Source organism: Pseudomonas sp. Ga0074129, from assembly GCA_001465025.1.
In the GTDB taxonomy this organism is placed as follows: Bacteria; Pseudomonadota; Gammaproteobacteria; order Pseudomonadales; family Pseudomonadaceae; genus Aquipseudomonas.
This window is the reverse complement of record LNDO01000092.1, coordinates 1-42,131: the sequence shown is the minus strand read 5'-3', so window position 1 is coordinate 42,131 and position 42,131 is coordinate 1. Positions and strand designations below refer to the sequence as shown.

The window sequence follows — 42,131 nt, the reverse complement described above, 5'->3', positions numbered from 1 at the left end:
CAAGGCGAAGGCGGTTTCTACGTCGCGCCGAAAGACTTCATGCTGCGCCTGCGCGCCCTGTGTGATCAGCACGGCATCCTGCTGATTGCCGACGAAGTACAAACCGGCGCAGGCCGTACCGGCACCTTCTTCGCCATGGAACAAATGGGCGTCGTCGCCGATTTGACCACCTTCGCCAAATCCATCGCCGGCGGCTTCCCGGTGGCCGGTGTGTGCGGCAAGGCCGAATACATGGACGCCATTGCACCCGGCGGTCTGGGCGGTACTTACGCTGGCAGCCCGCTGGCCTGCGCCGCGGCGCTGGCGGTGATGGACGTGTTTGAAGAAGAAAAACTGTTGGACCGCTGCAAGGCAGTGGGCGAGCGCCTAGTTACCGGCCTCAAAGCCATTCAGACCAAGCACAACAGCATCGGCGAAGTGCGCGCCCTCGGCGCGATGATTGCCATGGAGCTGTGCGAAGGCGGCGACGTACACAAACCCAACGCCGCGCTGACCGGGCAGATCGTCGCCAAGGCGCGCGACAAGGGCTTGATCCTGCTGTCGTGCGGCACCTACGGCAACGTCTTGCGCGTGCTGGTGCCGTTGACTGCTGAAGATGAACTGCTCGACCGTGGCCTGGCGATCATCGCCGAGTGCTTCGACGAACTGGCCTAAGCCTCAGTGCGTGACCCACAAAACCCGCTTCGGCGGGTTTTGTGCATTTCAGCCCAGCACTAATCCGGCCCGTCGCGGCTAAGGCCCCTCCCACAGCGTGCGCGCAGGCAACAGCCATTCGTGGGGCGACAGATTCGATGACGCGCTCAGTTCTAGGGGTTGGCCGAGTTGCAGCGAAGCCCAGTCGTTAGCTTTCTGGCGGCGGCAAAAAGCGTGCCGCTGATCCACGTCAATAGTCCCCTAAGCCTTCTCATTTAATACTTTAGCCGCTCTAGATCAGGCATTGCGGGCGTGCTAAAAGTTGACCCTTCCATCAGCTGTTGCACGGCTGGTAGTGGCTTTTAAGCCTCGAATGCTTAGACTGCGCGCCCTTCAGTCTGCGCCATCATTGTGCGATTACCCTGTTTGAGGTGTTCATGCCGTTTTCGGCCAAAGCGTTGCAAGTTCTGATTGCTGAGGCGGAACCCTGGACGGCCGATCTGCTCCTGCAACTGGTGCGCGATGTCAGGCCTGATGCGCGCGTACATGTGGTCAGCGACGGCGAAGCGGCTTTGGCGCATTGTCAGAAACGCTGGCCGGCGTTGGTCATCGCTGATGGCGAGTTACCGGGGGTGGACGGCCTGGAGTTGCTGCGCCAGTTGCGTCGCCTACCGCGCGGTGCCCAATTGCCCTTCGTGCTGATCAGCGGGCGTCTCGATGTTCACAGCGTGCGCGCGGCGCGGCCACTGGCCCCCGCGGCCTACCTGGCTAAACCCTTCAATGCCGAAAAATTGCGTCAGCGCTTACAAGCGCTGCTCGGCAGTGCTAAAGCTGCAACGAACGCACCGGTACGGCCCATCAACAGCCTGGATGACTACCTCAATGAGCGGCGCGAAGAAGGTCAGGGTGCGCCCTTGCTGGCCGAGGTTCGCGATGCCGTCAGCCGCTGCATGAACGGTGAAGACTATGACCTGCGCCAGTTGGAGCGCTTGTTTAGCCGCGAGCCGCAGATCACCGCGCGCCTGATTGCCGCGGCCAACAGCGCCGCCCAGCATCAGGGCGCACCTTGCCAGACCTTGCGTCAGGCGCTGCCGCGCTTAGGCGTGGCGCATACCCTTAACCTGGTGCTGGGTTTGGCCATTCAGCGCAATGTGCAACTCAAAGACCCACGTCTGGCGAGCCTGGCCCAAGCGGTTTATGCGCGCACTGAACAGAGCGCCGATCTGGCGCACTGGTTGGCCAATGAACTGCACCTGGATGCCGAACTGTGTTTTACCGCTGGCTTGCTGCACAACATCGGTGAGCTGGCCTTGTTGCGCAGCCTGCAGGATTGGCTCGATGGCGGAGGCGAATTAGACGATGAAGCGATCGCGCAGCAGATGAGTCGCCGCGCCGCCGGTTTTGGATCGGCCCTGCGCATTCAGTGGCGCTTGCCAATTGGTCTGCGTGAGCTGATTGCGGCCTTTTACAATCTGGGCAGTGGTGTGTTTAGTCGCGAGGCGTTGGTCCTCAACCTGGTCAGCGAGTTGCTCAACCTGGGCAGTCGGCAACCCCATGAGTTGCTCGACAGCCGGTATGCACGGCTGCTGCGCATTGATGCGGGGTTATTGAAACGACTGCCGCTGAAACGCCCGGCGGATGCTCAGGCGTTGGCGACGGCGTAAACCTTCGGCGGGCTGTTAGAGGTCGGTGGCGGCCAGGTCGGAAATAGTCGCGTTGACGTCCATGCTCGCCCGCTCCATTTCCGTAACGGCGCGCAGTACTTTGCTCCAGTCTCTGGCTTGCGCGGCGTGCAGCGCTTCTTGAGCGCTTTCGTGCACCACGCGGTGCGGCTGATCCAGTTGCTGGAAGCTGCGCTGTTTGCCGTAGCGGGCGTGGGTGTCGCTGCTCTGATACCACTGTCCCAGGCGGCAGGTGGTGTGGGTGCTGAGTTGGGTGTTGCTGTCTTGCAGAAACAGGCGCTGGTACACCGTGAGCTTGAACAGCAGGTGATCAAGCTTGACCGCTTCGCAGAATGAGCCCAGGGCGATGCCTTCAATCAGCTGGGTCATGTGCTCGCCGAGCACGACCATTTCATCCAAGGTTTGCGCTGAACGTGATACATCCCCAGACAGCCGCGTGGCCTCGCTCGACAGACTGCCGATGGAGCGGCTGGCGCTGTCGGTTTCCTGATTGATGCTGCCAACCAGAGCGCTGATTTCCTGCGTGGCCTGGCTGGTGCGTTGCGCCAGTGCGCGCACCTCGTCGGCGACCACCGCAAAACCACGGCCTTGCTCGCCCGCGCGCGCAGCTTCGATAGCAGCGTTCAACGCCAGCAAGTTGGTCTGGTCGGAAATGGCTTTGATCAGTTCGACAATCCGGCTGATTTCACTGACGCGCTGTTGCAGCAGATCAACGCTTTGTACGCTGCTGACACCTTGCACGGCCATGCTGCTGAGCGATTCAGAAAAGCCGCCGAGCAGGGCCGAGGTCTGCTGAAAGATGCCGCTGTTTTGTTCGAGTTTGCTCACTTCGCGACTGAGCTGGTCGGCCTGCGCCACCACGCCGTCACGGGTTTGCGAGAGGGAGTCTTCAAAGCGCGCCAGTTTGCCGTGCAGTTCGTGTTGGTAGCGCGTGACACCGTTGAGTTCGTTGCGCTCTTGCTGGTTTTGTTGGGTCAGGCTGCGCAGCTCATCCAGCTCGCGCTGCATGGATGATTTTTCCTGATTCAGGCGGCTGACTTCCTGCTCCAGGCTTTCACAACGCAAACGCCATTTACTGTCGAACATGATGCACAGAGCTCCAAGGCAAGGCAGGAGAAGATATCCGGCACGGCCGGTTGTGTAGTGTATTTCGGCTTATTCCAGCAAAGGTTGAGCCGTATCAGTGTGGATCAAGCGGCAGGGGTAATTGCACTTCACCCCAGGCGCTGTCGGCTAGCTGAGACAGCGGTTGTGGATGGCCGATGATGTAACCCTGAGCATAGTCCAGGCCTAGCCTGCGCACGCACTCGAGGCTGGCCCTGGTTTCAACAAACTCGGCCACTGTGCGCAGGCCCAGTTGCTGGGCGATTTGCTGCATGGAGCCGACCATGGCCTGGTTGATCGGGTCGTTTTCCAGGCCGCTGATAAAGCTGCCGTCGATTTTCAAAATATCCAGCGGCAAATGACGCAGGTAGGCGTAGGACGCAAAGCCGCTGCCGAAATCATCCAGCGCCACTTTCAGGCCCATGCTGCGCAGTTGTTTGATCCACTGTGCCGACACGCCCAACTCGCCCAATGCGACCATTTCTGTGACTTCGATGCAGAGTTTGTGTGCCGGCAGATTATGCCGCTGCAACTCTTGCGCAAACATGTCGTGAAAGTGAGCGTTGAGCAGCGAGTTGGCCGTCAGGTTGAGGTTGACCTGGGCAAGCTGCGCCAAGTGCAAAGGGTTATCCGCCAGCCATTGCAGCAGGTGCGTCACCACCCAGCGGTCGATGGCGCCGAGAAGGCCGAAGCGTTCTGCCGCATCGAGAAACTGTCCGGGGCTGATGCACGCGCCGCTTTGCGGGTCACGGTAGCGCAGCAGCACTTCATAGTGCAGGCCGCTGGAGGGTGTTTGCAGCGCCATCACCGGCTGATAGAACAGCTCGAAGTGACCCTGCTCAATCGCCTCACGCAAACGCGTGATCCACTGCAACTGACGTTGGTGCTCAAGCAGCAAACCGTCTTCGGGGTTGAACAGCTGCACCTGATTGCGGCCTTGATGCTTGGCGCGTTGGCTGGCGCTATCGGCCCAGTTCAGGGCAGTTTCCCAGTCACTGACGGCGCGGCTTAGTTCCAGCAGGCCGACACTGGCTTGCACGCGGAAGGGCCGTCCCTTCCAGTTGAAGACAAACTGCTCGACACATTGGCGCAGGGTTTCGGCATGCGCTTGCGCTGTTTGGTTATCTACGTCACGCAGCAGCACCGCAAACTCATCCCCACCCAGGCGCGCCAACTCAGCCTCGCGCGGCAGGTGATGCAGCAGATGGCTGGACAGTTGACGCAGCAACTGGTCGCCAGCGGTGTGGCCGCAGAGGTCGTTGACCTGTTTGAACTGATCCAGGTCCAGGCACAGCAGATGGCTGAAGCGCTCGCTGGCTCCGGTCTTGAGGGTTTCGCGCAGCAGGCGCTCCAGTTCCCGGCGATTGAGCAGGCCGGTCAGCGAATCATGGGCGGCCAGGTACTGCAGGCGCTCTTCCAGGGCGCGGCGCTCGCTCAGGTCGACCACGATGCCTTCAATACAGTCTTGGTTAGCCCGCACATGCAGCGACAGGTAAACCCAATGCCGCTCACCATCAAGGCCGACGATTTCGCATTCCAGGCTGACCGCCTTCTGCTCGCTGTGCAGCTGCCTCATTTGCTCGGCCCAGCATTCGCTGCCCAGCAGCTGTTGCATGCTTAGGTTTATGGCGTGCGGCGGTAAGGCCAATAGCGCAGCGAAGCTGGGGTTGCTTTCTTGCAGGCTGCCGCTGCGCGTGCAGCGGAAAATGCCTTCGCCGCTGCTGCTGAACAGCGCCTGGTATTGTTCCAGATTACCCAATGCCTGGGCTTCGCTGCGCAGCAAGGCGCGGCGGATCTGCTCCAGCTGTTTATCCAGAATGCCGCCAAACAACAGCATGCTCAGCACTGGCAGGTAGGCGTACATCGCGCTCAGGCCCGCTGGTAATGGCAATGCACCGCTGCGCGCCAGCGGCACCATCAGCATCAACAGCAGTGCAGCGCTCCAGCACAGCAGGTAACCGAGGGCATATGGCCGGCGCTGGCGCAGTGCCAACACCAGCAACATCAGTTGGTACACCCCGGTGAGTAGGATCAGCCAGTTGAGCGTTTGATAGGCGCGGTAGTGGCCGAAGCTGATAACCGTCCAGGCGCATACCAGCAAGGTGACGGCAAACAGGCTGTCGCGCAGGTAGCGCAGGCGGCCGAGTTGAATTTTCAGGGCGCTGGCGAGGAACAGGCTGCTGAAAATCAATATGCCTGGGTTGGATAGATTGGACAGTTGCGCGGAAAGCCACGGCCATTGCGGCCAGAGCAAGTCAATCACACCATGCAGGGTGGCGTTGTAGAGCGTCACGCTGGCCACGGTTAGGCAGAACCACACCAGTTGCTGTTCGCGCAGGGTGCTGAACTTGACCATAAAAAACAGCAGCAGGCTGATCAGCGCCCCGAGCAGCAAACCGCTGCGCATCCACTGCTCAGCTTGCAGCAGCGGACTGTGTTCGGCGGCTACCAGTTGCATCGGCATGTTCACCGCTGAACCGCTCTGTACGCGCAGCAACAGGGTGTGCGGTCCTTCGCCCAGGCGCGGCAGGCGAATTACAACATGCGGTGACGGCTCGCCGCGTTGCAGAAAAGGTCGATGGTCGCCGCTGTAGAAGGGTGCGATCAGGCGCTCGCGGTCGTATAACCACACTTCGATGTCGTCGAGGTAAGCGCGGTCGATGATCAGGTCGAGGCGTTCAGCCAGCGGTGCTTGCAGCTTAAACGCCAGCCACCAGGCGCTGGCCGAATAGCCCATGCGTGGCACGCCCTGCACTTGATGACCTTCGTGGGCGATGCGTTCATACACCTCGGCGGCGGTCAGGTTACCGCTGGCATCTTCCAGTACCACGCTGGCCGGTACGTTGACCGGCTGTTTCAGCTGCGCGTTGTCGACCGTGAGCAGCGGCACTTCAGCACGCGCAACTGCACCGCTTAGCAAGGCAGTCAGCAGCAAGGTCAGCAGCGGCAGGGTGAGCAGGCGGTGCATCCGGGCGTCTCAATTAACGGCGAGAGAGGCCAACGCAGTGCACACAGCTGGCTGCTCAAAAGGCGTCGACGCCCAGATTCTAGCTCAGAACCGGCGATTTGATTGCGCTTAGCGTCTCACTGAGCTCCAGCAGCAAGCCGTTGATCTGTTCGGCCGTCATCTGGAATGGGTCGAAGCGGTCGCTCGATGAATACTTGAGAAACAGCTCGCGATTGGCCTGCTTGGCCCCGGCCCAGCCCATGCTCCAACTGCTGTAACGGCGCACACTGATCTCGGCGTAGTCGAGGATGGTCAGGTCTTTGTGGCGGCTGTCATCGGCCAGTCGGTTGTACAGCGCATTGACCTCAGCGCGCGGCCCTTCCAGCGCCTGCAAGAAAACATCAGCGTTGCAGCAGAGCATGCCGGTCAGGCCTTTACCGGGGTTGTTGCGTTGCGAACTGTCGAGAATCTCGCGGATCAGTTCGGCTGAAACGCTGTGGCTGGCACGGCTGGCATACGTGAGGCGTACAAGCATGATCAAGCCCTCGATGGCGTTGAGCGGTTGTAAAGAGATAGTTAGACGGTAATTGTGCAACACCTGTACAAGTGCTGTACAACTTATGGGGCGTAATTCTTGTTTACACCTGTGTAACAAAAGCTGCCGAGCACTCTCTATAGTGGCGATCAGAAGCTGACGACGATCAATCAGTCCGCCAATCCGTAGAAGGATCCAACCGTGCACGCCATGCTGCCCCTGCTCGATCAACTGGCTTTTCCGGCTATTCGCCGCGGCCAGTTGCAAGCGCTGCAGATCAACCTGACTTACCGCTGCAACCAGCGCTGCCTGCATTGCCACGTCAATGCCGGGCCGACGCGCACCGAGGCCATGACCGATGAGAGCCTGGCGCTGTTGCATCAGGTGATTGACGCCCATTCAGTGCAGACCTTGGATCTGACCGGCGGCGCGCCGGAAATGCACCCGCGTTTTCGCGAGCTTGTCGAGCATGCGCGCCGTGAAGGCTTACGGGTGATCGACCGTTGCAACCTGACCATCCTCAGCGAGCCGGGCCATGAAGACCTGGCGCAGTTTCTTGCCGATCAGGGCGTCGAAATCAGCGCATCCTTGCCCTGCTACTCGCGCGATAACGTCGACAAGCAGCGCGGCGATGGTGTGTTTGATGCCAGCATCCGTGGCCTGCAACAGCTCAATGCCCTGGGTTACGGCCAGCCGGGCAGCGGTCTGATTCTCAACCTGGTGTTCAACCCACAAGGTCCAAGCCTGCCGCCGCCACAAGCGGCGCTCGAAGCCGATTACAAACATCGTTTGGCCGAAGATTTCGGCATCGTCTTCAATCACCTGCTGACCATCACCAATCAACCGATTGCACGTTTTGGCAGCACCCTGGTCAGCAAAGGCCAGTTCAACGGCTACATGCAGTTGCTGCGCGACAGCTACCGCCCGGAAAACCTTGAGCCGCTGATGTGCCGCAGCCTGGTCAGTGTCGATTGGCAGGGTTACCTGTACGACTGCGACTTCAACCAGATGCTTGACTTGCCGCTGGCGTTGCCCGAGCTGATCGGTCGCGACCGGCCACACCTGCGCGATCTGCTCGGTGCGAGCCTGGACGGCAAGCCCATCGTCACCCGTGATCACTGCTTCGCCTGCACCGCCGGGCAGGGTTCCAGTTGCGCTGGCGCACTCATTGAATAGGACTTAAAACATGCAACCCACTAGCACCACCGGGATGTTTTTCTGGGGTTTTCTTGTGGCTTATGGGGTCTTGATGGTGGCTTTTTCGCCACGCTCCGTGACCCTGGGCGGCTTCTTCAATGGTGAAGACGGTCGTGGCCGCAGCGCCAGCCCCTGGCTGATCACCTCCAGCATCTTTATCAGCTGGATCTTCGCCAAATCGGTAACCAACGCCGCCAATCTGGGGGCGACCTATGGCTTAGTCGGCGGTTTGGCCTATGCCATGTACTGGCTGTCGATCCCGCTCACTGGCTTTGTCATCTATCGCCTGCGCCGCCGTTACGCGGCCACCGGCTTGGTGAGTTTTCTCAGCAGTCATTACGGACGCGGTGCAGCGCTGGCGTTTTCCGCCGCGATTCTGATTCGCCTGTTTAACGAGGTGTGGAGCAACACCGCGGTGGTCGGCGGCTATTACGGTGATTCGGGCAGCTTCGAATTTATTGCGGCGGCCTTGTTGTTCACCGCCGTGACCCTGGCCTACAGCCTGCGCGGTGGGCTGCGCAGCTCGATCATCACCGACGCGGCGCAGGCGGCAATCTTCGTCATTGCCCTGGTCTGGGTGCTGGGCATGGTATTGCCGCAGCATTCGCCCCGCGAGTTGGCCAGCACCAGCCATTGGGCGTTGAGTGCCGGCGTCGACCTGCTGCTGGTCGCTGGCTTGCAAGCGTTTAGCTATGGCTTCCATGACCCGGTGCTGACGGATCGCGGCTTTATCAGCGAAGAAAAGTCCATGCGCCGCTCCTTCCTGATTGCCGGCATTCTCGGTTTTATCGCCATCTTCGCCTTCAGCCTGATCGGCGTGCATGCGCAGCTGCTGGGAGTGCCGGCTTCCGATAACGTACCGGCCGCGCTGGCGAAAACCATGGGGATTGGCGCGCTGTTGCTGATGACCGTGGTGATGGTTTCGGCGGCGGGCTCGACGCTGGACTCCACCTTCTCCAGCCTGGCCAAACTGGCCGGGCGCGAGTTGCCGAAACTGGCAGGCCGTGACCTGGGCCAGAAAGCCATTGGCGTGGGCATGGCGGTGATGGTGGTGTTCGCCCTGCTGGGTAACCTGCCGATGATCGCCGGCACCGACATTCTCAAAGCCACCACCATCAGCGGCACGATGGTCATCGGTCTGGCACCGGTGTTTATCCTGCACGGCCTGACCACGCCGACCCGCCTGGGTTTTCACCTGAGTTTCTGGACCGGTCTGGGCTTAGGCGTTGCCCTGACTCTGGGCTGGATTCCGCAAAGCTGGGCCATTGGTGATGGCAAATACGCCCTGCTGCTGGGCACCAACCTGTATGGCTTAGGCCTCTGTGTGTTGGGCTACCTGCTGCCGGGTTGGTTGTCGCGCCGCCCGCAAGGGATTGCCTGATGCGCGCCGGTCGCGATTGCCCGTTGGATTACCGCTTAGGGCGCGAGGCCTTTGCCGGTGAAGCGCTGTTCGCCTGCGACACGCTTTATGTGGCCGGTGGCCTGTATGGCAATCGTCAGGCCTTGGCGGCCCTGCAACAGCGTGTGGCCAGCGAGCCGGGCGCGCGCCTGGTGTTCAACGGCGATGCCCACTGGTTTGATGCCGATGCTGCGATTTTCCAGCAGATTGAGCAGGGCCTTGCGGGCCATCTGGCGCTGCGTGGCAATGTTGAAACCGAACTGGGCCGTGCCGATGACAGCGGTGCGGGTTGCGGTTGCGCCTACCCGATGAGCGTGGATGAGGCCGTGGTCGAGCGTTCCAATGCCATCCAGCAACAGTTGAACCGCACCGTACAAGGCATCCCCGCGATGGCCGAACGCCTGGCCGCACGTGCCAGCACCGCACTGGTGAGCGTGGGCGGGCAGCGCGTGGCGATCAGTCATGGCGACGAGCAGTCTCTGGCGGGTTGGAGTTGTTCGCGTGAATCGCTCAGCGAAGAGGCGCGTCAGCACGCGCTGGACCAATGGTTCGCCGCGCAGAACATTCAGGTGTTGGCCACTAGCCACACGTGCTCGGCGGTGGCGCTCAACCTGACGCACGGCGCGTTGATCAATAACGGCGCGGCCGGGCTACCCAACTTTGCTGGCGGCCGTTATGGCTTGGTCAGTCGTATCGCAACCACGCCCCATCCCGCCGCGCTGTATCGCGGTCAGCGCAATGGCCTGTTTATCGAGGCACTGCCACTGAATTACCAGCACGACGCCTTTCTCGCCGACTTCGACCGCCAATGGCCAGCCGCCAGTCCGGCGGCACTGTCCTACCGTTCACGTATTTTGGGTGCCGTGGCCGACCAGCCGCAGCATGCCCTACTGGCCGGCTTTAGCCTGTGCCAAAGCCTGTGCGCTCTGGAGGCGCTGACTGATGAATAGCCGTAAATTGGCCTTGATGGGCGTGATTCTCGCCCTACTGGGCAGCTTCTTTGTCTTCGACATCGGCCAGTACCTCAATCTGGAGGCGCTTAAAGCACAGCAGGCGGCATTGAATGCCCAAGTAACGGCGCAGCCCTGGCTGGCGGCCGGGGTGTTCTTCCTCGCCTATGTGGCGGTTACGGCGTTGTCCTTGCCCGGCGCGGCGTTGATGACGCTGCTTGCCGGTGCGCTGTTCGGTCTGCTCGAAGGCTTTATTCTGGTGTCGTTCGCCTCGACGCTGGGCGCCACGCTGGCCATGCTCAGCAGTCGTTTTTTGCTGCGCGACTGGGTGCAGAGCCGCTTTGGTCAGCGCCTGGCTGGCATTGATGCGGGCATCGAGCGTGAGGGCGCGTTCTACCTGTTTGCCTTGCGTCTGGTGCCGGTGTTCCCGTTCTTTTTGATCAACCTGGCCATGGGCCTGACCCGCTTGCCAGCGCGCACCTACTGGTGGGTGAGCCAACTGGGCATGCTGCCGGGCACGTTGGTGTTCGTGAACGCCGGGCGTGAACTGGGCAAGCTCGATTCGCTGGCCGGCATTCTTTCGCCGGGGCTGCTCGGTGCCTTTGTGCTGCTCGGCGTGTTCCCGCTGATCGCGCGCAAGCTGCTGGGGCTGATTCAGGCGCGACGGGTGTACGCCGGCTGGGACAAACCCAAGACCTTCGACCGCAATCTGCTGGTGATCGGCGCGGGTGCTGGTGGCTTGGTCAGCGCCTATATCGCGGCGGCGGTGAAGGCCAAAGTCAGCCTGATCGAAAAACACCAGATGGGCGGCGACTGCCTGAACACCGGCTGCGTGCCGTCCAAGGCGCTGCTGCGTTCGGCCAAGCTGGCCAATGAGCTGAAGAAAGCCCCGGCGCTGGGGTTTAGCGGTGTGCAAGGCACGGTGGATTTCCCGGCGGTGATGGAGCGGGTGCAGCGGGTGATTGCTGACATCGAGCCGCACGACTCGGTCGAACGCTACACCGGCTTGGGCGTTGAGGTGATTCAGGGGCAGGCGAAAATCCTCTCGCCCTGGAGTGTGGAGGTCAACGGCCAGACCCTGACCAGCCGTAACCTGATTATCGCCGCTGGCGCACGGCCGCTGGTGCCAAACATTCCGGGCCTGGAGCAGGTGCAAAGCTACACCTCTGACACCATCTGGGGCCTGCGCGAACAACCGCGTTGGCTGCTGGTGCTGGGTGGCGGGCCAATTGGCTGCGAGCTGGCGCAGGCATTTCAGCGCCTTGGCAGCCAGGTGATTCAGGTGGAACTGGCCGAGCGCTTATTGCCGCGTGAAGACGCAGATGCCAGCGCGCTGGTGCTCAACAGTTTGCTGGCCGATGGCGTCGACGTGCGTTTGCAACACCGCGCGGAACGCTTTGAAGTGGTCAACGGCGAGCAGCGCATGATTGCCCGCCGTCAGGACACCGGCGAAGAAGTCACCATCGCCTTCGACGGCCTGCTGCTGGCGCTGGGTCGGGTGGCCAATGTCAGCGGTTATGGCGTTGAAGAACTGGGCCTGACCCTGCGCCCCAACGGCACGCTGGAAACCGACGACTACCTGGCCACGCGCCTGCCCAATGTCTTCGCCGTGGGCGATGTCACCGGGCCTTATCAGTTCACCCATGTGGCGGCGCACCAAGCGTGGTACGCGGCGGTGAATGCGCTGTTTGGCAGCTTCAAACGTTTCAAGGTGGATTACCGGGTCATCCCGCATTGCACCTTTACCGACCCGGAAGTGGCGCGCGTCGGCCTCTCGGAGACTGAGGCGCAGGCCAAGGGCATTGCCTATGAAGTGACGCGTTACGGCATCGACGACCTCGACCGCGCGATTGCCGACGAAGCCGCCCATGGCTTTGTCAAAGTGCTGACCGTGCCGGGTAAGGATCAGATCCTCGGCGTCACCATCGTCGGCGAGCATGCCGGTGAATTGCTCACCGAATACGTGCTGGCCATGAAGTACAACCTCGGTCTGAACAAGATTCTCGGCACCATCCACAGCTACCCGACCATGAGCGAGGCGAATAAATACGCCGCCGGTGAATGGAAGCGCGCGCATGCCCCGCAGGGCTTGTTGCGCTGGGTCGAACGTTTTCATGCCTGGAGGCTTAAATGAAGCGCGTCGGGCTGCTGGCCGTGCTGTTGTTGGCCCCGCTGGCGCAGGCGGAAAACCTGCTGAGCCCCTGGACAGCCGGGCCGCCAGCAGGCGAATGGTCAACGCCGTGGAAGCTGGCGGATATTCCCAAGCTCAAGCCCTCGGTGCGCACATTGGTAGAGCTGGACGGTCAGCCCGTGCTGCAAATCAAGGCCGATGCGGCGGCGGGTGGTTTGCTCCATCCGCTCGATTTGCCCGGCGATCAACCCTGGCAACTGAGCTGGCAATGGCGCACTGAGCAGGCCTTGGATCAGGCCCGTTTTGCCACCCGTGAAGGCGATGACTACGCCGCACGCGTCTATGTGCTGCTCGATTACCCGCTGGATTCGCTGAGCTTCGCCACGCGGCAAAAGCTGCGTCTGGCGCGCACCTTCTTCGATCCCGACCTGCCGGCGGCAACCCTCAGTTACGTTTGGGACAACCGCGCGGCCCCCGGCACCCATGCACGCAGTGCCTATACCGAGACGGTGGAGATGATTGTGCTACGCGGCCCGGAAGCCGCGCTGGGCCAGTGGCAGAGCGAATCGCGCGACTTGCGCGCCGACGCTATTGCCGCTTTTGGCAGCGCACCGCGCAAAATCCTCGGCGTGGTGTTTGCCGCCGACAGCGACAACACCGGGGAATCAGCACACAGCTATTTTGCTGCGCCGCAGTTGCAACGCTAACGGGGCTGTCCACATCCAGTACCATAGGAACACCGTTTTCATGATGGACGCCCGCGTTTGAGCACTCACTACGACCTGCTGTTGATCGGCGCCGGTCACGCCCACCTTGGCGTGTTGCGGCGCTGGGCCTTGGTCGAACGGCCGCCGGGGCGCATTGCCTTGCTCAGTCCGGGGCCGGTGGCTTGGTATTCCGGCATGTTGCCCGGTTTGCTGGCCGGGCGGCATCGGGCGGAGGACTGTCAGGTCGAGTTGCTGGCGCTGTGCCGTGCGGCCAAGGTTGAGCTGATTATCGCGCCGGTTGAAAGCCTGTCCGCTGCCCAGCAGCAGGTGCAAGTGGCGGATGGTCGTACGTTCAGCGCCCGTTGGCTCTCACTGAATGTTGGCGCGGGCATCCGCACTCCGCAGCAGCAGGGCAACGCCATGCAGTTGCTGGCGGTGAAACCCTTCGATGACTTTCTGCAGGGTTGGCAGCGCTGGCAGGCGCAGCCTGAACCTATGGCGATTCTCGGTGGCGGCGCAGCGGCAGTTGAGCTGGCGTTGGCCGTGGCCGACAAGGTGCCGCAACTGGCCCTGTTCTGTGCCGGTCATCTGCTGGACGGCTTGACGCCCGGCCTGCGTTTACGCGCCCTTGGCCACCTGCGCCAACGCCGGGTGCAGGTGCGTGAAGACTGTCCCATCAGCCACATCAATGATGACTGCCTGTTCAGCGGCACTGAACCCGTTTGGCGGGGCACGCGCTTGCTGTTGGCCAGCGGCGCCGCTGCATGGCCATGGCTGGCGCACAGCGGTTTGGGGTGTGATGAACAGGGCTTTGTCCTGGTCGCCCCGACGTTGCAGAGCTACACCCAGCCGAGCCTGTTTGCTGTAGGTGACTGCGCCAGCCTGCCCGGTGCGCGCAAAAGCGGGGTCTATGCGGTGCGCCAGGGGCCAGTGCTGGCGTTTAACCTGCAAGCGGCCCTGCGCGGCCAGCCACTCAAAGCCTATCGCCCGCAACGTCATACCCTCGCCTTGCTGGCCACCGGCGATGGTGGGGCGTTATTGGATTGGCATGGGCACAGCGCCGGCGGTCAGTTCTATGGCCGTTGGAAAGACTTTCTCGACCGCGGTTTTATCCGGCGTCACCGGTTGTGAGTGACAGCTGACCTTGCAATAGGTGCAGAGCTGTCACTGACAGTGCGACCAAAGTGTCATGGCCTCGGGTGGGCTTGGGTGTTCGAATCAGGCCGTTAAGCGAAGTTGGCCGCCAGGAGCGACACCCGCTATGGTCTATAGAATTAACGACAACGGCCGATTGCCTGACCACGCGTGCGCATCATCACGGCGAGTTTCGTCGAGTGAGGCGCTTAAACGGCCCGGCAGTTCGCCGCAGGCTGTTTCTGGTGTTAGCCGCGCCAGAATAAAAATAACGAGGTTTGTCATGCGCTCTGCGTTTATTACCTATCCCAAGGCCTGTGCGTTACATGCTCTGGGCCTGGCCGGGTTGATGGTGGCGTACCAGCAGATGCAACTGCCCTGGTTTGTCAGCATCCCGTCCTTTCTGCTGCTGGCCCTGTGGCCGTGGCTGGGGCCCTGGCAGCGTCAGGATCAGGAGCTACCCAGCGTTGCCAGTTCGCCAGCCGATGGTTTTGCTGGCCTAAGCCAGAACCTGTCACGGCGAACCTGTCATAACGCCTTGGCCTCTGCCGAGGTGGCTCACGCCGCGCAGCAACTGGCCGGCAAACTGCAATCGCAATTGGGTGCCACCGAGCAAATCAACCACGCCGCTGAAGCCATTACTCACACCGAGCAAGACAACGCTCAGCGCGCTGAACAGACCCTGCGCGCCGCACAAAGCGTGCGCGAGAATAGCGCCAGCGGCCAGGACGAACTGCGGGAAGCCATCAGTGTCATGCAGCAACTCAGTGCGCAAACGGCCACCAGCCGCGAGCTGATCGACGGCCTCAGCAGCCGCACCGAGCAGATCGAGAAAGTTACCTTGGTGATTCAGGCCATCGCCAGCCAGACCAACCTGCTGGCGCTCAATGCCGCCATTGAAGCGGCCCGCGCTGGTGACTTGGGCCGGGGTTTTGCCGTGGTCGCCGATGAGGTGCGTAACCTGGCAGGCCGCACCAGTAGCGCCACCGAAGAAGTCGGGCAGATTGTCAGCGACATTCGCCAGCAGAGTGCCGCCGTGGTCAATCATATGCAGCAACAGGCCGAGCAACTCACTCACGCTGCACAACAGGTTGAGCAAACCGGTGAGCAACTGCAGAGCATCGCCAGCCTGGCCGAAGATGTTGAGGAGCAGGTCGGGCAGATCGACACCGGCACCCGCCACAACCACGAACGCCTGGCTGAGCTATCGGTCGCCGTCGGTCAGTTGCGCAGTGACGTCAGCGACAGCGCCACCCAAACGCAACAACTCAGCCAGGCCGCCGAGCGTTTAGTCGGCGAGGCCGAACACGTCAGCGAGCAACTCGCCGAAGTGGGGCTGGATAGCTATCACCAGCGCATCTATGACCTGGCCCGGCAAGCCGCCGCGCAGATTGCCGCGCAGTTTGAGGCGGATCTGCAGCGCGGCCGTATCAGCAGCAACGATTTGTTTGACCGCAGCTACCAGCCCATCGCCAATACCTTCCCAGCTAAGTTCAAAACCCGTTTCGACAGTTATGCTGATCAGATCCTGCCGGCCATTCAAGAGCCGCTGCTCAGTCAGCACGAGGGACTGGTCTTCGCCATCGCCTGCACCCCGGAAGGCTATGTACCGACGCATAACAACGCATTCAACCATCCACCCTGCGGCGATCGTGCAGTGGATATCATCAAAAGCCGCAGCAAGCGCCTGTTCAATGATCGCACCGGGATTCGCTGCGGCAGCCACCAGAAACCGCTGCTGCTGCAAACCTACATGCGCGATACCGGCGAGCTGATGCACGACCTCTCGGTGCCGATTATGGTCACAGGTCGGCATTGGGGTGGCATTCGTCTGGGCTACAAGCCAGAGCCGTGATGGGCCCGACCATGCCTGGCCGTGATAGACACCATCACGCCTTTTGAATTATCGCCCGCGGTCAACGCGCGTAAGCTGCTGGTCTCTTTGATCATCACGGCCTGCGCCTCAAGGAATACCCATGAATATCCTGCTGGTACTGACTTCGCACGACCAACTGGGCGACACCGGACACAAAACTGGCTTCTGGCTGGAAGAGTTCGCCTCGCCTTATTACGTGTTCAAAGATGCTGGCGCGCAGCTGACCCTCGCCTCGCCCAAGGGTGGCCAGCCGCCGCTGGACCCGAAGAGCGATGCACCCGACGCACAAACACCGGCCACCGAGCGTTTCCGGGCTGACGCCGCCGCGCAACAGGCGCTGGCCAACACCCTGCCGCTGGCGCAGATCAACGCCGACGACTACGACGCCGTGTTTTATCCCGGTGGCCACGGCCCGCTCTGGGATTTGGCCGAAGACCGTACCTCCATCGCCCTAATCGAACACTTCCAGGCACAGAACAAACCCGTGGCGGCGGTCTGCCACGCTCCGGGTGTGCTGCGTCATGTCAAAGCGGCCAACGGCCTGCCGCTGGTCAGTGGCAAGAAAGTCACCGGTTTTAGCAACAGTGAAGAAGCTGCGGTGCAACTGACCGACGTGGTGCCGTTCCTGGTGCAAGATATGCTCATCGCCAACGGTGGCCATTACACCAGCACGAACGATTGGCAAAGCCATGTAGCCGTAGATGGCTTGTTGATCACCGGGCAGAACCCGGCGTCGTCGGATGCCACCGCCGAAGCGCTGATCCACCTGCTCAAGCAGGCCTGAGTCGAACCGGGTGAAGGGGTGTGATGATGCAACTGAATGCCGATTTTAGTCAGCGCGCCCTGATTCGCCCGGCTGACAGCCCTTGGGTGGCCTCACCCATGCCGGGTGTTGAGCGGCGCATGCTGGACCGCATCGGTGATGAGGTGGCGCGCGCCACCAGCATCGTGCGCTACGCCGCAGGGTCACACTTCAGTGAGCATCACCACCCCGGTGGCGAGGAATTTCTCGTGCTTGACGGGGTGTTCTCCGATGAGCGCGGCGACTACCCGGCCGGCACCTACGTGCGTAACCCGATTGGCAGCCATCACGCGCCCTTCAGCCGCGAAGGCTGCACCATCTTCGTCAAACTGATGCAGTTTGATCCAGCCGATGATCAGCCCGTGGTGATCAACAGTCACCACGCGCAATGGCGGCCTGGTCTGGTGCCGGGTCTGCAAGTGTTGCCGTTACACCAGCACGGTACCGAGCACGTGGCGCTGGTGCGCTGGGCACCCGGCACCACGTTCAGTGCACACCGGCATTGGGGCGGCGAAGAAATCCTGGTGCTTGAAGGCACCTTTCAGGACGAGTTCGGCGACTACCCCGCTGGCACCTGGCTGCGCAGCCCGCATCTGTCGCAGCACACGCCATTCAGCGAAGCCGGCTGCCTGATTTGGGTGAAAACCGGGCATTTGCCCGATTAACTGCCTGCGGCCATCAAGCGTTTGTAGTGACGGGTACGCCGCGCGCTTTTCAGCTGCTCCAGCAACAGCGCCCTTAGCGGCGAGACCCCGGCATGGGTGTGCTTGCCCAGGCTGAGTTGACGCAGCTGATACTTGACCACCGCCATGTAGGCCAACGAGGCCAGCGCCTTATGCTTCCAACGGATTGCCGGCAGCTCGGCGTGGCTCGCTTGCCCGGCCTGCCAGTGTTTGGGCAGCGCCGGATTGATCGCCAGCGCCGTGGCAATCCCGGCCATGGCCACACCGCTGGCCAGTACTTGCTCGACCACTGGCAAACGACGAATCCCACCGGTGACCATCACCGGCATCGTTGCCGCAGCAGCAATCTCGCCAGCAAACTCAAGGAAGTAGGCTTCGCGCGCGAGCGTACGCCCGTCGCGAGCATCGCCTTGCATGGCGGGGGCTTCATAGCTGCCGCCGGACAGCTCGACCAGATCAACCGCCAAGGCATTGAGCAACTGCACCACCTGCTTGGCATCGGCCGCGTCGAAACCGCCACGCTGGAAGTCCGCCGAGTTGAGTTTGACCGCGACGCAAAAGCTCGGCGCCACAACGGAGCGGACGGCCTTGACCACTTCCAGCAGCAGTCGCGCGCGGTTTTCCAGTGCTCCGCCCCAACGGTCAGTGCGTTTATTGCTGATCGGCGAAAGGAATTGGCTGAGCAGATAGCCGTGCGCCGCATGGATCTGCACCCCGCTGAAGCCCGCCTGTTCGGCCAGCTGTGCGGTGCGCGCGAAACGCTGAATAAGGTCTTGGATTTCTGCTTCATCCAGTGCCTTGGGCACGGGGAACATCTTCGACAGGCCGCCCAACTCCAGGGCTACAGCCGAGGGCGCGACGGTCTGCTGACCAAGGTTGGCCTGCATCTGCCGGCCGGGATGGTTGATCTGCATCCAGACCTGCGCGCCCTGCGCCCGGCTGATACGCGCCCACTCGCGGAATTTGTCCAGCTGGCGCGCATCTTCTAGCACCACACCGCCGGGGCCGGTCATGGCGCGACGGTCGATCATCACGTTACCGGTGATCAGCAGCCCGGCACCGCCCTCGGCCCAGGCTTGATACAGACGCAGTAACTCGGCAGACGGGCCTTGGCTGGCGTCCGCCAGGTTCTCTTCCATCGCCGCCTTGGCAATGCGGTTTGGGATGACGCTAGCGTTAGGCAGGTGCAGCGGTTGGAAGGCAGGCATGACGTGCTCCGGGCTGGTCGATGGAGTAAGGCTAAGGTTAAAGTCAGCTTTAAGGTCAATAGTGCGGAGTGATGGAATGAAAATCGGTGAACTGGCCAGCCGCACGGGGTTGGCAGCGTCGCGCATTCGTTTCTATGAGGCCAGCGGGCTGATCAGCGCGCAACGTCAGGCCAACGGCTACCGCCGCTACCCGGAACAGGCGGTGCAGACCCTGGGCATCATCAGCTGTGCGCAGCAGGCCGGGTTCAGCCTAGAGGAAATCCGCCACCTGCTGCCCGATGCCAACGCCGCAGGCTGGGCCCACGATCAGTTGCTCGGCAGCCTGCAGCGCAAGGTCAGCGAAATCGAGGCCATGCAACAGCGTTTGGCGCATAACAAGGCGCAACTGCTGGGCATTATCGCCAGCATCGAAAGCAAGCCCGAAGGCATGGCCTGCGCCGAGAACGCCGAGCGGGTAATGGCGCAGTTGCGCGGCGCGTAAGCGTTCGGCCAATGTTTAGCCCGGCAACAACCAAGCATGTAAAAAACCGCATTTAACCAACGCATGGCCCTGTGTGAACCTTGCATCCATGCGCTCTTCTCTTGTGTGTTATCCCGCCCCTTTGCCCGCAGCCACGCCGCGTGATCAGCTCAAACTGCCGCAAATACTGGCGTTTTGGGCGTTGTGGCATTGCCGTCACGCGCGCCCGCCGGATGGTCGATCGGTTCGTCTCTGACTGCTCTGCCCACTCCAGTCGTCTACCAGGAAGCTGCTTATGAATGCCGCCCTCAAACCCGTTACCCCGGCCGCTGTGCGCTGCCCGTCTTATTACAGCGCCACCCTCAATGAAGAAACCGATTACCCGACCCTGCAAGGCGAGGTCAGCGTCGATGTGGTGATCATCGGCGGCGGCTTTACCGGCGTGGCGTCTGCCGTGGAGCTGGCTGAACGCGGCCTCAAGGTGGCGATTGTCGAGGCCAACAAGATCGGCTGGGGTGCGACCGGGCGCAATGGCGGGCAGGTCACCGGCAGCCTGTCCGGCGATGCGGCGATGACCAAGCAGATGCGCAACACCCTGGGCGAGGAAGTCGAAGACTTTATCTGGCACCTGCGCTGGCGCGGCCACGACATCATCAAAAAACGCGTGGCTAAGTACGATATTCAGTGCGACCTCAAATACGGTCATCTGCACGCGGCGATGAAACCCACGCACATGCAGGAATTGGAAGCCACCTACGCCGAAGCGCAGCGCCGAGGCATGGGCGCTGACGTGACCCTGCTCGATCGCGCCGGGGTGCGCAGCCATCTGGCCAGCGACATGTACAGCGGCGCGCTGAAGAATACCCGCAACATGCACCTGCACCCGCTCAACCTGTGCATCGGCGAGGCTCGCGCTGCCGAGAGCTTAGGCGCGCTGATTTTCGAGCACTCGGAAGTGCTGGAGATTGTGCATGGCAACAAACCTGCCGTGGTCACCGCCAAGGGCCGGATCAACGCCAAGCAGGTGCTGCTGGCCGGCGACGTGTACCACAAGCTGGAGCCGAAAAAGCTCAAGGGCATGATCTTCCCGGCCATGGGCGGCATCGTCACCACCGCGCCGCTGGGCGAGCTGGCGAAAGAAATCAATCCACAAGACTTGGCGGTGTACGACTGCCGCTTCGTCCTCGATTACTACCGCATGACCGCCGACGGTCGCCTGCTGTTCGGCGGTGGTTGCAACTACTCCGGGCGCGACTCACGCGATATCGCCGCCGAACTGCGCCCCGGTATCGAACAGACCTTCCCGCAGCTCAAGGGCGTCGCCATTGATTTTCAGTGGAGCTGCGCCATGGGCATCGTGATCAACCGCATCCCGCAGCTGGGCAAGCTCTCGGACAACGTCTGGTACTGCCAGGGCTACTCCGGCCACGGCATCGCCACCACCCACATCATGGGCGAGATCATGGCCAACGCCCTGACCGGCACCATGGGTCACTACGACACCTTCGCCGCCTGCAAACACATCAAAGTGCCGCTGGGGGATGTGTTCGGCAACCCGATGCTGGCCGCTGGCATGTGGTACTACCAGATGCTGGAAAAGCTGCGGCTAAAGCCCCTTCCACGGGCTGTGCAGTTCCTGTGGGAGGGGCTTTAGCCGCGACTGACAACCCGCCCGCAGTGGCGCACGGCGGGGCTTACAGCGCTTTTTCAAACACCTGCGAGTTGCGCTGGTAGTTGTACAGCGAGGCGCGCGCTGCCGGCAGGCGATCAACGCTGCTGGGGGTAAAGCCGCGTTCACGGAACCAATGCGCGGTGCGTGTGGTGAGCACAAACAGGGTCTTCAGGCCTTGGGCGCGGGCGCGTTCTTCGATGCGTTCAAGCAGTTCATCGCCGCGTCCGCCGTGGCGGTACGCTGGGTTGACGGCCAGGCAGGCCAGTTCGCCGAAATCCGAGTCGGCAATCTGATACAGCGCGGCGCAGGCGATGATCAGCCCTTCGCGTTCGACGATGCTGAACTGCTCGATCTCGCGCTCCAGCACTTCACGCGAGCGGCGCACCAGAATGCCCTGATCTTCCAGCGGCGTGATCAGCTCGATCAGGCCGCCGACATCGTCAATGGTGGCTTCGCGCAGGGACTCAAACTGCTCCTGCGCGACCAGCGTGCCGTTGCCGGTGCGGGTGAACAGTTCGCTGAGCAGTGCGCCGTCTTCGCCATAGCTGACGATATGGCTGCGACGTACACCGGCCTTGCAGGCTTCGGCGGCGGCGTCGAGCAGTTCACCCTGGTAGCTGTTGCCCAGGCGTTGCAAATGCGCGGGCACTTGTTGCGGGCGCAGTTCGCGTACCAGTTTGCCGTGTTCATCGAGCAGGCCGCATTCGGCGCCGAACAGCAGCAGTTTGTCGGCGTCCAGGTCGATGGCCGCGCGGGTGGCGACGTCTTCGCAGGCCAGGTTGAAAATCTCCCCGGTGGGCGAATAGCCGAGCGGCGAGAGCAGCACGATGCTGCGTTCATCCAGCTGGCGATTGATGCCCTTGCGGTCGATGCGCCGCACTTCGCCCGTGTGGTGGTAGTCCACGCCATCGACCACGCCGATGGGGCGCGCGGTGACGAAATTACCGCTGGTCACGCGCAGGCGTGAGCCCTGCATCGGCGAGCGGGCCATGTCCATCGACAAGCGCGCTTCGATGGCAATGCGCAGATGGCCGACGGCGTCGATCACACATTCCAGGGTCGGGCTGTCGGTGATGCGCAGGCTGCGGTGGTAGCGCGGGGTCAGGCCGTTGCTGGCCAACCGTGCTTCGATCTGCGGGCGCGAGCCGTGCACCAGTACCAAACGCACGCCGAGGCTGTGTAGCAGCACCAAGTCGTGGACGATATTGCCGAAATTCGGATGGTCAACGCCCTCACCGGGCAGCATCACCACAAAGGTGCAGTCGCGGTGGGCATTGATATAGGGCGAAGCGTGGCGAAGCCAATTGACGTGGTCGTGCATTGCTTGAAGAACCTGTGTCGAAAACAGAACGCATGGAGTGGCGCGGTGCGCCAGACGAGGCAGCCGAGAGCGGTTTTATCGTCGCAGTTGGGGCAGCTTCACGCGTTCTCTCCTCGGGGTGAAACAGGGTCTTGGGTCTTTAGGCAGTAGTGATCAATCAGTTGGCGAAGCAGGTCAACTGTGGGCTGCAGGCGTGCTGTTTCGAGGTACTCGCCGGGCTGGTGGGCGCAGTCGATGTCGCCGGGGCCAAGCACAATGGTTTCGCAGCCAAGCTGCTGAAGATAAGGCGCTTCGGTGGCAAATGCCACCGCTGTGGCGCTGTGCCCGGTCAGGCGTTCGGCCACGCGCACCAGTTCACTGTCGGCGCTTTGCTCAAAAGGCGGCACGCTGGCGAACAGCGGCGCGTAATCAATTTTCACGTGATGCTGCTCGGCCAGCGGTTGCAGCTTTAGCCGAATGGCCGCGCGCAGGGCTTCGGGCTGCATGCCGGGCAGCGGGCGCAGGTCAAATTCCAGTGAGCATTGGCCGCAGATGCGGTTGGGGTTGTCGCCACCATGGATGCAGCCGAAATTCAGGGTTGGCTGCGGCACGCTGAATTGCGGGTTGTTGTATTCACGCTGCCATTGCGCGCGCAGGCCGCGCAGCTCCTGCATTACATCCTGCATGGCTTCCAGCGCGCTGTGCCCTAGGTTGGGGTTCGAGGAATGGCCGCTCTGCCCAAGAATGTCGATGCGCTCCATCATGATGCCTTTGTGCAGGCGGATCGGGCGCAGGCCGGTCGGCTCGCCAATCACCGCTGCACGGCCCAACGGTCGTCCAGCTTGCGCTAGGGCGCGAGCGCCGGACATCGAGCTTTCTTCATCGCAGGTGGCGAGGATCAGCAGCGGTTGTTTAAACGGCTGCGTCAGCAGCGGTTGCACGGCCTCGATCACTAGGGCGAAGAAACCCTTCATGTCGCAGCTACCCAAGCCCACCCAGCGGCCATCCACCTCAGTGAGTTTGAGCGGGTCGGTTTGCCACAGCGCGGCGTCGAACGGCACGGTATCGCTATGCCCAGCCAGCACTAAGCCGCCGGGGCCGGAGCCGTAACTGGCGAGCAGATTGAATTTGCCGGGGGCGACTTCCTGCGTTTCGCAGGTAAAGCCAAGATCACCCAGCCAGCTGGACAGCAGTTCGATGACCGCGCGGTTGGATTGGTCCCAATGTGCTTGAGTGCAGCTCACCGACGGCGCGGCGATCAGGGCAGCGAATTGCTCTTTGAAGGAAGGCAGTGGCATGGCGCGGTCTCCGCAGGCGATGGCCCATGATAGGGGCATCGCCTGCGCAGATGAAACCGCTACGGGCGTTTAGAGGAAAATGCCGCGCAGGATGAAGAAGAACACGATGGATAGCCCGGCACCCACTGGAAGCGTAATAAGCCAAGACATAAAAATCTTGCCGATGACGCCTAGGTTAAGTGCTCCAATTCCACGTGCCAGTCCGATACCGAGTACAGCGCCAACCAAGGTGTGGGTTGTTGATACTGGGAGGCCAATTGCTGAAGCACTGACGACTGTGCTGGCGGTGGCCAGTTCAGCTGCAAAACCACGACTAGGAGTGAGTTCGGTAATTTCTTTGCCGATGGTGGCTATCACTTTGTACCCGTAAGTGGCCAAACCAACGACGATCCCAATCGCGCCTAGGAGTAAGACCCAGCCCGGGACAGCAGATTTCGCACCAATGGCCATGTCGCCACCTGATTGAATGACTCCGACGATGGCGGCCAACGGTCCGACCGCATTCGCAACATCGTTGGCGCCGTGAGCAAATGCCATCGCACAAGCTGTAAACACCATCAGTACGGCGAATACCTTTTCTACGCTTGCGTAATGAAATTCTTTGTCGGCTTCTACATCGACCTTGATGCGACTGAGCAATGAAATGCCTAGCACCATCACCAGCACACCGACACCGACAGCGAGCAATAAGCTTTGATTGGTGCTGAGGTCCAAACCAATATGTTTAAGACCTTTTGTCAGTGTCATGAGTGCCACCATGAACCCTGTGGCAAACATGTACAAAGGTACAAATCGCTTGGCATTGAGGAACGGGTCATCGGTATTGATGATCAGTTTCTGCACACTCATGAACAAGCCGAACGCGACCAAGCCAGAGAGCACTGGGGTTACTACCCAACTGGCGACGATAGGCCCGACTGCCGACCACTGAACAGCCTCCATAGAAACGCCCACAGCAGCAAAGCCGATGACCGCGCCAACAATCGAGTGAGTTGTTGAGACCGGCCAGCCGCGACTTGTCGCGATTAACAGCCATGTGCCTGCCGCCAGTAGAGCGGACATCATGCCGAGTACCATCAGGTCAGGGCTAATAGCTTCGGCATCGACGATGCCGTTTTTGATGGTTTCGGTTACTTCGCCGCCCGCCAGATAGGCACCGGCAAACTCGAAAACCATGGCAATCATAATGGCTTGTTTGATGGTCAGCGCTTTAGAGCCAACCGAGGTGCCCATGGCATTGGCTACATCGTTGGCGCCCACGCCCCACGCCATGAAAAAACCAAAAAGACAGGCAAGCAGCAGCAACAGAGTGCCGTAGTCCGCAATTAGAGACATAAGTAGTTAATCCGTAGATTCCAGAAAGGACACTGGCGCTTAGCGCGCCAGCAGTTGTTCCAGTCGGTTGCCGACACGTTCGGCACGATCGGCCACGTCGCCGATCCATTCGATGATCTGATAGAGGAACATCACATCAACAGGCGGGAGATCCTTTTCCAGCTTGAACAGTGCGCGACGAACCTCGATCTGCATCGTGTCGGTGTCGCGTTCGATTTGCTCCAGTTCCGTCACCATGGACTCAACCAGCAGTGCTTCGCGGCCACCAAAGCCGGTCTCCAACAGCTCATCGAGCTCGTTCATGGCCTTCAGCGCTTGGGCACTGGCATCCACGGTGCGCTGTACAAAGGCGCGCATCAGGGGTTGTAGCGATGGTGGAATGACCATTTCGCGACCCAGCATCAGGCCGGCGATGTCCTTGGCACGGTTGGCAACTTTGTCCTGTACACTCAGCAGATCAAGCAGATCCGAGCGCGGTACGGGCAGGAACAGGCTCTTGGGCAGGTGCTGACGCACACTTTTCTTGAGCTTATCGGCCTCATCTTCGAGGCTGGCCATTACCTGTTGTACCTGTTCTACCTTGGCCCAGTCTTCAGCCATGACGGCCTCAAAGAACGGAACCAGATTCGCCGCACACTCATGGGCTTTGGCGTAATGCTTTTGCATCGGACCAATGGGAGAGCGACCGAACAGGCTGGCAAATGGATTGACTGGCATAGGGTGAACCCTGGTTTAAAGAAGGCGGCAAGTATACGGATCACTCCTGAGGCTCGCCAGCGCATGTCATCATACTGTCATATTTTTATAGTAGGCGTTGAATCCCATCACCATGAACAAAGAAACCGAAATCAAACTGCGCGTTAGCCGCGAAACCCTGGCCGCTCTGCGTGAGCACCCGCTGCTGAAAAAGCGCAACAAAAGCGGCTGGGAGCAACGCGAGCTGTGCAACCAGTATTTCGACACGCCGTCGCGTGATCTGGCCGCCGCCAAAGTGGCGCTGCGCCTGCGTCGTGACGGTGATCAGTTTATCCAGACGCTGAAAACCCGTGGCCAGAGCGTTGCGGGTTTGTCTGAGCGCAATGAGTGGGACTGGTACTTGAGCAAAGCCAAGCTCGACCTTAAAAAGCTGGATGACAGCTGCTGGCCGGCGGCCTTGGCTGAGCTGGACAAGACGCTGCTGCAGCCGATTTTCACCACCGACTTTATCCGCCAGCGTGCAGAAATTGCCTGGGGCCGAGGCAAAGCCAAGGTGGTGATCGAGGCTGCACTGGATTTGGGCAAGGTGATTGCCGGTGAGGGCGAAGAGGAAATCTGCGAGCTGGAACTGGAGTTGCGCCAGGGCGAACCTGAGGCGCTGCTGGAGTTAGCCTGCGAGTTGGCAGCTGATCTGTCCTTGATGCCGTGTGACATCAGCAAGGCGGAGCGCGGTTATCGCCTGTTTGATTCCGCCAGTTACAGCCTCAGCCTGCCGGCCCCTGAGCTGACGATAGAAACCAGCCTGGATGACAGCGTTGCCGCACTTGGCTGGCATTTACTCGGCAGCAGCCAGCGGTTGGCCGAGCAATACCGATTCAATGGCCATTGGCGCTTGCTGGCCGAGTGGCTGGAGCAGCTGATTGGTTTGCGTGCCTTGCTCGGCAGCCTCGGTCAGGCGGCTCCGCGCGCCAGTAGCCATGCGCTGCGCGAGTTGCTGGATGCTCTGCTGCTGGAATGGCGTCCACGCCTGCTGGCCGGTCAGGACGATGACAGCTTGCGCAAAAATGCCCCGGCACTGTTCGCCGCTGAGTTGCTGGGCAATCGCTGGGGGCTGTTCTCGTTGGGTCTGTCACGCTGGTTGCTGGCGCGCAGTTGGACGCAGGAACGCAACAACCGTGGCAATCGTCAGGGCGCTGCGCCGTTGGGTAACTGGCTGCCGACGTTGATTGCGGAAGAGGGCGCGGCCCTGCAACTGCGCCGTTATCAGCAGCAACCGGAAGACCTGGCCGAGCAGCTCCCCCGCATCGAGCGCCTGCTGGTTTGGCTGCGCCTGGCGCGCGAGGTGTTGGTGGACGTACCGGAAGTCGACCGCCTGTACGGTGAGCTGAACAAACTTATCGAACTGTCCAATCAAGCCATTGACCCCGAGGTGCTGGCGGCGCGCAAGGCGCAGCTATTGACCATCGGCTCGCTCAAGGCCTGGCGTCAGTTGGTCAAGTAAGCGCCCGGCCTTCTGTGGGAGGCGCTGGGCGGTATTCCGCTTTAGCGACGAGCCTGTTGTTCTTGTCGCGGCTGAAGCCCCTCCCACCTATCTGTTTTCACTCAACTGCCATCACGAAAGCGCGCCCACACGGCATCACGGGTCGCGCTGTGTTTTTCTGGCAGGGTTTCCAGCGGATGCAGGCGGCGCTTGGTGTCGCGATCCGGGTAAAGATCGGGTTGGTTGCGCAAGGCCTCGTCGAGAAACGCCCGCGAGTCGGCGTTGCCACTTGGGTAGAGGGTTTCGGCAGTGATCAGTGCTGCCACCTCAGGCTGCATCAAGTAATCGATAAACCGGTGCGCCAGATCGGCGCGCTTCGCGTTGCTGGGGATCACCAGGCTGTCGATAAACAGAATCGAGCCTTCGTCCGGCACCAAGAAACGCACCGGTTGGCCGGCATCGGCCGCCGCCAGTGCATCGCCGACCCAAGCCATGGCCACACACAGCTTGCCTTGGTTGAGGTCATTGATATAACGCTCGCTGTCGACATAGCGCAGGTTTGGCCGCAAACCATCCAGCACCTGGCTGGAGCGCTCAATGCGGCTCGGTGCGCTGCGCGCCAGGCTGCGGCCCTGATAGTTGAGCAGCAGGGTCAGGGTTTCATCCGGCGCGTCCAGCACGCTGATGCCGCAGCTTGCCAGGCGCGAGCTTTGCTCGGCATCAAACAGCAGGCTCCAACTGTTGGGCAGCGGGCCGCCGAATGCGGCTTCGGCCAGGGGTGTATTGATGGCTAAACCCACCGCTCCCCAGAGATAGGGCAGGGCGTGACGATTGGCTGGGTCGAGCGCGACCAGGGTGCTGAGCAGTTGTTTGTCCAGGTGCTTTCTGTGCGGCAACTGGGCGAAATCCAATGGCTGGATGATGCCCTTCTTGATCAGGCCGGGAAGGGCATCATGGGATGGCACCGCCACATCAATCGCTTCCCCGCTAGTCAGCGCTGCGTCCAGTTCTTCGGCCGTGCTGAAGGTCTGATAATCGACGCGAATGCCGGTTTTCGTTTCGAAGTCTTTGAGCACTTGCGGGGCGATGTAGTCGTTCCAGTTGTAGACACGAATCACCTCCTCGGCGCTGGCCACGAGCGGCGTGAAGGCAAGTAACAACGTGGCAAACAGGCGAGGCATGATGTTCTCCAGTGTCGGTGCTGCGCTCAGCAAAATCCGGGCAAACGCTGCCCGTGATCGCGTTGAGGGCGATTATTGGGCAGGGCGCGCAATGCGCAGGTGCAAGTGGCCATGGGCCTTAAGGTGACTGCCGTGTTTGGCCGTCGATAAAAAACGCCGGCTCAAAGGCCGGCGTTGGGTGACGCGTCAAACGGTGTGCAAGTACCAGTTGTATTCGAGGTCAGAGATCGAGTTTTCAAACTCGGCCAGCTCGCTTTCTTTACAGGCCACGAAGATGTCGATGTATTTGGGGTCGATGTAGCGCGCCAATACTTCGCTGTCGTCCAGCTCGCGCAGGGCATCACGCAAGTTGTTGGGCAGGCTCTGTTCGTTTTGCTCGTAGGAGTTGCCTTCTACGGGGGCGCTCGGCTCGATCTTGTTGGTCAAACCGTGGTGCACGCCCGCGAGCAATGCCGACATCAGCAGGTAGGGGTTGGCATCAGCCCCGGCTACGCGGTGTTCGATGCGCACGGCGTCGGCGGTGTCATTCGGCACACGCAGAGCCACTGTACGGTTATCGATACCCCAGCACGGCGAATTCGGCACGTAATACTGCGCGCCGAAGCGGCGGTACGAGTTGACGTTCGGGCAAAGGAACGCCATCGAGGCCGGCATGGTTTCCAGTACGCCGCCAATGGCGTGACGCAGGTGGTCGTTCTGCACCGGGTCTTCGCAGGCAAAGATGTTGTTGCCTTGCTTGTCGAGAATCGAAATGTGCACATGCAAACCGTTGCCCGCCTGATTGGGGTACGGCTTGGCCATGAAGGTAGTGTCCATCTCATGGTCGTAGGCGATGTTTTTAACCAGGCGCTTAAGCAGCAGCGCGTGGTCACAAGCTTTGATTGGGTCAGCGACGTGGTGCAGGTTGACTTCAAACTGCGCCGGGGCGCTTTCCTTGACGATGGCGTCGGCTGGGATGCCCTGCTCCTTGGCGCCTTCGAGGATGTCTTGCAGGCACTCGGCGTATTCGTCGAGATCGTCGATCAGGTAAACCTGGGTCGATTGCGGACGTTTGCCTGACAGTGGCGACAGCGGTGGCTGTGGACGGCCGTTCACGTTGGCCTGGTCGATCAGGTAGAACTCAAGCTCAAAAGCGGCACAAATGGTAAGGCCCAGTTCGTCGAACTTCGCTACCACCTGACGCAACACTTCCCGGGGGTCGGCAAAGAACGGCTGACCTTCCATTTCATGCATGGTCATTAGCAGTTGCGCGGTTGGGCGCTTTTGCCAAGGCTCATTGCTGAGGGTGTTGGGGATGGGGAAGCAGACCCGGTCGGCATCGCCGATATCCAGACCCAAACCGGTGCTTTCCACCGTCGAGCCGTTGATATCCAGGGCGAATAGAGAGGCCGGGAGATTAATGCCGCGCTCGTAAACCTTGTGCAGGCTCGCACGCTCGATACGCTTGCCGCGCACCACACCATTCATATCTGCGATCAGAAGGTCGACGAACAGGGCCTCAGGATGTTTCTTAAGGAACGCGTTCGCTTCGTTAAGCTGAACGGCACGCGGGGGTACCGACATGATGCAACACCTTTTTTGTTAAAAATATCAATCATGCAATTGCACGGGTGTGAGTCAATCTTAAACACCCATGACTGTCAAGGGAGGCGCATTTTGCCCCAAAAGAGGGCTTCGTGGCCAATTTTAGGGCATTACAGGGCATTACTGTCCTGCTGTAACCCTTGTCTACCGGGCTGCTCAGTGGGGTGTGTTCAATTTTTTACATGACTATTGTGAAAAAAAATGAACAAGGCTAAGCTCGGTCGAAACCCATAACAGCAATAAAACGGGTGTCTCATGTCTCGCCAGCCGATTATCGGCGTCAGTGCCTGTACTAAACAGATCGGGCACAACATCTATCACACAGCCGGTGATAAATACCTGCAGGCCATCATCCATGTGGTGAACGGTCTCCCGGTGATCATTCCAGCGCTCGGTGAGCAACTGGATCAAGCCTTTCTACTGCAACAACTCGATGGTCTGGTGTTTACCGGATCGCCGTCCAACGTTGAACCCCACCACTACGCCGGCGATGCCAGCGAGCCTGGCACAGCCCATGATGCGGCGCGTGACAGTACGACTCTGCCTTTGATTAAAGCAGCAATTGCCGCCGGTATCCCAGTGCTGGGCATTTGCCGTGGTTTTCAAGAGATGAATGTGGCCTTCGGTGGCACCCTTTACCAGAAGGTGCAGGAGGTTGCTGGCTACATGGATCACCGCGAGCCCGAAGGGCTGCCAGCGGATCAGCAATACGGTTTGCGCCACGCGCTGCATGTGCAGCCGGGTGGGCTGCTCGCCGGCATCGGCTTGCCGGATGAGATTCAAGTCAATTCCATTCATGGCCAGGGCGTTCAGCGTCTGGCGCCGGGCCTTCATGTTGAAGCACTGGCGCCTGACGGGTTGATCGAAGCCTTCTCCGTCAGCGGAGCCAAAACCTTTGCCTTGGGGGTGCAATGGCACCCTGAATGGCAGGTACGATCTAACCCGAATTATCTCGCCATCTTCCAGGCCTTTGGTGAGGCTTGCAGGAAGAAGGCGGGGCAACGCTGAGCCGACTATATATAAGTCGGTTCTCACCAACCCTGAGGTCTCTATGAGCACCAAACTAGACCAGCTTTCGAGCTGGCTGAAAGAACGCAAAATCACCGAAGTTGAATGCCTGATCAGCGACCTTACCGGCATTGCCCGCGGCAAGATTTCGCCGACCAACAAGTTCCTCGACGAGAAAGGCATGCGCCTCCCCGAGAGTGTGCTGCTGCAGACCGTGACCGGCGACTACGTCGAGGACGACATCTATTACGACCTGCTCGACGAGGCGGACATCGACATGTTCTGCCGTCCGGACGAGAACGCGGTGTTCATGGTGCCTTGGGCTATTGAGCCGACTGCGATGGTGATCCACGACACCTTCGATAAGCAGGGCAACCCGATCGAACTGTCGCCGCGCAACATCCTTAAAAATGTACTCAAGCTTTACGCTGACAAAGGCTGGAAGCCCATCGTTGCGCCGGAAATGGAGTTCTACCTGACCAAGCGCAACAGTGACCCGGACTTCCCGCTGGTCGCGCCAATGGGCCGTTCCGGTCGTCCGGAAGTGGGCCGCCAGTCGTTCTCGATTGATGCGGCCAACGAATTCGACCCGCTGTTCGAAGACGTGTACGACTGGTGTGAAATCCAGGGCTTGGACCTCGATACGCTGATCCATGAAGACGGCCCGGCGCAGATGGAAATCAACTTCCGTCACGGCGAGGCCCTGCACCTGGCCGACCAGATCACCGTGTTCAAGCGCACCATGCGTGAAGCGGCGCTCAAGCATGACGTGGCGGCCACCTTTATGGCCAAGCCGATTACCGATCAGCCGGGCAGCGCCATGCATATCCACCAGAGTGTGGTGGACATCAAGACCGGGCAGAACCTGTTCTCCAATGCCGATGGCAGCATGAGCGAGCTGTTTATGCACCACATCGGTGGCCTGCAGAAGTACATCCCTGAGTTGCTGCCGCTGTTCGCGCCGAACGTCAACTCGTTCCGTCGCTTCCTGCCGGATACCTCGGCACCGGTGAACGTCGAGTGGGGTGAAGAGAACCGCACCGTTGGCCTGCGCGTACCGGAAGCCACACCACAGAACCGCCGCGTGGAAAACCGCCTGGCCGGTGCTGACGCCAACCCTTACCTGGTGCTTGCCGCCTCCCTGCTGTGCGGCTACATGGGCATGGTCGACGGTCTGCAGCCGAGTGTCCCGGTCAAAGGCCGTGGTTATGAGCGTCGCAACCTCCGTTTGCCGATCACCATCGAGCACGCGCTGGAGCGCATGGAAGCCTGTAAGGACGCGGAGAAGTATCTGGGCGACAAGTTCATGCGTGGCTATGTCGCGGTGAAGCGCGCCGAGCACGAGAACTACAAGCGCGTGATCAGTTCCTGGGAGCGTGAGTTCCTGCTGTTGTCGGTTTGATAAATCGTTGGCTGGCGTGGGTGATCCCCGCGCCACTCAACCTCAGTATTTAATCGGGACGCCAACGGCGGCCCGCGTGAACAAGGTGTTGCAATGAAACCAGTGACCAACCCGAAAACCCGCGAGTGGCAGGCCATGAGCCGTGATCACCACCTCGCGCCGTTCAGCGATTTCAAACAGCTGGCGGAAAACGGGCCGCGCATCATCACCAAAGCCGACGGCGTGTACCTGTGGGACAGCGAGGGCAATAAAATCCTCGATGCCATGGCCGGGCTTTGGTGTGTGGCCATCGGCTACGGGCGCAAGGAACTGGCAGACGCTGCCGCCAAACAGATGCAAGAGCTGCCCTACTACAACATGTTCTTCCAGACGGCCACGCCACCGGCGCTGGAACTGGCCAAGGCCATCGCTGACCTGGCGCCTGCCGGCATGAACCATGTGTTCTTTACGGGCAGCGGTTCGGAAGGCAACGACACCATGCTGCGGATGGTGCGCCATTACTGGGCGATCAAAGGGCAGCCGAACAAGAAGGTCATCATCAGCCGGGTTAACGGTTACCACGGCTCCACCGTGGCCGGTGCGAGCCTGGGCGGCATGACCTATATGCACGAGCAGGGCGACCTGCCGATTCCGGGCATCGTGCACATCCCGCAGCCGTACTGGTTCGGTGAAGGCGGCGATATGAGCCCCGAAGAGTTCGGTATCTGGGCGGCTGACCAGCTGGAGAAGAAGATTCTCGAAGTCGGCGAAGACAAGGTGGCGGCCTTTATTGCCGAGCCGATCCAAGGGGCCGGCGGCGTGATTATTCCGCCAGACAGCTACTGGCCGCGTATCCGCGAGATTCTTGCCAAGTACGACATTCTGTTTGTCGCCGATGAGGTGATTTGTGGTTTCGGCCGGACCGGTGAGTGGTTCGGTAGCGATTACTTCGGCAACACACCGCACATGATGACCATCGCCAAGGGCCTGACCAGCGGCTACATCCCTATGGGTGGCCTGATTGTCCGTGACGACATCGTTGAGGTGCTCAACCAGGGTGGTGACTTTAACCATGGGTTCACCTACTCCGGCCATCCGGTTGCCGCAGCCGTGGCCCTGGAAAACCTGCGTATTTTGCGCGAAGAAAAAATTGTTGAACGTGTCAAAGCAGAAGCGGCACCGTATTTGCAGAAGCGTTTGCGTGAGTTGGCCGATCACCCGCTGGTGGGTGAGGTGCGCGGCGTCGGCATGTTGGGTGCCATTGAGTTGGTGCAAGACAAAGCCAGCCGTAAGCGTTTCGCCGCCGAGGTAGGTATCGGCATGATCTGTCGCGGTCACTGCTTCAACAACGGTCTGATCATGCGCGCCGTAGGCGACACCATGATCATTTCGCCGCCGTTGGTGATCAGTCACGCACAGATCGATGAACTGATTGAAAAGGCTCGTAAATGCCTCGACCTGACGGCCGCACAGGTACTCAGTTAAGGCTTGTAAACCTTTGGTTTCAGATGGGTTGGTCTGACCGTTGTCAACCGCAGGTGACCTTGCCAGACTGCGCCAATGCGCGTGTCAGGCTCACCGGAAGGTGCTGCTAACGACGCGCATCGTCCGCAAACGCCTACAACAACAGGAGCTGTACGCATGAAAAAATTCGGCAAAACCCTTCTCGCGTTGTCCCTTGCAGGGGCTGTAGTGAGTGCCGCACACGCGAATGACAAGGTCCTGCATGTTTACAACTGGTCCGACTACATCGCTGAAGACACCCTCGAAAACTTCCAGAAAGAAACCGGTATCAAGGTCGTCTACGACGTCTTCGACAGCAACGAAACCCTGGAAGCCAAACTGCTGGCCGGCAGCTCCGGTTACGACATCGTGGTGCCGTCCAACCCGTTCCTGGCCAAGCAGATCAAAGCCGGCGTTTACCAGAAGCTGGACAAGTCCAAGCTGCCAAACTGGGAAAACCTCGACAAGAACCTGCTCAAAGCCCTCGATCCGAGCGATCCAGGCAACCTGTATTCGATTCCTTACCTGTGGGGCACCATCGGCATTGGTTACAACGTCGACAAGGTTAAAGCCGCGCTGGGTGAAAATGCCCCGGTTAACTCCTGGGACTTGGTGTTCAAGCCGGAAAACATGGCCAAGCTGAAAGAGTGCGGAGTGTCGTTCCTCGATTCGCCGACCGAAATTCTCCCGGCTGCCCTCAACTACCTGGGCTTCAAGCCAGGCAGCACTGATGCTGGCGAGCTGAAGAAAGCCGAAGAGTTGTTCCTTTCGATTCGCTCCTCAACCGCCTACTTCCACAGCTCCAAGTACATCGGTGACCTGGCCAACGGCAACATCTGTGTGGCCATCGGCTATTCGGGTGATCTGTACCAGTCCAAGTCCCGTGCTGAAGAAGCTAAGAACGGCGTGAACATCTCCTACAGCATCCCGAAAGAAGGCGCTGGCAGCTTCTTCGACATGTTGGCCATCCCAGCTGATGCGAAAAACGTTGAGGCTGCTCACGTGTTCCTCAACTACCTGATGAAGCCAGAGGTTATGGCCAACATCACCAACTTTGTGCAGTTCCCGAATGGCAACGCCGCCTCCACGCCTCTGGTGGACGACGTGCTGCGTAACGACCCGGGCATATACCCGGACGCGGCGACTATGGCCAAGATCTACACCTTCCCAGACCTGCCAGCCAACGCGCAGCGCGCAATGACTCGCAGCTGGACCAAGATTAAGTCGGGTCGCTAATGGCTTAGCACTACTGAATGGGGCGAGGCGACTCGCCCCATCATTCCCACAACAATAAGGATGCACTCATGCGTCGTACTACCCTCCTGGCTGGCTTGATTGCAGCTGCCATCGGTGTTTCAGCTGCACAAGCAGCCGAGCGTCAGGTCAAGGTCTACAACTGGTCGGATTACATCGCACCAGACACCCTGGCCGAGTTCACTCAAGAAACCGGGATCAAGGTGGTATACGACGTCTTCGACTCCAACGAAACCCTCGACAGCAAGCTGGCCACCGGTCAGTCGGGCTACGATGTGGTCGTGCCTACTAACCACTTCCTGGCCAAGCAGGTGCGTGCCGGCACTTACCAGAAACTCGACAAAACGCTGCTGCCGAACCTCAAACACCTTGAGCCATCGGTCATGAAAAGCCTGGCAGCGGGTGATCCGGGCAACATCTATTCCGTGCCTTACATGTGGGGCACCAACGGCATTGGCATTAATGCCACCAAAGTCCGCGCCTTGCTCGGCGAGGACGTGCCGCTTGATTCCTGGGAGCTGATTTTCAACCCCAAAAATACCGAGAAGCTCGCCGAGTGCGGGATCTCTATGCTCGACTCCGGTGATGAAGTGCTGCCGCAGGTATTCACTTACCTGGGCATCGACCCGCACAGCACCAAGCGCGAAGACTTCGACAAAGCCAGCGCCCAGTTGATGCAGGTGCGTCCGCACATCACCTATTTCCATTCATCTAAATTCATTGCCGACCTGGCCAATGGCGACATCTGCATGGCGCTGGGTTACTCCGGTGACATTCTGCAGGCTGCTGCCCGCGCCGAGGAAGCCGGTAACACGGATGAAATCATCTACATCATCCCCACCCAAGGCACCACCATGTGGGCCGATCTGATGGCCATTCCGCGTGATGCCAAGAACGTTGAAGAAGCTCATGCCTTTATCAACTACCTGCTGCGTCCGGATGTGATTGCCAAGGTCACCGACTACGTCGCCTACGCCAACGCCAACAAGGATGCCACCGCCCTGGTTGACGAGAGCATCCGCAACAATCCAGGCGTGTACCCGGCCGATGACGTGCTTGCCAAGCTGTATGTCGCCGAAGAGCGCACCCCGGAAGTTCAGCGCTGGATGACCCGCGACTGGACCCGCATCAAAAGCGGGCGCTGAGTTCGAGCTTCTTTTCCTATAAAGTGCCGCCCTTTTTTGAGGCGGCCCACCTGATGAGGACTGCATTGTGCGTATTGCCCACGGGATAACCTTGCTCACGGCTGCGTTGTTGAGCCTGAGTAACACCGCCATGGCTGAGCCGACCGTCAAGGTCTACAACTGGTCGGACTATATCGGTGAAACCACCCTGGCCGACTTCCAGAAGGCCACGGGGATCACTCCCCTGTATGACGTTTTCGACTCCAACGAAACCCTGGAAGGCAAGCTGCTGGCAGGCCGTTCCGGTTACGACGTTGTGGTGCCGTCCAACCATTTCCTCGGCAAGCAGATCAAAGCTGGCGCGTTCCAGAAGCTCGACCGCAGCCAACTGAGCAACTGGGACAATCTGGACCCGGCACTGCTCAAGTTGCTGGAGGCCAATGATGCGGGCAACCAGTATTCGGTTCCCTACCTGTGGGGCACCAACGGCATCGGCTACAACGTGGCCAAAATTAAAGAAGTGCTCGGTGTCGAAAAAATCGACTCCTGGGCAACTGTGTTTGAACCGGAAAATATGCAGAAGCTCGCCACTTGCGGCGTGAGCTTTCTCGACTCGGCAGATGAAATGATGCCGGCCGTGCTCAACTACATGGGCCTGGATCCCAACACGCAAAATGCGGCGGACTACGCCAAGGCTGAGGCCAAACTGTTGGCCGTGCGCCCGCACGTGCGCTACTTCCACAGTTCCAAATACATTGGCGATCTGGCCAATGGTGATATCTGCGTGGCTGTCGGTTTCTCCGGCGATATCCTGCAGGCGGCTGACCGTGCTGAAGAAGCCGGTAAGGGCATCGAGATCGCCTACAGCATCCCCAACGAAGGCGCTAACCTGTGGTTTGACATGCTCGCCGTGCCGGCCGATGCGAGTAGCCCGAAAGAGGCTCACGCCTTTATCAACTACCTGCTCGAACCTGCGGTGATCGCCGGCGTGAGTGACTACGTTGGTTACGCCAACCCCAATATCAAAGCAGGCGAACTGATGGATCAGGACGTTCGCAATGACGAGTCCGTGTACCCGCCGCAAGCGGTGCTGGATAAGTTGTTCATCTCGGCGGAGTTGCCGGTAAAAGTACAACGTCTGATGACCCGTAGCTGGACCAAGGTCAAGTCAGGCAAATAACTTCAAGCGCCTGGCCAACGTGGTCGGGCGCTACTTTTGTGGGAGTTTTGGTAATGGCAGTTGCTTCCAGTGCCTATAAAAAGGTCCTCGAGGGTAATCAGCAACCGAAAGAGGTGCTGGTTAAGATCGAGCGTGTGACGAAAAAGTTTGATGAGACGGTGGCTGTTGAAGACGTCTCGCTGACTATCCATAAAGGCGAAATCTTCGCCCTGCTCGGCGGTTCCGGTTCGGGTAAATCGACCCTGCTGCGCATGCTCGCAGGCTTTGAGCGTCCGACCGAGGGTCGCATCTTCCTCGACGGTGTGGACATCACCGACATGCCGCCCTATGAGCGGCCGATCAATATGATGTTCCAGTCCTACGCCCTGTTCCCGCACATGAGCGTGGCCGACAACATCGCCTTCGGCCTCAAGCAAGACAGAATGCCCAAGGCGGAAATCGACGCCCGCGTTGAGGAAATGCTCAAGCTGGTGCACATGACCCAGTACGCCAAGCGCAAACCGCACCAGTTATCCGGCGGTCAGCGTCAGCGTGTGGCACTGGCCCGTTCCCTGGCTAAACGTCCGAAATTGCTCCTGCTCGACGAGCCCATGGGTGCTCTGGACAAGAAGCTGCGCTCGCAAATGCAGCTTGAGCTTGTCGAGATCATCGAGCGCGTCGGCGTAACCTGCGTCATGGTGACCCACGACCAGGAAGAGGCCATGACCATGGCCCAGCGCATTGCCATCATGCACTTGGGCTGGATTGCTCAGATCGGTAGCCCGGTCGACATCTATGAAACCCCGACCAGCCGACTGGTGTGTGAGTTTATCGGCAACGTCAACCTGTTCGAGGGCCAGGTGGTCGAGGACATGGAAGGCTACGCGCTAATCGCCAGCCCGGATCTGGAACGTAACATCTACGTGGGCCACGGCGTCAGCACCTCGGTGCAGGATAAGAGCATCACCTACGCCATCCGCCCGGAAAAACTGATCGTTACCACCGAGAAGCCGACCTGCGAGCACAACTGGTCGCGCGGCACCGTGCACGATATCGCTTACCTGGGCGGTCACTCGGTGTTCCACGTACTGCTGCCAAGCGGCAAAGTGGTGCAATCCTTCGTTGCCAACGCCGAGCGGCGTGGCGCACGGCCTACCTGGGACGATGAAGTATTCGTCTGGTGGGAGGACGATAGCGGGGTGGCATTGCGCTCATGAACATTATCCGAAGCATCAGCCGCCGCATGCCCAAGGGCCGGCACCTGGTAATCGGGGTGCCGTTCCTGTGGTTATTTATGTTCTTCATGCTGCCGTTCTTCATCGTTTTGAAGATCAGCTTTGCTGAAGCCGACGTGGCCATTCCGCCTTACACCGACGTGTACAGCTGGGCGGAAAACAAACTCACGGTGATCATCAACTTGGGCAACTACATCTTCCTCAGTGAAGATGCGTTGTACTTGGCGGCCTATTTAGGCTCGCTGAAGATGGCGACCGTCAGCACCGTGCTTTGTCTGCTTATTGGCTTCCCGATGGCCTATGCCATCGCCCGTGCCGATAAGGACAAGCAAATGGTTTTGCTGCTGCTGATCATGATGCCGACCTGGACGGCGATCCTGATCCGCGTTTACGCCTGGATGGGTATTCTCAGCAACAACGGCCTGCTCAATGGCTTTTTGATGTGGACCGGGATCATCAGCGAACCGCTGCAAATCCTGAACACCAACATCGCCGTGTACATCGGCATTGTTTACTCGTACCTGCCGTTTATGGTGCTGCCGTTGTTTGCCAACCTGGTCAAACATGACCAAAGCCTGTTGGAAGCTGCCGCCGATTTGGGCTCCAGCACGATCAACAGCTTCTGGAAAATCACTGTGCCGCTGGCCAAGAACGGCATCATCGCCGGTTGCATGCTGGTGTTTATCCCGGTGGTGGGTGAGTTCGTGATTCCTGAGCTACTCGGCGGCCCGGAAACGCTGATGATCGGCAAGGTGCTGTGGCAGGAGTTCTTCAACAACCGCGACTGGCCTGTGGCTTCCGCGTTGGCGGTGGTGATGCTGGCGATCCTGATCGTGCCCATCATTCTGTTCAACCGCAACCAAGCCAAAGAGATGGAGGGCCGGGCATGAAGCGTTTCAGTTTCTCAACCTTTATGCTGTGGGCCGGCTTGGCATTCATCTACCTGCCGATGCTGATTCTGGTCATCTACTCGTTCAACGCCTCGCGCTTGGTGACGGTGTGGGGCGGCTGGTCGCTGAAGTGGTACATCGGCCTGCTCGACAATACCCAGTTGATGAATGCGGTGATGCGCTCGCTGGAAATCGCTACCTACACCGCGATTGCTGCCGTAGCGCTGGGTACCATGGCCGCCTTTGTGCTGACCCGCGTGACGCGTTTCAAGGGTCGCACGCTGTTCGGTGGCTTGGTCACCGCACCGCTGGTCATGCCCGAGGTGATTACCGGTCTGTCGCTGTTGCTGCTCTTTGTGGCCATGGCGCAGCTGATCGGCTGGCCTGCCGAACGTGGCATTCTGACTATCTGGATCGCCCACACCACCTTCTGTTCGGCCTATGTGGCCGTGGTGGTGTCGTCGCGTCTGCGTGAGTTGGACCTGTCTATCGAAGAAGCGGCCATGGACCTTGGTGCCAAGCCGTGGAAGGTGTTCTTCCTGATCACCATCCCGATGATCGCGCCTTCGCTGGCGGCGGGCGGCATGATGTCCTTCGCCCTGTCGCTGGACGACCTGGTACTGGCCAGCTTCGTCTCCGGTCCGGGTTCGACCACTCTGCCGATGGAAGTCTTCTCTGCCGTGCGTCTGGGTGTGAAGCCGGAAATCAACGCCGTGGCCAGCCTGATCTTGCTGGCGGTGTCTTTCGCCACCTTCCTGGTGTGGTTCTTCGCCCACCGTGCCGAAGAGAAGCGCAAGAAAGCCTTGCAGCAAGCCATGGATGAAACCACCGGTGCCGCGCAGATGAGCGGTCCGGACAGCCGTCGCGATCCGTCTCAGGTTCACGCCTGATCGGTTAGCCACACTGTAACGCCGAGGGCGGTGTTCTGGTCGCAAGCGTGTTTCACGCCTGTTGCCGGAGCACCGCCCTCGGCGTTTCTGCTGCTTGCCTCAAATACCTGTGGCAGAGGCTGCTGCAGCGACATCCCTCAACCATGCAGCACGCGCGATTGAGCATGCTTTAGCCCGGCGCTTGCCCGTGGCGAAAGTCACGCGGGGTCACGCCTAGCCAGCGGCGGAAGGTGCGGCTGAAGTTGGAGGTGTCCTGATAGCCCAGGCGCTCGGCAATGGCTTCCACGCTCATGGCGCTGTGCAGCAACAACCAGCAGGCCAATTCTTCGCGCACGTTATCGAGCAACTGCTGATAGGTGACGCCTTCCTCACGCAGATGGCGGATCAAGGTGCGCGCGGCCATGCACTCCACCACCGCCATCTGCTCCAGGGTTGGATAGCGACCATCGCAGGCCAGCAGGCGCTGGTGAATACGCTGGCTGATGCTTCCGCCCTTCAACTGCTTGAGTTGATGCTCGCAATCGCGCAGTGCCAAGCGCTGTGCTTCGGCATCACTGGCCAGGCTGGGGCAGTCGAGCAAGGCCAGCGGCAGACGTGCTTGCAACGCGGGTGCCGCGAACTTCGATTGCGGGCACAACGCCAGATACGCCTCGGCCCACGGTGGCTCGGCGAAGGGCCAAGCAATGTTGATCTGCTCGCTCAATGCCTGACCACTGACGGTTTGCAGCAGATTGAGCATGCCCGCCACCATGTGCCCGAGTACGTATTCACGCACATCCTCGCTCTGCACGGTTTCATGCACGTGTAAGGTCAAATGCTCGCCCTGTTCGATGCTGAATGTGGCCAGGTTTTCGCGCAGGCTGGTAAAGCGCTGCACCGCCAGCAGCGCCTGTGCCACCGTCGGGCTGGCCATGGCGAGCACACCCAGCGCGCCGTGAGTCGACAACTGCGTGCTGGCCCCCACACGCAGCCCGAGCCAGGGGCACTGGCTCAACTCCAGGCCGCGGAGTATTAAGCGTCGGAACTGGGCAAAGTTAAGAAAGCGGTTGTCGCTGTGCAGCGCCGTCCAGTCCAGTCGCGTGCCTTCCAGAATCGCCTGCGGCTCAAAACCGCAGCGCCGTAAATCGGCACACAGCAGGCGTGCATACACCGGATGTACACAGGGTTGCAGCCAGGCTTGGGCGTCTGACATGGGGCGGCTCCGCAGAGGTGGGTAATCGCAAATGGCCACGCGGGGTGCGCGGCGTTGTGGCTGCACAATTGATCATTTGCGCTGTTCAAAGCACCCCGACATTTAGCTGGGATCTGCACAATCCAGCGTGAGTTGGCACCATATGACGATTATCTGCCCGCGTAAACGGTATTGTCCGACAATCCTGGCGGCGCATGCTTGGCGCATAACAAAACCAAGGAGATTCGTATGAGTGCCGTTATGCCCAATGCCATCGCTGACGAAGCGGGTTACCGCGACCGTAAGCGCTATGCCTGGTTTCTGTCGGTGTTTGCACCCGTGGCCGTGATCGTCGGCCCGATGGCACATCTGCTCGGGGCCACCAGCCAGCTGTGGTTTTTTGCCCCATTGGCCTTTTATTACCTAGGGATGCTCTGAAGTAGCCCTGTATTTCCGGCCGACTTCAGCTCTTGCCGATTTTAAAAGCGGCGATTCGACCAAAACCGATCAAGTCATCCGTTT

General features: G+C 60.2%; 35 protein-coding genes. 24 read left to right on the top strand and 11 right to left on the bottom strand.

The window, feature by feature from the left end:
* Both AUK77_RS14060 and AUK77_RS14055 read left to right on the top strand, forming a co-directional pair.
* On the top strand, nucleotides 1-654 hold a 654-nt coding region (locus AUK77_RS14060), incomplete at its 5' end, for an aminotransferase class III-fold pyridoxal phosphate-dependent enzyme (RefSeq protein ID WP_296130665.1).
* 416 nt (nucleotides 655-1,070) lie between these two features.
* Complete coding sequence (locus AUK77_RS14055; RefSeq protein ID WP_296130663.1) at nucleotides 1,071-2,297, top strand: HDOD domain-containing protein; 1,227 nt, start codon at nucleotides 1,071-1,073, stop codon at nucleotides 2,295-2,297.
* A gap of 15 nt (nucleotides 2,298-2,312) precedes the next feature.
* On the opposite strand, the gene AUK77_RS14050 is transcribed toward AUK77_RS14055, so the two are convergent.
* The 3 genes from AUK77_RS14050 to AUK77_RS14040 all read right to left on the bottom strand — a co-directional run bounded on the left by AUK77_RS14050 (nucleotide 2,313) and on the right by AUK77_RS14040 (nucleotide 6,901).
* Nucleotides 2,313-3,401, bottom strand: a complete 1,089-nt coding sequence (locus AUK77_RS14050) for a methyl-accepting chemotaxis protein (protein ID WP_296130661.1) — start codon at nucleotides 3,399-3,401, stop codon at nucleotides 2,313-2,315.
* 94 nt (nucleotides 3,402-3,495) lie between these two features.
* Entirely contained in the window at nucleotides 3,496-6,387 is a 2,892-nt protein-coding gene (locus AUK77_RS14045; protein ID WP_296130659.1) for an EAL domain-containing protein, read from the bottom strand.
* Nucleotides 6,388-6,466: 79 nt separating this feature from the next.
* Nucleotides 6,467-6,901, bottom strand: coding sequence for a BLUF domain-containing protein (locus AUK77_RS14040; RefSeq protein ID WP_296130657.1), 435 nt, complete (start codon nucleotides 6,899-6,901; stop codon nucleotides 6,467-6,469).
* 210 nt (nucleotides 6,902-7,111) lie between these two features.
* Here AUK77_RS14040 and arsS point away from each other — a divergent pair, with 210 nt between their 5' ends.
* From arsS to AUK77_RS13995, 9 genes are all read left to right on the top strand, one after another.
* Nucleotides 7,112-8,077, top strand: coding sequence for an arsenosugar biosynthesis radical SAM (seleno)protein ArsS (arsS, locus tag AUK77_RS14035; protein ID WP_296130670.1), 966 nt, complete (start codon nucleotides 7,112-7,114; stop codon nucleotides 8,075-8,077).
* Nucleotides 8,078-8,087: 10 nt separating this feature from the next.
* A complete protein-coding gene (locus AUK77_RS14030) occupies nucleotides 8,088-9,479 on the top strand; it encodes a sodium:solute symporter (RefSeq protein ID WP_296130656.1) in 1,392 nt (463 codons plus the stop codon).
* A complete protein-coding gene (locus AUK77_RS14025; protein ID WP_296130654.1) occupies nucleotides 9,479-10,447 on the top strand; it encodes a hypothetical protein in 969 nt (322 codons plus the stop codon). The genes AUK77_RS14030 and AUK77_RS14025 overlap by 1 nt, the downstream gene beginning before the upstream one ends.
* Complete coding sequence (locus AUK77_RS14020; protein WP_296130653.1) at nucleotides 10,440-12,581, top strand: bifunctional TVP38/TMEM64 family protein/FAD-dependent oxidoreductase; 2,142 nt, start codon at nucleotides 10,440-10,442, stop codon at nucleotides 12,579-12,581. The genes AUK77_RS14025 and AUK77_RS14020 overlap by 8 nt, the downstream gene beginning before the upstream one ends.
* Nucleotides 12,578-13,285 carry a DUF3047 domain-containing protein gene (locus tag AUK77_RS14015; protein ID WP_296130651.1) on the top strand — a complete coding sequence of 236 codons (708 nt, stop codon included), beginning with the start codon at nucleotides 12,578-12,580 and terminating at the stop codon, nucleotides 13,283-13,285. The genes AUK77_RS14020 and AUK77_RS14015 overlap by 4 nt, the downstream gene beginning before the upstream one ends.
* A gap of 57 nt (nucleotides 13,286-13,342) precedes the next feature.
* Nucleotides 13,343-14,416 (top strand): FAD-dependent oxidoreductase, encoded by a 1,074-nt coding sequence (locus AUK77_RS14010; protein WP_296130649.1) that lies wholly within the window; start codon nucleotides 13,343-13,345, stop codon nucleotides 14,414-14,416.
* A 286-nt stretch (nucleotides 14,417-14,702) separates the two neighbouring features.
* Nucleotides 14,703-16,274 (top strand): methyl-accepting chemotaxis protein, encoded by a 1,572-nt coding sequence (locus AUK77_RS14005; protein ID WP_296130647.1) that lies wholly within the window; start codon nucleotides 14,703-14,705, stop codon nucleotides 16,272-16,274.
* A gap of 121 nt (nucleotides 16,275-16,395) precedes the next feature.
* Nucleotides 16,396-17,079 (top strand): type 1 glutamine amidotransferase domain-containing protein, encoded by a 684-nt coding sequence (locus AUK77_RS14000; RefSeq protein ID WP_296130645.1) that lies wholly within the window; start codon nucleotides 16,396-16,398, stop codon nucleotides 17,077-17,079.
* Nucleotides 17,080-17,105: 26 nt separating this feature from the next.
* A complete protein-coding gene (locus tag AUK77_RS13995; protein WP_296130643.1) occupies nucleotides 17,106-17,762 on the top strand; it encodes a cupin domain-containing protein in 657 nt (218 codons plus the stop codon).
* Here AUK77_RS13995 and AUK77_RS13990 read toward each other — a convergent pair.
* Complete coding sequence (locus tag AUK77_RS13990) at nucleotides 17,759-18,988, bottom strand: NADH:flavin oxidoreductase/NADH oxidase family protein (protein WP_296130641.1); 1,230 nt, start codon at nucleotides 18,986-18,988, stop codon at nucleotides 17,759-17,761. The genes AUK77_RS13995 and AUK77_RS13990 overlap by 4 nt on opposite strands.
* Nucleotides 18,989-19,064: 76 nt before the next feature.
* On the opposite strand from AUK77_RS13990, the gene AUK77_RS13985 reads away from it, so the two are divergent.
* Both AUK77_RS13985 and AUK77_RS13980 read left to right on the top strand, forming a co-directional pair.
* Nucleotides 19,065-19,469, top strand: coding sequence for a MerR family transcriptional regulator (locus AUK77_RS13985; RefSeq protein WP_296130640.1), 405 nt, complete (start codon nucleotides 19,065-19,067; stop codon nucleotides 19,467-19,469).
* A gap of 274 nt (nucleotides 19,470-19,743) precedes the next feature.
* Nucleotides 19,744-21,102, top strand: a complete 1,359-nt coding sequence (locus AUK77_RS13980; protein ID WP_296130638.1) for an FAD-binding oxidoreductase — start codon at nucleotides 19,744-19,746, stop codon at nucleotides 21,100-21,102.
* 40 nt (nucleotides 21,103-21,142) lie between these two features.
* Here AUK77_RS13980 and argA read toward each other — a convergent pair whose 3' ends face one another.
* The 4 genes from argA to AUK77_RS13960 all read right to left on the bottom strand — a co-directional run bounded on the left by argA (nucleotide 21,143) and on the right by AUK77_RS13960 (nucleotide 25,770).
* Nucleotides 21,143-22,441 carry an amino-acid N-acetyltransferase gene (gene argA / locus AUK77_RS13975; RefSeq protein ID WP_296130637.1) on the bottom strand — a complete coding sequence of 433 codons (1,299 nt, stop codon included), beginning with the start codon at nucleotides 22,439-22,441 and terminating at the stop codon, nucleotides 21,143-21,145.
* 98 nt (nucleotides 22,442-22,539) lie between these two features.
* The gene (gene argE / locus AUK77_RS13970) at nucleotides 22,540-23,718 is read right to left on the bottom strand and encodes an acetylornithine deacetylase (RefSeq protein ID WP_296130635.1); all 1,179 of its coding nucleotides are present in this window, start codon (nucleotides 23,716-23,718) and stop codon (nucleotides 22,540-22,542) included.
* Nucleotides 23,719-23,787: 69 nt separating this feature from the next.
* The gene (locus AUK77_RS13965) at nucleotides 23,788-25,053 is read right to left on the bottom strand and encodes an inorganic phosphate transporter (RefSeq protein ID WP_296130634.1); all 1,266 of its coding nucleotides are present in this window, start codon (nucleotides 25,051-25,053) and stop codon (nucleotides 23,788-23,790) included.
* Nucleotides 25,054-25,092: 39 nt separating this feature from the next.
* Nucleotides 25,093-25,770, bottom strand: a complete 678-nt coding sequence (locus tag AUK77_RS13960) for a TIGR00153 family protein (protein WP_296130633.1) — start codon at nucleotides 25,768-25,770, stop codon at nucleotides 25,093-25,095.
* Between the two features lie 112 nt (nucleotides 25,771-25,882).
* Here AUK77_RS13960 and AUK77_RS13955 point away from each other — a divergent pair, with 112 nt between their 5' ends.
* Entirely contained in the window at nucleotides 25,883-27,250 is a 1,368-nt protein-coding gene (locus tag AUK77_RS13955; RefSeq protein WP_296130632.1) for a CYTH domain-containing protein, read from the top strand.
* A gap of 101 nt (nucleotides 27,251-27,351) precedes the next feature.
* Here the strand turns inward: AUK77_RS13955 and AUK77_RS13950 are convergent, their stop codons facing one another.
* Both AUK77_RS13950 and AUK77_RS13945 read right to left on the bottom strand, forming a co-directional pair.
* On the bottom strand, nucleotides 27,352-28,410 hold the full coding sequence (locus tag AUK77_RS13950) for a polyamine ABC transporter substrate-binding protein (protein ID WP_296130631.1): 1,059 nt from the start codon (nucleotides 28,408-28,410) through the stop codon (nucleotides 27,352-27,354).
* A 186-nt stretch (nucleotides 28,411-28,596) separates the two neighbouring features.
* A complete protein-coding gene (locus AUK77_RS13945) occupies nucleotides 28,597-29,973 on the bottom strand; it encodes a glutamine synthetase family protein (protein ID WP_296130630.1) in 1,377 nt (458 codons plus the stop codon).
* Nucleotides 29,974-30,249: 276 nt separating this feature from the next.
* On the opposite strand from AUK77_RS13945, the gene AUK77_RS13940 reads away from it, so the two are divergent.
* The 9 genes from AUK77_RS13940 to AUK77_RS13900 all read left to right on the top strand — a co-directional run bounded on the left by AUK77_RS13940 (nucleotide 30,250) and on the right by AUK77_RS13900 (nucleotide 40,438).
* Complete coding sequence (locus AUK77_RS13940) at nucleotides 30,250-31,002, top strand: gamma-glutamyl-gamma-aminobutyrate hydrolase family protein (RefSeq protein ID WP_296130629.1); 753 nt, start codon at nucleotides 30,250-30,252, stop codon at nucleotides 31,000-31,002.
* A 43-nt stretch (nucleotides 31,003-31,045) separates the two neighbouring features.
* A complete protein-coding gene (locus tag AUK77_RS13935) occupies nucleotides 31,046-32,404 on the top strand; it encodes a glutamine synthetase family protein (protein WP_296130628.1) in 1,359 nt (452 codons plus the stop codon).
* A 93-nt stretch (nucleotides 32,405-32,497) separates the two neighbouring features.
* Nucleotides 32,498-33,868 carry an aspartate aminotransferase family protein gene (locus AUK77_RS13930; protein WP_296130626.1) on the top strand — a complete coding sequence of 457 codons (1,371 nt, stop codon included), beginning with the start codon at nucleotides 32,498-32,500 and terminating at the stop codon, nucleotides 33,866-33,868.
* A 156-nt stretch (nucleotides 33,869-34,024) separates the two neighbouring features.
* Complete coding sequence (locus AUK77_RS13925) at nucleotides 34,025-35,122, top strand: extracellular solute-binding protein (RefSeq protein WP_296130624.1); 1,098 nt, start codon at nucleotides 34,025-34,027, stop codon at nucleotides 35,120-35,122.
* Between the two features lie 68 nt (nucleotides 35,123-35,190).
* Nucleotides 35,191-36,285: a polyamine ABC transporter substrate-binding protein gene (locus AUK77_RS13920; RefSeq protein WP_296130623.1), complete on the top strand. Its 1,095-nt coding sequence runs from the start codon at nucleotides 35,191-35,193 to the stop codon at nucleotides 36,283-36,285.
* A gap of 130 nt (nucleotides 36,286-36,415) precedes the next feature.
* The gene (locus tag AUK77_RS13915; RefSeq protein ID WP_296130668.1) at nucleotides 36,416-37,444 is read left to right on the top strand and encodes a polyamine ABC transporter substrate-binding protein; all 1,029 of its coding nucleotides are present in this window, start codon (nucleotides 36,416-36,418) and stop codon (nucleotides 37,442-37,444) included.
* A 53-nt stretch (nucleotides 37,445-37,497) separates the two neighbouring features.
* Nucleotides 37,498-38,640, top strand: coding sequence for a polyamine ABC transporter ATP-binding protein (gene potA, locus AUK77_RS13910; RefSeq protein WP_296130621.1), 1,143 nt, complete (start codon nucleotides 37,498-37,500; stop codon nucleotides 38,638-38,640).
* A 26-nt stretch (nucleotides 38,641-38,666) separates the two neighbouring features.
* Entirely contained in the window at nucleotides 38,667-39,548 is an 882-nt protein-coding gene (locus AUK77_RS13905) for an ABC transporter permease subunit (protein ID WP_296130667.1), read from the top strand.
* Entirely contained in the window at nucleotides 39,545-40,438 is an 894-nt protein-coding gene (locus AUK77_RS13900) for an ABC transporter permease subunit (protein WP_296130619.1), read from the top strand. The genes AUK77_RS13905 and AUK77_RS13900 overlap by 4 nt, the downstream gene beginning before the upstream one ends.
* A gap of 169 nt (nucleotides 40,439-40,607) precedes the next feature.
* Here the strand turns inward: AUK77_RS13900 and AUK77_RS13895 are convergent, their stop codons facing one another.
* On the bottom strand, nucleotides 40,608-41,630 hold the full coding sequence (locus tag AUK77_RS13895) for an AraC family transcriptional regulator (protein WP_296130618.1): 1,023 nt from the start codon (nucleotides 41,628-41,630) through the stop codon (nucleotides 40,608-40,610).
* Between the two features lie 228 nt (nucleotides 41,631-41,858).
* Between AUK77_RS13895 and AUK77_RS13890 the strand changes: the two genes are divergently transcribed.
* Complete coding sequence (locus tag AUK77_RS13890; RefSeq protein WP_296130616.1) at nucleotides 41,859-42,047, top strand: hypothetical protein; 189 nt, start codon at nucleotides 41,859-41,861, stop codon at nucleotides 42,045-42,047.
* Nucleotides 42,048-42,131: the final 84 nt, after the last annotated feature.

Bases quoted from the DNA above. Each gene is read 5' to 3' on its own strand.
- AUK77_RS13990 (WP_296130641.1), bottom strand. From the start codon at position 18,988: ATGCCTGCCTTCCAACCGCTGCACCTGCCTAACGCTAGCGTCATCCCA.
- AUK77_RS13955 (WP_296130632.1), top strand. From the start codon at position 25,883: ATGAACAAAGAAACCGAAATCAAACTGCGCGTTAGCCGCGAAACCCTG.
- AUK77_RS13930 (WP_296130626.1), top strand. From the start codon at position 32,498: ATGAAACCAGTGACCAACCCGAAAACCCGCGAGTGGCAGGCCATGAGC.
- AUK77_RS14045 (WP_296130659.1), bottom strand. From the start codon at position 6,387: ATGCACCGCCTGCTCACCCTGCCGCTGCTGACCTTGCTGCTGACTGCC.
- AUK77_RS14040 (WP_296130657.1), bottom strand. From the start codon at position 6,901: ATGCTTGTACGCCTCACGTATGCCAGCCGTGCCAGCCACAGCGTTTCA.
- AUK77_RS14005 (WP_296130647.1), top strand. From the start codon at position 14,703: ATGCGCTCTGCGTTTATTACCTATCCCAAGGCCTGTGCGTTACATGCT.
- AUK77_RS13890 (WP_296130616.1), top strand. From the start codon at position 41,859: ATGAGTGCCGTTATGCCCAATGCCATCGCTGACGAAGCGGGTTACCGC.
- AUK77_RS14000 (WP_296130645.1), top strand. From the start codon at position 16,396: ATGAATATCCTGCTGGTACTGACTTCGCACGACCAACTGGGCGACACC.
- AUK77_RS13995 (WP_296130643.1), top strand. From the start codon at position 17,106: ATGCAACTGAATGCCGATTTTAGTCAGCGCGCCCTGATTCGCCCGGCT.
- argE (WP_296130635.1), bottom strand. From the start codon at position 23,718: ATGCCACTGCCTTCCTTCAAAGAGCAATTCGCTGCCCTGATCGCCGCG.
- AUK77_RS13925 (WP_296130624.1), top strand. From the start codon at position 34,025: ATGAAAAAATTCGGCAAAACCCTTCTCGCGTTGTCCCTTGCAGGGGCT.
- AUK77_RS14020 (WP_296130653.1), top strand. From the start codon at position 10,440: ATGAATAGCCGTAAATTGGCCTTGATGGGCGTGATTCTCGCCCTACTG.
- AUK77_RS13960 (WP_296130633.1), bottom strand. From the start codon at position 25,770: ATGCCAGTCAATCCATTTGCCAGCCTGTTCGGTCGCTCTCCCATTGGT.
- AUK77_RS14030 (WP_296130656.1), top strand. From the start codon at position 8,088: ATGCAACCCACTAGCACCACCGGGATGTTTTTCTGGGGTTTTCTTGTG.
- arsS (WP_296130670.1), top strand. From the start codon at position 7,112: ATGCTGCCCCTGCTCGATCAACTGGCTTTTCCGGCTATTCGCCGCGGC.
- AUK77_RS13950 (WP_296130631.1), bottom strand. From the start codon at position 28,410: ATGCCTCGCCTGTTTGCCACGTTGTTACTTGCCTTCACGCCGCTCGTG.
- AUK77_RS14050 (WP_296130661.1), bottom strand. From the start codon at position 3,401: ATGTTCGACAGTAAATGGCGTTTGCGTTGTGAAAGCCTGGAGCAGGAA.
- AUK77_RS13985 (WP_296130640.1), top strand. From the start codon at position 19,065: ATGAAAATCGGTGAACTGGCCAGCCGCACGGGGTTGGCAGCGTCGCGC.
- AUK77_RS13920 (WP_296130623.1), top strand. From the start codon at position 35,191: ATGCGTCGTACTACCCTCCTGGCTGGCTTGATTGCAGCTGCCATCGGT.
- AUK77_RS14025 (WP_296130654.1), top strand. From the start codon at position 9,479: ATGCGCGCCGGTCGCGATTGCCCGTTGGATTACCGCTTAGGGCGCGAG.
- AUK77_RS14055 (WP_296130663.1), top strand. From the start codon at position 1,071: ATGCCGTTTTCGGCCAAAGCGTTGCAAGTTCTGATTGCTGAGGCGGAA.
- argA (WP_296130637.1), bottom strand. From the start codon at position 22,441: ATGCACGACCACGTCAATTGGCTTCGCCACGCTTCGCCCTATATCAAT.
- AUK77_RS13945 (WP_296130630.1), bottom strand. From the start codon at position 29,973: ATGTCGGTACCCCCGCGTGCCGTTCAGCTTAACGAAGCGAACGCGTTC.
- AUK77_RS13915 (WP_296130668.1), top strand. From the start codon at position 36,416: ATGGCTGAGCCGACCGTCAAGGTCTACAACTGGTCGGACTATATCGGT.
- AUK77_RS13895 (WP_296130618.1), bottom strand. From the start codon at position 41,630: ATGTCAGACGCCCAAGCCTGGCTGCAACCCTGTGTACATCCGGTGTAT.
- AUK77_RS13900 (WP_296130619.1), top strand. From the start codon at position 39,545: ATGAAGCGTTTCAGTTTCTCAACCTTTATGCTGTGGGCCGGCTTGGCA.
- AUK77_RS13940 (WP_296130629.1), top strand. From the start codon at position 30,250: ATGTCTCGCCAGCCGATTATCGGCGTCAGTGCCTGTACTAAACAGATC.
- AUK77_RS13965 (WP_296130634.1), bottom strand. From the start codon at position 25,053: ATGTCTCTAATTGCGGACTACGGCACTCTGTTGCTGCTGCTTGCCTGT.
- AUK77_RS13980 (WP_296130638.1), top strand. From the start codon at position 19,744: ATGAATGCCGCCCTCAAACCCGTTACCCCGGCCGCTGTGCGCTGCCCG.
- AUK77_RS14015 (WP_296130651.1), top strand. From the start codon at position 12,578: ATGAAGCGCGTCGGGCTGCTGGCCGTGCTGTTGTTGGCCCCGCTGGCG.
- AUK77_RS13905 (WP_296130667.1), top strand. From the start codon at position 38,667: ATGCCCAAGGGCCGGCACCTGGTAATCGGGGTGCCGTTCCTGTGGTTA.
- AUK77_RS13935 (WP_296130628.1), top strand. From the start codon at position 31,046: ATGAGCACCAAACTAGACCAGCTTTCGAGCTGGCTGAAAGAACGCAAA.
- potA (WP_296130621.1), top strand. From the start codon at position 37,498: ATGGCAGTTGCTTCCAGTGCCTATAAAAAGGTCCTCGAGGGTAATCAG.